The sequence below is a fragment of the Curvibacter soli genome (assembly GCF_029211125.1).
GTDB lineage: Bacteria > Pseudomonadota > Gammaproteobacteria > Burkholderiales > Burkholderiaceae_C > Curvibacter_A > Curvibacter_A soli.
Map to the genome: position 1 here is coordinate 55,934 of NZ_JARGEN010000017.1, position 48,247 is coordinate 104,180.

A 48,247-nucleotide genomic window follows, 5' to 3' on the forward strand; every position below is an offset into this window, starting at 1 on the left:
CCTCGCCGGGGGCGATACCGGCGGCCCGGCAAAGCCGGTTGCGCGGTATCCCTGGCATTGGGCTGCGCCAGTTTCATGCGCTGCGCCGAGCGCGTATGCTGGCCGGGCATTCCAATGCCAAGAACGGGAACCCATCATGCCTTCATCCGCTCCCGGTGCCGCGCCCGCGGCGCCCGCGCCACTCAAACTGCCCCTCGGCCTGATCGTCGGCGTGCTGGCCATGGCCGGGGTGCTGATGCTGCCGCTGGCCGATGGCCTGCCCGTGGCGGGCCACCGCATGCTCGCCATCCTGGTGTTCGCCGTGGTGGTGTGGATCACCGAGGCGGTGTCGTACGAGGCCAGCGCGATCATGATCACCTCGCTGATCGCGTTCCTGATCGGCTCCGCGCCCACCATAGCCGACCCGGGCAAGCTCTACGGCAGCTCCAACGCCATCAATCTCGCGCTCACGGGCTTCGCCAACTCGGCGCTGGCGCTGGTGGCGGGCGCGCTGTTCATCGCCGCGGCCATGACCCACACGGGGCTGGACCGGCGCATCGCGCTCGTCACGCTGTCGCGGATCGGCACCAGCACGCGGCGCATCGTCATCGGCGCCATCGCGGTGACCATCGTGCTCAGCCTCATCGTGCCCAGCGCCACCGCGCGCAGCGCCTGCGTGGTGCCGATCATGATGGGCGTGATCGCCGCCTTCGGCGTGGACCGGCGCTCCAACATCGCCGCCGGCATCATGATCGTGGTGGCGCAGGCCACCAGCATCTGGAACGTGGGCATCCAGACCTCCGCGGCGCAGAACCTGCTGACGGTGGGCTTCATGGACAAGATGCTCGGCGCGCGCGTGTCGTGGATCGACTGGCTGATCGCCGGCGCGCCCTGGGCCGTCATCATGTCGGCGGTGCTGTACTTCGTGGTGCTGAAGATCCTGCCGCCCGAGGCCGGCGGCGTGGCCGGCAGCAAGGAGGCGGTGGAGGCGCAACTGCGCGCGCTCGGCCCCATGACCGGCCCGCAGAAGCGGCTGCTGGCCGTCTCATTGCTGCTGCTGGCCGCCTGGGCCACCGAGACCAAGCTGCACAGCTTCGACACCACCACCACCACCTACGCCGGACTGGTGCTGCTGATGCTGCCGCGCATCGGCGTGATGACCTGGAAGGACGTGCAGTCGCGCATCCCCTGGGGCACGGTGATCGTGTTCGGCGTGGGCATCAGCCTGGGCAGCGCGCTCCTGGCCACGCAGGCCGGCCAGTGGCTGGGCAAGCAGGTGGTGGCGCACACCGGCCTGGCCGGCATCGGCACGCTGGGCGTCTTCGCGGTGCTGGCGGCGTTCCTGATCGTCATCCACCTGGGCTTCGCCAGCGCCACGGCATTGACGTCGGCCCTGCTGCCCATCCTGATCTCGGTGCTGCAGACGCTGCCGGGCGACTTCAACCGCCTGGGCATGACCATGCTGCTGGGCTTCGTGGTGAGCTACGGCTTCATCCTGCCGGTCAACGCGCCGCAGAACATGGTGTGCCTGGGCACCGACACCTTCAACGCGCGGCAGTTCGCCAAGGTGGGCATCGCGGTCACCGTCGTGGGCTACCTGCTCATGCTGGCGATGGGCCTGACCTGGTGGCGCTGGCTGGGTTGGATGTAGCGGGGCGCTCCTGTTTATATAGCTGCTTCCGCCCGTATCTCTTTGGTTTCAGGTGCATTTCATATTGAAACTGGCGTATCACCGGCGGTAGCAGCTACTTTTTCAATAGCGCCTCACCCCGCCAGCGGCGTTGCCGTGCGCCGCGCCCGCCGCACGTTGAAGGCGCTGGCGATCAGCAGCCCCTGCACCAGCGCCAGCCCCAGCAGCACGCCCATGTACTGGCCGTGGTCCATCATGCGGCCGAACACCAGCGGTGCCACGGCCTGGCCAATGTCCAGACCCGAATACACCACGCCGTAGACCCGGCCCGTGGCATTCTCGGGCGTGGAGCGCTTCACCAGCAGGTCGCGCGACGGCCCCGCGATGCCCGCGGCGAAGCCCATCACGCCGAACAGCACCGGCACCGCCCGCCCCCCGACCGGCGCCAGCGCCAGCGCCAGCGCAAACACCGCCGCCACGCCCATGCCCATGCCCACGATGCGCTCGCAGCGCGCCGGCTCCGACGCGAGGAAGCCGCCCAGCACCATGCCCGCCGCGCTGGCCACCATGTAGATGGTCACGCAGGCGGCCACCAACTGCAGGTCCACGCCATGCAATTGCGCCGCGGCCTGCGGCGCGAAGGTCTGCACCACGCTGATGATGACGGCGTAGAAAAAGAAGAACACCAGGCACATCCACACCGCCGGGATGCGCAGGAAGGCGAAGCTGCCCTCCGCCGCCGCGTGGCCAGCGTGCGCGCGGGCCGTGGCGGCCGGTGCCGCTGGCAGCGCCAGCAGGCCGTAGTTGGCCACCAGCAGCGCCAGCACCGCAAACGCCACCAGCGCGCCCGCCACCAGCGCCATGCGCCACGAATACGCCAGCGCCAGCGGCACCATCATGGCCGGCGCCAGCGCCCAGCCCAGGCTGCCGGCGATGCCGTGCGTGCTGTACGCGTGGCCCAGGCGCGGCGCACTCACCTTGCGGTTGAGCAGCGTGTAGTCCACCGGGTGGAACACGCCGTTGCCCACGCCCGCCACCACCGCGCAGGCCAGCAGCATCCAGTAGTGCGTGCTGGCCGCCCAGCCCAGCGCCGCCAGCCCGAGCAGCGCGATGCCCCCGAACAGCACGGGGCGCGGGCCCAGCCGGTCCACCACGAAGCCCGAGAACGCCTGCACCGCGCACGAGACCATGAAGAACACCGTAAGTACCAGCCCCAGCTCGGCGTAGCCGACGCCGAACTCCGTCTTGAGGAACGGGAACAGCGGCGCGAGCAGCAGTTGGCTGTAGTGGCTCACGAGGTGCGCGATGCCGACGAGGCCGATCACGCCCGCATCCTGGCGCAGCGGCACGGCGCGCTGGGCGATGGTGGAACTTGCAGTGGTAGTCATGGGTGCCATCGTAGTGGCGCGCGGCGATTGCGGGAATGCGACGGAACGCCATTGATCCTGGAAACGGCAGTTGAACCAACCGAAAAACTGAAGAAACGCAATATCCATGCGGGTTTCCAAAGAATTCAACCTGGAAACAGCAGTTGACCGCTTCGTATCCCTTGCCAGGCCGCATGCAATCGAGCGTTGCCGGCTCCGATGGGGTTCGCCTCGTGGGTGAGGGCGCCATGCACCTGCCAGCACCGCGCTCGGGGGGCCATGCGGCGTTGCTCCTCTTTGCGGGCGGTAGCCCGCCGCGGCTACGAGCGCCGCAGCCGTGCGGCGATGAAACGCGCGATCAGCGGGCCGGTGAGCATCACGAAGACCAGGCGCAGGGTCTGCATGGCGATCACGAAGGGCAGGTCCACCTGGCTCGACGCCGCGATGATCGCCACCGAATCGGCGCCGCCCGGGCTGGTGGCCAGGTAGGCGGTCAGCGGATCGATCCCGGTCCAGGCCACGAGCAGGGCCGCAAACCCGCCGCACAGCGCGATGAGGGCGAAGATCGACGCCAGCACGCGCGGCAATGCGCGGATCGCCACCGCCAGGATGGGGCGCGTGAAGCGCAGGCCGATGCTCCAGCCGACCGCCGCGTAGGCACCCGCCAGCAGCCAGGGCGGCAGCACCAGCGGCTGGCCGGCGGCGCCCTGGAACGCCACGCCCAGCAGCAGCGGCCCCAGCAGGGTGCCGGCGGGCAGGCGCAGTCGCCACCCGGCCCAGGCGCCGCCCCAGGCGATCGCGAGGGTCGCCGCGAGCGCGGCAGGATCGACGGCGGGAAACCAGTCGATGGCCACCATGGGCGCGGCCGCCGTGCCGTGCGCCGACAGGCGCGCCACCACCGAGGCCACGACCGACACGCAGACCACGCGCAGGTACTGCATGCAGGCCACCAGCCGCACGTCGGCGCCGTAGTCCTCGGACATCAGCACCATCGCAGTGGCGGCGCCGGGCGCCGAGCCCCAGATGGCGATGGTGCCCGGCAGCACCTGCCAGCGCGCCAGCAGCCAGCCCAGCCCGTTGGCCACCGTTACCACCGCCAGCACGCCGACCACGAACACCGGCCAGTCGCGCCCGATGGTGGTGAACACGGTCGCGGGGATGCTGCGCGCGAGCAGGCAGCCGACGAGGCCCTGCGCTGCCACGAAGCAGGCATTGGGCAGCCGCAGCGACACGCCCGCCATCATCGCCAGCACGGCGGCCAGCATGGGGCCGAGCATCAGCCCGGCGGGCAGGCCCAGGTGTTCGAGCACAGCGGCCAGCGCGGCGGACAAAGCCACCAGCAGCGCCCAGTGCGTGAGGTTCTTCTTGCGGGAAAGGTCGGGATTCATGCGCGTGGCGGCAGGCGCCGCCGCCGGGCCGGGGAACAAGAAAGCCAGCGCGCTCGATGCGCGCTGGCTTGGTGGCCCATTGTAGGAGCAAGCCGCCGTCAGGGCTGGCCGGGCGGCAGTTCGCGCACCTCCACGTCCGTCGCGTTGGGCGCGGGCCGCAGCGGGCCGCCGCCGCGCCGGACCGTCCAGCGTTCGGCAACGCGCCAGCCCGCGCGCGGATCGACCCGCACCACCCACGGCGCCATGGGCCGGCCCGTGAGCCGGGCCCACAGCACGCGCAGGCCCCACACGAGCGCGACCACGCCGAGCGCCGCCAGCAGGCTCAACACGAACACGGTGGCCAGCGCCACGAACAACAGTCGCAGCGCAAAACGCGCCAAGATGCCGGGCAGGCCCGCCATCAGTGCGCCGCCGCGAAGTGGAACACGCCGGGCGCCTGCACCGGGTCCACCGTGACGACGATCACGTCCTTGGGTGCGAACCGGCCTTCGAGCAGCAGCTTGGAGAGCGGGTTCTCGATGCGCTGCTGGATCGCGCGCTTCAAGGGCCGGGCGCCGAACACCGGGTCGAAGCCGACCTTGGCGAGTTCGGCCAGGGCCTGCGGCGACACGTCGAGCGACAGGTCGATCTTCTGCAGCCGGGCGGCGAGTACCTGCAACTGGATTCTGGCGATCGCCTCGATGTTCTTCGCGTCCAGCGCGTGGAACACCACGGTCTCGTCGATGCGGTTCAGGAACTCGGGGCGGAAGTGGCTCTTCAGCTCCTCCCACACCGCCTCCTTGATCTCGTCGCCGGGGCGGCCCACCATGGCCTGGATGATGGGCGAGCCGAGGTTGCTGGTCATCACGATCACCGTGTTCTTGAAGTCCACGGTGCGGCCCTGGCCGTCGGTGAGGCGGCCATCGTCGAGCACCTGCAGCAGGATGTTGAACACGTCGGGATGGGCCTTCTCCACCTCGTCGAGCAGTACCACGCTGTAGGGCTTGCGGCGCACGGCCTCGGTCAGGTAGCCGCCTTCTTCATAGCCCACGTAGCCCGGCGGCGCGCCGATGAGCCGCGCCACCGAATGCTTTTCCATGAACTCGCTCATGTCGATGCGGATCAGGTGCTCCTCGCTGTCGAACAGGAAGCCCGCCAGCGCCTTGCACAGCTCGGTCTTGCCCACGCCCGTGGGGCCGAGGAACAGGAACGAGCCCGTGGGCCGGTTCGGGTCGCTCAACCCCGAGCGCGAACGCCGGATGGCGTTGGATACGGCGGCGATGGCCTCGTCCTGCCCCACCACGCGCTCGTGCAGCTTGTCCTCCATGGCGAGCAGCTTGTCCTTTTCGCCCTGCATCATCTTGGACACCGGGATGCCGGTGGCGCGGCTCACCACCTCGGCGATTTCCTCCGCGCCCACCTGCGTGCGCAGCAGGCGGTGGACAGCGGGCTTGCCGCCCGCGCCTTCCTGCTCGGTGGCGGCCTTCAGCTCTTTTTCGAGCTGTGGCAGCTTGCCGTACTGCAGCTCGGCCACCTTGTTGTAGTCGCCCTTGTCGGTCAGCTCCTTGATCTGGAAGCGCAGCTTGTCGATCTCTTCCTTGATTTGTGCGCTGCCTTGGGCCTGGGCCTTCTCGGCCTGCCAGATCTCGTCGAGGTCGGCGTATTCCTTCTGCAACTGCGTGATCTCTTCGTCCAGCAGGCCCAGGCGCTTGATCGAGGACTCGTCGGTCTCCTTCTTCACGGCCTCGCGCTCGATCTGCAGTTGGATGATGCGGCGCTCCAGCCGGTCCATCGCCTCGGGCTTGGAGTCGATCTCGATCTTGATCTTGGCGGCCGCCTCGTCGATCAGGTCGATGGCCTTGTCGGGCAGGAAGCGGTCGGTGATGTAGCGGTTGCTGAGTTCCGCCGCGGCCACGATGGCCGGGTCGGTGATCTCCACGCCGTGGTGCACCTCGTACTTCTCCTGCAGGCCGCGCAGGATGGCGATGGTCTGCTCCACGCTCGGCTCGCCCACCAGCACCTTCTGGAAGCGGCGCTCCAGCGCGGCGTCCTTCTCGATGTGCTTGCGGTATTCGTCGAGCGTGGTGGCGCCGATGCAGTGCAGTTCGCCGCGCGCCAGCGCGGGCTTGAGCATGTTGCCGGCGTCGATGGCGCCCTCGGCCTTGCCCGCGCCCACCATGGTGTGGATTTCGTCGATGAAGAGGATGATGCGGCCCTCTTCCTGGGCCACTTCCTTGAGCACGGCCTTGAGCCGTTCCTCGAACTCGCCGCGGTATTTGGCGCCCGCGAGCAGGCCGGCCATGTCGAGCACCAGCACGCGCTTGTCGCGCAGCGAGTCGGGCACCTCGCCGGCCACGATGCGCTGGGCCAGCCCTTCCACGATGGCGGTCTTGCCCACGCCGGGCTCGCCAATCAGCACCGGGTTGTTCTTGCTGCGCCGCTGCAGCACCTGGATGGCGCGACGGATCTCGTCGTCGCGGCCGATCACCGGGTCGAGCTTGCCGGCGCGGGCGCGCTCGGTGAGGTCGAGCGTGTATTTCTTCAGCGCCTCGCGCTGGCCTTCGGCGTCGGCGCTGTCCACGCCCTGGCCGCCGCGCACCGCGGTGATGGCGGCCTCAAGTGCCTTGCGCGTCAGGCCGTTGCTGCGGGCCATCTGGCCGGCGTCGCCCTTGCTGTCGGCCAGGGCGAGCAGAAACAGTTCGCTGGCGATGAACTGGTCACCGCGCTTGATCGCTTCCTTCTCGGTGGCCTGCAGCAGGCTGGCGAGGTCGCGGCCCACGGACACGTCCTGGCCCTGCACCTGCGGCAGCTTCCGGATGGCCTGCTCGGCGGCTGCCAGCAGCCCTGGCACGTTGGCGCCGGCGCGCTCGACGATGGCGCGCGGGCCGTCCTGCTGGCGCAGCATGGCGGCCAGCAGATGCGCGGGTTCGATGTAGGCGTTGTCGCTGCCCAGGGCCAGCGTCTGCGCGTCTCCCAGGGCTTCCTGGAACTTGGTGGTGAATTTGTCGGTTCGCATGGGGGAAATAACCTCCGTATGCCGGGGGAGTTGAGGATATTCCCATTCTTTTCAAGTTGTATTTCGGCTTGCAACCCGCGGCTTGACCCAGCGCAAGGTATGCGGAGGCTTCGGTTGCGGCTGCTACTCAACTGCACATCGGTACTGCGCAGCCGCGCCGACAGCTCCACGCCGAGGTTTTCCATGCGCCGGAAGGCCGGCGCGGGCTCCTCGCGCGCCAGCGTGGTGCCGGCGCGCACCGAGGCCACGCGCAGCCGCCCGCGGCCCACCAGGATGTTTGAGGGTGGTTTTTTCAGAGCTGCTCAACGGGATAAACTGGCCCGAATCGCCGCAAGCCGGCATTCTGTCTGCATGCCGCTGCCGCCGTCATCCTTCCTTTCCGCCTGGAGCGCGGGCTTCGCCGTGTGCCTGTCGCTGATCGTGGCCATCGGCGCGCAGAACCTCATGGTGCTGCGCCAGGGCCTGCTGCGCCGCCACGTGGGCGCCAGCGTGGCCTTTTGCACCGTGGCCGACGTGACGCTGGCCCTCTGCGGCGTGGCGGGCGTGGCGCGCGTGCTGGAGGGGCGTGCGGATTGGGCTGCGTGGCTGTCTGCGGCGGGCGGCATGTTCCTGCTGGGCTATGGGGCGCTGGCGCTGCGGCGCGCATGGCGCGGCGGCAGCGCGGCCATGGCCGATGGCGCGGGGACGGCCCGCCTGCGCACGGTGCTGGCGCAACTGGCGGCGTTCACGCTGCTCAATCCGCACGTGTACTTCGATACGCTGGTCATCATCGGCCCGCTCGGTGCCCGGCAGCCGGGGGTGTTGAAGGGCGTTTTCGTCGCCGGCGTGGGCAGCGCGAGCCTGCTGTGGTTTGCGGCGCTGGGCTATGGCGCACGGGTGCTGCGGCCCTGGTTCGCGCGCCCCGCCGCGTGGCGCGTGCTGGACGCGGCCACGGGCGGCATGATGCTGGGACTGGCCGCGTGGCTCATGGCTGGCGCGCGGCTGTGATGCAGGCCGCAAGCTGTCAGATTGCTGAATGGATGGCGCTGCCCATGCCGTCGCGCAGGGAAAACCCCAGCGGGGCGCCTGGGGGCGGTTTCTACAATCGTTTGGCGCGCGGCCCACAAGTCCGATAAGCGGTTGCGGGCCGCATTCCTATTTCAATAACGGAGTCAATCCCATGGATCGTCGTTCCATCCTCAAGCACGCGGGCATCGCGGGCGTGCTGGCCGCAGGTGCTGCCCCTGCCGTGCATGCGCAAGCGGCCATCCGCTGGCGCCTTGCATCGAGCTTCCCGAAATCGCTCGACACCATCTACGGCGCCGCCGAGGTCTTTGCCAAGAAGGTCAGCGATGCGACCGGCGGCAAGTTCCAGATCTCGGTGCACGGGGGCGGCGAGATCATGCCGGCCTTCGGCGTGGTCGACGGCGTGCAGAGCGCCGCGGTGGAGATGGCGCACACCGCGCCGTACTACTTCTATGGCAAGGACCCGACGTTCTGCATCGGCTGCGCCATTCCGTTCGGGCTCAATGCGCGCCAGATGTCCGCCTGGATCTACGAGGGCAATGGCCTGAAGCTCATGCGCGACTTCTATGCCAAGTACAACATCATCAATCTGCCGGGCGGCAACACGGGCGCGCAGATGGGCGGCTGGTTCCGCCGCGAAGTGAAGACTGTCGCGGACCTCAAGGGCCTGAAGTTCCGCTCCAACCCATTCTGCGGTCGCGTGCTGGAGCCCTTCGGCGTGATTCCGCAGTCGATTCCCGGCGCGGACATCTATCCCGCGCTCGAAAAGGGCACCATCGACGCCGCCGAATGGGTGGGCCCGTACGACGACCAGAAACTCGGCTTCAACAAGGTCGCGCCGTTCTACTACTACCCCGGCTGGTGGGAAGGCGGCCCACATCTGGACTTCTACATCAACACCAAGGCCTGGGAGTCGCTGCCCGCCGAGTACAAGGCCGTGGTCGAGGCCGCGGCCTCGCACGCGCACGTCACCATGCTCGCGCGCTACGACGCGAAGAACCCCATCGCACTCAAGCAACTGGTGGGTGCGGGCACCAAGCTGCGCCCCTTTTCGCAGGAAATCATGAGCGCGGCGCTGAAGTCGGCGCAGCAGATCTACAGCGACCTCAGCAACAGCAATCCCGAATGGAAGAAGGTCTACGAAGACTATTCCAAGTTCCTGGCCGAAGAGAACGTGTGGTTCCGTTTCACCGAAGGCACGTTCGACCGCTTCATGCAGGCGCAGAAGTTCGGCGCCTGACGCACGCTGGCTTGGCGCTTCCAGCGCACAAGCAAAAAACGCCCGCCAGGATGGCGGGCGTTTTCGTTGGCGGGCGCCGCCGTTTCAGCCCTGCGGCGCCTTGCCCATGCCATCCGCCACGCGTGCGGCGAAGGCCGTGAGCAGGCGTGCGTCGGCGGCGTGGAACCAGGTCAGGGAGCCGTTGCGCCGACGCACCAGCAGGCGCGGCGCCACGATGCGCTCCAGCGCCTGCCAGTGCACCAGCTTCAGGTGGGCCACGTCGTGCACCTCGGCGCTCTTGGGGCCCCAGAGCCACGACTGGCTGATCCGGACGCCGTCGAACCGGGTCTTGCCATGCACGATCCACCAGCCGGTCCATGCGATGCACAGGCCCGCCAGCGCGAAGAGCGCCAGGCTGCCGGCTGACCATGCGGCACCGCGCAGCGCGGGCAGGCTCCAGAGCGCGAATGCCGCAAGGCCCGCCACCACCAGAATGGCCAGTACGCGCACGGGTGCGGGGAAGGCGGCGCTTTCCATGGCGGCATGGCCTGCGCAGGCTGCTGGCACGCCAGGCGCTTCGCGGGGCGGTGCTGCCGCGGCGTTCATGGCTTGGCCCCGTCCTGGGCGGGCGGCGTGCCGAACGGGTTTTCCATGTCGATCTGGGGCGCGGCGTCCGTGTCGCTTGGCATTTCCAGGTGCACCTTGTCGATGTCGATCTCGACCTTCTTGTCAAGGAACACCGTGACGGTCTGCGGGAAGAAGATCACGATGCCCACGAGCAGCAACTGCATCAGCACCCACGGCAGCGCGCCCAGGTAGATGTCGCGCGACTCCACCTTGCGCGGCAGCGTGCCGTTCTTGAACAGCGTGTCGGCGATGCCGCGCAGGTAGAACAGCGCGAAGCCGAACGGCGGGTGCATGAAGCTGGTTTGCATGTTCACGCACAGCAGCACGCCGAACCACACCATGTCGATGCCCAGCTTGGCGGCCACGGGGCCGAGCAGCGGCAGGATGATGAAGGCGATCTCGAAGAAGTCGAGGAAGAACGCGAGGAAGAACACGAACACGTTCACCGCGATCAGGAAGCCGATCTGCCCGCCCGGCAGGCTGGAGAGCGTGTGCTCGATCCACTTGGCGCCATCCACGCCCTGGAACACCAGCGAGAACATGCGCGAGCCGATCAGGATGAACACCACCATCGCGGTCAGCCGCATGGTGCCGTCCATGGCCTCTTTGAGCAGCGCCCAGTTCAGGCGGCGGTGGATGGCCGCCAGCACCAGTGAGCCCACGGCACCCATGGCGCCGGCCTCGGTCGGCGTGGCGATGGCGTGGTCCATGAACGGCAATCCGCCCATGGAGCCCAGCACCGCGAAGATCAGGATGGCCGAGGGGATGATGCCGCGCAGGCACTTGCCCCACAGCGCCCAGCCGTGCAGCGTGCGCGCGTTGACCGGCAGGCCGGGCACATGGCCGGGCTTGATGCGGCTCAGCAGGAAGGTGTAGGCCGCGAAGACCAGCACCTGCAGGATGGACGGCCCCCAGGCGCCCTTGTACATCTGGCCCACGTCGGTGCCGAGTTGGTCGGCCATGACGATCAGCACCAGCGACGGCGGCACCAGTTGCGTGATGGTGCCCGAGGCCGCCAGCACGCCGGTGGAGTAGCGCATGTCGTAGCCGTAGCGCATCATGACCGGCAGCGAGATCATCGCCATGGCGATCACCTGGCCCGCCACCGTGCCCGTGATCGCGCCGAGGATGAAGCCGACGATGATGACCGAGTAGCCCAGGCCGCCGCGCACCGGGCCGAAGAGCTGGCCCATGGAGTCGAGCATGTCCTCGGCCAGCCCGCACTTCTCGAGCACGGCGCCCATCAGCGTGAAGAAGGGGATGGCCAGCAGTGTCTCGTTGGAGAGGATGCCGAAGACGTTGAGCGGCAGGTTGGACATGAAGCCCGCGGGGAACCAGCCCATCTCGATGGCGAAGAAGCCGCAGAACAGGCCCAGTGCCGAAAGCGAGAATGCGACCGGAAACCCGATCAGCATGATGACCACCAGCCCCGCGAACATGAGGGGGGCGAAATTTTCCATGTGCATAGTTGTCCAGTGCCTGCGAAGGATGCGGGAAGCGCGCGTGCCGGGCGGCAGGGTTTACTGCAGCGGTTTCTCGTAATGGGTGTTCATGGCGAACTCCCCGCGCAGGAAGGCGACGCGCTTGACGATCTCGGCCAGCCCCTGCAGCACCATGGCGCCGAAGCCCACGGGCATCAGCAGCGCTGCGGGCCAGCGGATCAGGCCGCCGATATTGCCCGACATCTCGCCGCTCTCCAGCATCTTCCAGAAGAAGGGCCAGGTGAGCCAGGTCATGAGGCCCATCACCGGCAGCAGGAAGAACAGCAGCCCGAAGATGTCCACGTAGACCTGCCCCCGGCTGGAGAGCTTGCCGTACAGGATGTCCACGCGCACGTGCTCGTTGAACTTCAGCACCAGCGGCGCGCCGAGCATGACGGTGGCGGCGAACAGGTACCACTGGATTTCGAGCCAGGCGTTGGAGCTGACATCCAGCCCGTAGCGCACGAACGCATTGCCCGCCGAAATGATCGAGGCCAGCAGCACCGCCCAGCCGGCGATCTTGCTGAGCCTGCCCGAAAGCCAATCCACGCCGAGGGCGAGTTTGAGGAGTCCTGACACCGTGTGTCTCCTGTCGTTATGGTCGTCGGCGCGCGGCGGCCCGCATGCAGTGCGCACCAGGCCGGCCATTGTTACGCGGAGGCAGATCGTACCCCCTGCCCACTGAAGAAAGCCTGACGCGGCGTGCGGGGGTTTTCCCTAGACGGGAGCGCCGGGGCGCTGCGGACCCGGTTGCGGCCCTCTCACCCCTGGGCCCGGTACATGGCCCGGTCGGCGGCGTTGATCGGGTGCTGGTGGGGCGGGGTGGCCGTCGTACAGCGCCAGGCCGATGCTGGCCGTGGCGTGCAGCATGCGGCCCTGGCCGATGGCGAACGCATGGGCCTCTCCAGCTTGGCGCGGCTGCGCCACCAGCGCGGCCACGTCCTGCGCCGGCGCGTGGAGCAGCGCGCGCCGCCACCATAATGCCAACCGTTTCAAGGAGCGTCTGTGGATACCGTTTTGCTGGTGAAGGCCGCCGTCATGGGCGTGGTCGAGGGCCTGACCGAATTCCTGCCCATTTCATCGACAGGGCACCTGATCCTCGCCGGCGCGCTGCTGGGCTTCGAAGACGAGCGCGCCAAGGTGTTCGACATCGCCATCCAGACCGGCGCCATCCTTGCCGTGGTGCTGGTGTATTGGCAGCGCATCCGCGCCACGCTGGCCGCGCTGCCCGGCGAGCCGTGGGCGCGGCGCTTGGCGCTCAACGTGTGCATCGGCTTCCTGCCCGCCGCAGTGCTGGGCCTGCTGTTCGGCAGGGCCATCCAGGCGCACCTGTTCACGCCCATGGTGGTGGCGTCCACCTTCATCCTCGGCGGCTTCGTCATCCTGTGGGCCGAGCGGCGCGCGCCCGCGGCGGTGCGTGTGCAGTCGGTGGAGGCGATGACGCCGCTCGACGCGCTCAAGGTCGGCCTGGCCCAGTGCCTGGCCATGGTGCCGGGCACCAGCCGCAGCGGCGCCACCATCATCGGCGGCATGCTGCTGGGCCTGTCGCGGCAGGCGGCGACCGATTTCTCGTTCTTCCTGGCCATCCCCACGCTGGTCGGCGCGGGCGCCTACAGCCTGTACAAGCAGCGCGCGCTGCTGTCGCCGCAGGACGCGCCGCTGTTCGCCGTCGGGCTGGCGTTCTCGTTCGTCAGTGCGTGGCTGTGCGTGCGCTGGCTGCTGCGCTACATCGCCAGCCACAGCTTCGTGCCGTTCGCGTGGTACCGCATCGCCTTCGGCCTCGTGGTGCTGGCCACGGCCTGGAGCGGGCTGCTGGCGTGGGCCGGCGGGTGAAGGTCGCCGTGGCCGGGATGCGCGCCCGGCGGTGAACGGGCGGCAGCGGCGGAAACAGGATACTCCCCCTGTGCCTGCCTGCCAGCGCAGGAAAATAAAGCGAAGAAAAGGTGTACTCCCCGGGAGTATCAAAAAATACAGCCCCTGCATTGGCGCAAAGGGCCGCAGAAGCCTTGAAGGCGATGGCGCTCAGGGGCTGACGCTCAGGGGCAGCAGCGCGGGCGCCTGTTCGAGCGTCCACAGCCGCCGCGGCAGCCCGCGTGCGGGCTAATGCTCAACGCTATGCAGCACAGCCGAAACCGCGCCTTGCCCTGCGCCAAAACGCATCGCTTTTATTTGTGCCGCCAGGCATCGAACACCGTGCTAGATCAACCGTTCGCTGGAGTTGGTGATCTTCTTCAGCGGCTTGTTGATGGAGCCCGGCACCAGCAGCGGCGCGCTGGTCTGGCCGCCGTTCCACATCGGGTCGTCGATGCTGTCGAACACCTCGCGCAGGCGCTGGCCCCAGATGTCGTGCACCATGCGGAAGTAGGGGTTGTCGTGGCCCAGGCAGGCGATCTTGTCGGTCTGGTACTGGTCGGCCTCGTACACCACCAGATCCAGCGGCAGGCCCACCGAGAGGTTGGACTTGAGCGTGGAGTCCATCGACACCAGCGCGCACTTGGCAGCCTCGGCCAGCGGCGTCTCGGGCGCGAGCACGCGGTCGAGCACGGGCTTGCCGTACTTGGATTCGCCGATCTGGAAGTAGGGCGTCTCGGGCGTGGCCTCGATGAAGTTGCCGGCGGAATACACCTGGAACAGTCGCATGCCCTCGCCCTTGACCTGGCCGCCGAAGATCAGCGACACGTTGAACTCCACACCCGCCTGCTTGAGCGAGGCGGCGTCGCGCTCGTACACATGGCGCACCGCCTGGCCCAGCACGCGGGCGGCGTCGAACATGCTGCGCGCGTTCCAGATCGTGATCGGGTCGCTGTCCTCGCTCTCCTTGATCTGCTCGACCTGCAGGATCTCGCGCACCGACTGCGAGATCGAGAGATTGCCCGCCGACAGCAGCACCATGAAGCGGTCGCCCGGCCTCTCGTAGACGATCATCTTGCGAAAGATGCTGATCTGGTCCAGGCCCGCGTTGGTGCGCGAGTCGGAGAGGAACACCAGGCCGGCGTTGAGCTTGATGGCGACGCAGTAGGTCATGGGGCGAATTGTGTTTTCAAAGGCATGAAGTGTAGTCCGTGCTGTATACATGCATGCGGGAGGGCCGAGGCCGTGAACCGAACGGAACGTTTCTATCTGATCGACAGAATGCTGCGTGCCCGCCGCGTGGTGCCGACGCAAGTGTTCCTCGCCGAACTCGGGGGTGTCCCGGGCCACTTTCAAGCGCGACATGGAATACCTGCGCGAACGGCTGCAGTCGCCCATCACGTGGGACCGCGATGCCGGCGGCTACAGGTTCGAGGCCGTGGCACCGCAGGCGGCCCATACGCTGCCGGGGCTGTGGTTTTCCTGCGGCGAGTTGCATGCGCTGCTGGTTGCGCACCAGGTGCTGGGCGAGATCGCGCCCGGCGTGCTCGCCGTGCACGTGGCGCCGCTGCAGGAGCGGCTGGCGGGGTTGCTGGGGGATGCTTCGGGCGGTTCCGCCGCCGAGGTCAGGCAGCGCGTGCGGCTGCTGTCCACGACCCGGCGCGCCACGCAGCCGCGCTTCTTCGCCGAGGTGGCAGCCGGCCTACTGGAGCGCCGGCGCAGCGAGCTCGACGCCTGGAACCGCAGGCGCGACGAGGTGAACACGCGCACGGTGTCGCCGCAGCGCCTGACCCACTACCGCGACAACTGGTATCTGGATGCCTGGTGCCACTGGCGGCGGGGACTGCGCAGCTTCTCGCTCGACACGCTGCGCCGCGTGCGGCTGCTGCCGGCGTCGGCCATCGACATGCGCGAATCGGCACTGGACGCCCACTATGCGTCGGCATACGGTATTTTTGGCGGGCGCCAGCGTGCCTGGGCGGTGCTGCGCTTTGCGGCGGAGCGCGCGCGCTGGGTGGCGTCCGAGCGCTGGCACCCGGAGCAGAAATCCGAGTTCATGCCCGATGGGGACTACCGCTTGCGCGTGCCCTATGGCGACGAGCGGGAATTGCGCATGGACATCCTGCGCCACGGCCGCCATGTGCGGGTTGAAGGGCCGCCCGCCCTGCGCCGGCGTGTGGCTGGGGAGGCTGCGGCGCTGGCCGATCTGTATGCCCGCGACGGATAGCGGGTGCGCCGCAGGCTCAGTATTTGAGCCTGCGGGGCGCTAACCTTGCCGGGTCGATGATGCCTGAAGGGAGGTTGCCATGGGTGCGGTTGTTCTGGCGTTGTGCGCGCTCGGTGTTCTGACGGGGCTGTCCGTTGCGGCGGGCGCATTACCGCAGGCCAGGCCCATGCGGACCGGAGCCGGCCGGTATGCGTGGGGGGCGCTGCTGTGGAATGGGCTGCGGTGTTTTTTGCTCGCGTCCTGGGTGCTGTCGATACTGCTGGCGCGGATCGGTAAATCGATCCTGTTGGCATGTCTTGTACTGGCAGGGCTTGCCGCGCTGTCGGGCTGCGATTGAGTTGCTGTATGGGCTGGGTGCTTACGCCGGCTGGCCGGCATGGAGGTGATGCCATGGATTTCGTTCTGATAGGGCTGGCGCTGCTCGCGCTGGGCGGCTTCGTGCTCTGGATGCAGGCAATGGTAGGCGCGCTGCTGGCGCTGATTTTCCTGCCCGCCGAGGACCATGTTCCGTGCATCCAGGACGATGAAACTCCGCGCGGGAGTGTGGCGCGGGGTTGCCTGGGAGGGTTGCTGCTGTTAGCAGTCGCGCTGGCATTTTGGGAAATCGGGGGCGGTGGCGACGACTCCTGAAATCACGGAGGGCAGGAATATGGCAGGAGAGGTCTTTTCACCCGCAGCGCGGGTGCCTTGACCGCGCCTTGGGCTGAGCTCGTAGGCTCCGCCGAGGCGCCGGCAGGGTTGGCGGCGCCTCGGCAGGTCGAGTTCATGGTGCTGGGCCCCAACGGCCCCTTCACCAACCTGCCGCCCACGATTGAGACCCGGGTCGAGTGGATTGCCATGCTGATCAAGGAAGTCAACGCCAAAAACCTGAAAACGGTCGAAGCCACCACCGAGGCCGAAGCCCGCTGGGCCAAGACCTGCCAGGACATTGCTGGCCTCGGACGAATCCTCGTTCGTGCATGGCGCTGAACTGGTCGTGGACGGCGGCTACACGGCCAATTGACCGTCAACCGCAGCGCGCCGGACACGAGCCGCGAGCCAGGGGCCGCATCGAGCTTGCCGTCCTGCTGCGGCCCTCTGAAACCGGCTACCCGCGCCGCGCCAGCTTCTTGAGTCCGTAGAGCGCTTGCAGCGCGTCGCGCGGGCTCAATGCGTCAGGGTCGAGCGCTGACAGCGCCGCCTCCACCGGGCCAGGTTCGGCGGTCGGGACTTCGGGCGGCGGCGCGAACAGATCCACCTGGGCCTGCGCGGCGCTCTGCTGCGCCTCCAGCGCGGCGAGCGCGCCGCGCGCGTGCTGCACCACGGCGGCCGGCATGCCGGCCAGCCGCGCCACCTGGATGCCGTAGCTGCGGCTGGCCGGGCCGGGCTGGATCTCGTGCAGGAACACGATGTCGCTGCCCGATTCGGCGGCGCTCACATGCATGTTCACCGCGCCGTGGTGCCGGGCCGGGAACTCGGTCAGCTCGAAATAGTGGGTGGCGAACAGTGTGAACGCCTGGCTCTTGTCGTGCAGGTAGCTGGCGATGCCGGATGCCAGCGCCAGCCCGTCGAAGGTGGAGGTGCCGCGCCCGATTTCGTCCATCAGCACCAGCGAATGCCGGGTGGCGGCGTGCAGGATCTGCGCGCCCTCGGTCATTTCGAGCATGAAGGTGGACTGCGCGTTGGCCAGGTCGTCGGCCGCGCCGATGCGGGTATGGATGGCGTCCAGCGGCCCCAGCCGGCAGGCGCGCGCGGGCACGTAGCTGCCCATGCTGGCCAGCAGCGCGATGCAGGCCACCTGCCGCATGTAGGTCGATTTGCCGCCCATGTTGGGGCCGGTGATGATTTGCATGCGTTGCTTGGCCGACAGCCGCGTGTCGTTGGCGATGAATGCGCCCGCGCCCGTCTCGGCCAGCCGCGCCTCCACCACCGGATGGCGGCCCTGCTCGATCTCGATGCAGGGCTCGGGCGCGAAGGTGGGCCGGCACCAGCCGAGTGTGAGCGAGCGCTCGGCCAGCGCGCACAGCGCGTCGAGCGCCGCCAGCGCCCGCGCCAGCGCGCCCAGCGCGGGCACGAAGGGCTGGAGCTGGTCGAGCACCTGCTCGTAGAGCCACTTCTCGCGCGCCAGCGCCCGCTCCTGCGCCGACAGCGCCTTGTCCTCGAAAGCCTTCAGCTCGGGCGTGATGAAGCGCTCGGCGTTCTTCAACGTCTGGCGGCGGCGGTAGTCGGCGGGCACGCTGTCGAGCTGGCCTTGCGTCACCTCGATGTAGAAGCCGTGCACCTTGTTGAACTGCACGCGCAGGTTGCCGATGCCCGTGCGTGCGCGTTCGCGGCTTTCGAGATCGAGCAGGAAGCCGTCGCAGTTGTCCTGGATGGCGCGCAGCTCGTCGAGCTCGGCGTCGAAGCCCGTGGCGATCACGCCGCCGTCGCGCACCAGCGCGGCGGGCTCGGGCTCGATGGCGCGCGCCAGCAGCGCGGCGCAGCCGGGGGGCGGCAACAGATGGCTGGAAATATCAGCCAAAAGTGGCTCCAGCGCAGGCAGAACGGGCGCAAGCAGCTCTGCTTTTTGTAGCGAAAGCAGTAGCGCCACCAGTTCGCGCGGGCGCACCTGGCGCAGCGCGACGCGGGCGGTGATGCGCTCCACGTCGCCCATGCCCTTGAGCTGCTCGCGCAGGCGCTGCCACAAGTCCGCCCCCGCGTCCTGCGGCTGCCGCAGCGCGGCGATGGCGTCCAGTCGCGCCTGCGCCTCGCCGCGCGCACGCCGGGGTTCGAGCAGCCAGTTGCGCAATTGGCGGCTGCCCATGCCGGTCATGCAGGTGTCGAGCAGCGAGAAGAGGGTGGGCGACTCTTCGCCGCGCAGCGTGCGCACCAGCTCCAGGTTGCGGCGCGTGGCTGGCGGCAGGTCGATCAACGCGTCGGCGCGCTCCACCTGCATGCCCTGCAGGTGCGACAGGGCCCGGCCCTGCGTGTGCTCGGCATAGGCCAGCAGCGCGCTGGCGGCGGCCTGGGCCTGCGGCAGGTCTTGCGCGCCCCAGGCCGCGAGGCTGGCCGTGCCCAGTTGCTCGCACAGCTTGCGCTGGCCCAGGCCGGCGTCGAACTGCCAGTCCGGGCGCGGCGTGAGCGCCGCCGCGCCGCGCAGGGCCTGCAACTGCTGCTCGAAGCGCTCGGTGGCGCCGGCGCTGTAGAGCAGCTCGCTGGGCGCCACGCGGGCGATCCAGCCCCCCAGCGCGTCGGCATCGCATTCGGCCAGGTGCAGCGTGCCCTGGGTCACGGCCAGCCAGGCCAGGCCGCAGGCCGCGCGCGGGCCCTGGTGCACGGCCAGCAGGATCGATTCGGCCTTGTCGTTGAGCAGCGCGGTGTCGGTCAGCGTGCCGGGCGTCACCACGCGCACCACCTTGCGCTCCACCGGCCCCTTGGCCGTGGCCACGTCGCCCACCTGCTCGCAGATCGCCACCGACTCGCCGAGCTTGATGAGCCGCGCGAGGTAGTTCTCCACCGCATGGAACGGCACCCCGGCCATCACCACCGGCTGCCCGGCGGACTGCCCGCGCTGCGTAAGCGTGATGTTGAGCAGCCGCGAGGCCTTCTCCGCGTCGGCATAGAACAGCTCGTAGAAGTCGCCCATGCGGTAGAACAGCAGCGTCTGCGGGTACTGCGCCTTGGCGGCGAGGTACTGGGCCATCATGGGCGTGTGATTTTTCAGGTCGTCGAATTCAGGCCCTTTGTAATCGTAAGTTGTTGATTTTTCTGAACTCATTGCGAATCGAAGACCTTTGAGAATCTGCTGGAACCATCAGGCAGCGCCGTAAACCGGAGGTTGTGCGCAGACAAAATCACGCTGCCATGACAACTGCCCGAGGGGGTATGCGCTTCACCGTCACCCGGGACAACCGGGCCAAACTCTCCTCTCCAGCCAGCGGTCCGTCCTGTCGTCAGAGACGGCAGGACGGTGGGCGTTGTGAGAAGGCGGCTGTCCCCAAGCAATGCATTGTCTATGACGCCGGCGCGAATGTTGCCCCAGGCTTTGGCATGTACGTGGGGGCGCGGCGCAAGACCTTCGTGCTGCAAACCCGTGTCGGCCCAAGAGTTACACGGTCGTGCGGGGTTTACTGGCTGGGATAGACCCAGTTCTCCACTTCCAGCGCGGGCACGCGCACGAATTCCGCTGCGTTGTTCGTCACCAGCACCAAGCCTTCGCTGCGGGCGTGGCCTGCAATGTGCAGATCGTTCACGCCAATGGGCTGGCCGATTTTTTCCAGGGCAGCGCGTATGGCTCCGTAGTGCTGGGCTGCCTTGGTGCCATAGGGCAGCACTTCCAGGCGGCTGCAAAAGTCCTCGATGGCAGACAGGTTCTCGCTGACGCGGCTGCTTTTTTCCGCGCCGTGCAGGAGTTCGGCTAGCGTGACGGAGGAGCTTGAGCCGAAAAGCAAAAAGCTATAATGGCCGACTTTGCTGGCAAACCCCCGACGGCCTGATCAACTGTATGTCGGGGAACCTGCGATCAAGGAGCCCAGGCCCGATCTTCCTTGGCCCCCGCTGATCGCCCATTTCGGAAACCATTAGCTAATGACCACCATTCGTGTGAAAGAAAACGAGCCCTTCGACGTGGCTCTGCGCCGTTTCAAGCGCACCATTGAAAAACTGGGCCTGCTGACCGACCTGCGCGCCCGCGAGTTCTACGAGAAGCCCACCGCCGAGCGCAAGCGCAAGAAGGCCGCCGCCGTCAAGCGCCACTACAAGCGCGTGCGCAGCATGCAACTGCCCAAGAAGCTGTACTGACCCGTCGGTACAGCGCCGCGGGCGCGCCGCACGGCACGGCCCGCTACGTTTCAACCCGCGCTCGGGACGCCAGGCGCGGGTTTTGTTTTTTACGACGTACGCAAAAGAGAATGCGGCCCCGGCATTGGCACGGGGCGCCGCCGCCAGTGAAGCACGTTTTGCGGAGGTCCTGTTTTGTTGTTTGCACCGGAGATCACACCATGTCCCTCAAAGACCGGATTACCGAAGACATGAAGGCCGCCATGCGCGCCAAGGACAGCGAGCGCCTGGGCACCATCCGCCTGCTGCTGGCGGCCATCAAGCAAAAGGAAGTGGATGAGCGCGTGCTGTCCGACGACGTGGTCGTCGTGGCGCTGCTCGACAAGCTCATCAAGCAGCGCAAGGATTCCATCGCCGCTTTCACGCAGGCGGGCCGCACCGACCTGGCCGACAAGGAGGCCGGCGAAATCAAGGTGCTGGAGGCCTACCTGCCCGCGCGGCTGGATGCCGCCGCGGTCGCCGCGGAAGTGCGCGCCATCGTCGCCGAGCTCGGCGCCTCGGGGCCGGGCGACATGGGCAAGGTCATGGGCGCGGCCAAGACGCGCCTGGCCGGCAAGGCCGACATGGGCGCGGTATCGGCGGCGGTCAAGGCCGCGCTGTCGGGCGGCTGAACCCGCAAGTTGGAGGCGCCGGTCACGCAAGGTGCCGGGCCCGCACGGCAATTTGTTGCAAAAATGCAGCCGGGCTTCACCATTTCGAGGGGTGGCCGTGCGAACTTCGCGGCATGCTCGCGCGTTCTAACCCAGGGAAGGGCATGCAATGCCCATGGGCAGAAGGAGCGTATGACACACCGACACTGGAATGCATGGACGCTGCGCGTCGCGGCCTGGGCTTGCGCCCTGGCGGGTGCTGTGGCGTGGGCGCAGGAACAGGAGCCGGTGCAGGATCCGCCAGACCGCGCGGCCTGGGTTTCGGCGGCGCAGGGCAGCGTCAACTTCGCGCCGCAGGGCGCCGCCGACTGGCAGGCCGTCGAGGCCAACCGCCCCCTGACCTCCGGCGACCAGCTCGCCACCAACCCCGGCGCACGCGCGGAAATCTTCAGCGGCTCCACCGCCATCCGCCTGGGCGAGCGCAGCGTGCTGCAGTTCACCCGGCTCGACGACACGGCGACGCAGTTGCGGCTGACCGAGGGCACGCTGGCGCTGCAGATACGCACCCTTTTCCCGGACGAGCGCTACGAGGTCGACACCCCCAACATGGCCTTCGTCGCCAGCCAGCCGGGCGAGTACCGCTTCGACGTCGATCCCCAGGGCGGCGTGACGCGCGTGGCCGTGCGCAATGGCAGCGGCACGGCCTATGGCGAGAACGCCGAATCGCGCACGCTCGTCGCGGGGCTGGAAACCCGGTTCACGGGCCGCAATCTGGCCCAGGCGGGCGTGCAGGCGGCCATTGCGCGCGATGCCTTCGACGACTGGGTGGCCGGGCGCGACCGCTCCGTGGCGCAAAGCCCGGCTACGCGCTACGTATCCCCCGAGGTCACGGGCTACCAGCAACTGGATTCCTATGGCGAGTGGCAGAGCGACGTGACCTACGGCACCATCTGGTACCCGCGCGTGGCCGTGGCCGACTGGGCGCCCTACCGCTACGGGCAGTGGCGCTGGGTTGCCCCCTGGGGCTGGACCTGGGTCGACGATGCACCCTGGGGATTCGCGCCCTTCCACTATGGCCGCTGGGCGCAGATCGGCCCGCGCTGGGCCTGGGTGCCCGGGCCGCGCCAGCCGCGGCCCGCGTATGCCCCGGCGCTCGTGGGTTTCGTGGGCGGCGGCAGCGGCAACACCCAGTGGAACATCTCCATCGGTTCCGGGCGCCCGGGCCCGGGCGTCGGGTGGTTTCCGCTGGCGCCCGGCGAGGCCTGGCGCCCGGGTTTTCGGGCCAGCCAGCGCTACCTGGACCGGGTGAACCGCTGGGGCCCGGCACCGGGTGCCAGGCATCCAGCGCCGTCGCCGCGCCCCGGCGCCTATGCCTACCAGCACCGCCCCGGCGCGGTGACGGTGCAGCCCGCCGACGACTTTGGCCGCCGCCGGCCCCATGAAGGTGTCCGGATCAGTACGGACGACCTGCAGCGCGGGCAGATCGGCGCGCCGCCGGCATGGCGCGGCAACGCGCCGCAGCCCGGCCGCCACGAGAGCCCGCAGTTCCGCGGTCCGCCGCCGCGCCAGGAAGGCGGCGGCACGTATTCCACGGTGCCGTCCCCGCAGCCGCCCGGCCCCGGCCCGGACGGCGTATGGTCCGGCGACGACCGCGCGCGCCGCGCCCAATGGGAGAGCGACCGGCAGGCCCAGCGCGACAGGGATTTCCGCGGGCAGGCCGCGCGCACCATCGACGCCCAGCGTCAGGAGGCGCAGCGAGTGCAGCAGCAGATGCAGATGCAGCAGCAAACCCAGCAGCAGCAACAGCGCGAGCGCGCCCAGCGCGATGACGTGATGCGCCAGCAGCAGATGCAGCAGGAGCGTGACCGCCAGATGCAGCAGGACCGCATGCAGCGCGACCGAACGGAGCGCCAGCAGCAAATGCAGCAGGAGCGGGCGCAGCGCGAACAGGCGGTACGCCAGCAGCAGATGCAGATGCACCAGCAACAGCAACAGCAACAGCAACAGCAACAGCAGGAGCGCGTGCAGCGCGAACGCCCGGCGCGGCAGGATCGCGGTGCGTCACCCGCGCGGCAGCAGCCCGGCGACAGATCGCCGGGAGGCCCGGCCCGGGGCGGCGAAGTCAACTACGGAAACCATGGCAGTTGAACCTGGAAACGGCAGGTGCATAGCGCTCTCACCCACGAGGTGAACGCCATCGAAGCCGGCAACGCTCGATTGCATGCGGCCTGGCAAGGGATACGAAGCGGTCAACTGCCGTTTCCAGGTTGAACCTATTGATCCGGCCCTTTGAAGTCGAGAGTCGTCGTGGACGGACTGCCACAGGCAAACGACTCACGAAAGTTCAAAATTCATGGGGCCGGAGCAATATTGGCAGGGCGGGGCGGAAAATCCACAATTCTGGCAAAAAGGTGTTGAGCTTGTGTGGCTCGTGGGTTGGGTGGGCTGGCTGCCCGTGGTTGCGCTGCCGCTGCCGCTGCCGCTGTTCGCGCCGCTGTGCCTGCTGGGCACGGCGCTGCCGGCGCTGTACCTGCACAGTACCGCGCCGCGCCCTGCATGCGCGCGGCCTGCTGCGCTGCGATTGGCAGCAGGCATAGGCCCCCCCGCGCGGCGGCTATTGCCGCGCGGTGCGCACGCTGGGTGGCGGCGCCTGCGGGTGGCTGGTGCGCCAGGGGTTGATGTCCAGCCCGCCGCGGCGCGTATAGCGCGCATACACCGTCAGCTTCACGGGCTTGCAGCGCGTCCACAGGTCCATGAAGATGCGCTCCACGCACTGCTCGTGGAACTCGTTGTGGTTGCGAAAGCTCACCAGGTACTGCAGCAGCCCTTCCTGGTCGATCTGCGGGCCGCTGTAGGCGATCTGCACGCTGCCCCAGTCAGGCTGGCCCGTCACCAGGCAGTTGCTCTTGAGCAGGTTGCTCGCCAGCACTTCGCTGACCGGTGGCTCGCCGAAGCTGGCGCGCAGCAGCTCTGGCGCAGGGGTGTAGCGCGTGCATTCCACGTCGAGCCGGTCCAGGCTCAGGCCGTCGAGCTCGTGCATGGGTTGGCGGTCGAACGCATCGGGCAGCAGCAGCTTCACGCCCACGCTGGTGGCTTGTGCCGCGCCGCGCGATACGGCCTCGCCCACGTCGGCCCGGATGCGCTCGCGCACGGCCTCGGCGCTGTCGAAATGCGTGTTGTTGAAGCTGTTGAGGTAGAGCTTGAACGACTTGCTCTCCACGATGTTGGGCGTGTCGCACGGCATGGTGACGTGCGCCAGCGCCACCTGCGGCTTGCCGCGCGGGTTCAGCCAGCCCAGCTCGTAGGCGGTCCACAGGTCGGCACCGAAGAAAGGCGGCTGGCCCGCGATGCCGATCTCGGCGCGCTTGCCCGCGCGCGCGATGGGGAACAGCAGCGCCGCGTTGTACTGGTCCGCATAGGCCGAGCGCTTGCCGAGCAGCGATTGTTCCGGGGTGTTCATTGCTATTGTTTTAGTAGCTGCTGCCGCAGGTGGATGAAGCGCTGGAGTTCGATTTGACCAGTAATTATTTTCAACCTGGAAACAGCAGGTGCATAGCGCTCTCACCAATGAGGTGAACCCCATCGAAGCCGTGAACGCTCGATTTCATGCGGCCTGGCAAGGGATACGAAGCGGTCAACTGCTGTTTCCAGGTTCAAGTGAACTCGCGTTCGCGCAGCCACTTGGTGGCGATCCATTTCTCGCCCGCGATCACCGGCGCGCCGCCGTGCAGCGTCCTGGTGGACGGGTGGGGCCGTTCGTAGCTGAAGAACACCGCGTTGCCGCGCTTGGGCGCGACTTCGAGGTGCACGTCGGGGAAGGTGGTGCCGCCGCCCTTCTCAGGGTCATTGAGATAGACCACCACCGTGCCCACGCGCTGGCCGCCGCGCTTGAGGATGCTGGGCGTGCCCGGCGCCACGACGTCGAAGTAGTCGTGGTGCGGCTTGTATTCGGCGCCGGGGCCGTAGCGCAGCACCTGCAGGCCTTCGCCGTTTTCCAGCGGCCAGTTGACCAGGCGGGCGATGCGCGCTTCGAGCCGGGCCACCACCTCGGTTTCGCCGCGCGCGAAGAACATGCCGTCGCTGGTGCGGTCGGCGTTCAGCTCCTCGCCGCCGTTCATCAGCGCCACGGTCAGCGAGCGTTTCATGCGTGGCCCGGCGGCGTCGATGATGGCCTGGCATTCCTCGTCGGACAGCAGGTTGCCGAACACCACGATGCGCGGCTGCGCCATGGCCAGCAGCACGTGCACCTGGCGGTCACCCACGTCCACGTGGAGCGGCGCCTCGCCAAGCGATGGTTCGGGCACCGGCACCGCGGGCGGCAGGCCGCGCTCCTCGGACAGGGTGTCCAGGTGCTGCTGCAGCACGGTTTCCATGGCCTCCACGGCCACGTCCTCGGCCCAGCCGGAGTCGAGCATGGATTGCAGCACCACCGGGGCGGGAAAGCCGGCCTGGGCCTGCTCCACGATCCACTGGCGCAGTTCGGGGGTGATGGTCTGGTGTGTGTTCTGGCGCATGGTCGGGTTTTTAGCCAACTTTGCGGCGGAACACCAGCCGGTCGGGCTCCGAGGCTGCGGGCGCGAACGCATAGCCTTCGAGGTCGAAGCCTTCGAGCTGGCGCGGCGTGCCCGCGCGCAGCGTGGCCGCGTAGCGTGCCATGAGCCCGCGCGCGCGCTTGGCGAAGAAGCTGATGACCTTGTACTGCCCGCCCTTCCAGTCCTCGAACACGCACTCCACCACGCGCGCCTTGAGCACCTTGCGGTCCACCGACTTGAAGTATTCCTGCGACGCGAGGTTGACCACCACCGGCGTCGTGTGGGCCTGCAGCCGTTCGTTGAGGTGCTGCGCGATCACGGGGCCCCAGAACTGGTAGAGGTTCTTTGCGCCCGTGCCGGTGGCCAGCGCCGTGCCCATCTCCAGCCGGTAGGGCTGCATCCAGTCGAGCGGGCGCAGCACGCCGTACAGGCCGCTGAGGATCGCCACGTGCTCCTGCGTCCAGGCCAGCGCATCCGCGGTCAGCGAGCGCGCGTCCAGGCCCTCGTACACGTCGCCGTTGAAGGCCATGACTGCCTGGCGCGAATTCTTCGCCGTGAAGGTGGGCGACCACGCCTGGTAGCGCGCCGCGTTCAGGCCCGCGAGCGCATCGCTCAGGTGCATCAGCTCCGCGATCTGCTGCGGCGACTGGCGGCGCAGCACATCGATGAGCTGGCGCGCCTGCGCCACGAACAGCGGACGGCTGTGGGCGATGCCGGCGGGCAGCGGCGTTTCATAGTCGAGCGACTTGGCGGGGGAGAGCAGGAACAGCATGGGCTACTCGCGGATCGGCAAGGGTCGGGCAACGGAAATGGCGCGAGCCCTGCGCCACGGGGGCGGCAGGGCTCGCGGGTGGGAGCGAGGCGGCCATCGTACCCGGCTCCCGGGGAGGCCGCCCGCGGGCGGGTTTTCAGGCCGCGGGCTGCTGCTGGGGCGCCTGGGCCGCCTGCTGCTGCTCGAAAGGCAGTTGCAGCGATCGCAGATCGCGCCGCGTTTCCACCAGCACCAGCGGGCCGGCGTCGATGGCGGCTGCGGGCGGACGCTCGCGCGGCACATGCACGGGCTGCGGCTCGGCGGCGATGGCGGCCTGGGCGGCGGCAATCTTCTCGGCGTTGGAGTTCACCCATTCGAGCCCGGAGCCCTGCGCCACCTGGATCAAATCAACCACGGGCAGCGTGAACGCCTGCACGCGCGGCAGCGCGGCGGGCGCTGCCGCCGGTGCCGCCGGTGCCGCCGGTGCCGCAGCGGGTGTCGGGGCGATGGCGTCCACCACCGTAGGCGCCACGGGCGCTGCGGGTTCTGCCGCAGCGGCGGGCGCGGCCACGGGGGCCGGGGCTTCTTCGGCAAGGCTTTCGACGACGGGCGTGGCGACGGGCGCGGGGTTGGCCTGGCTGAAGTAGCTACGGCGCGGCAGCTCGGCGGCGTTGTCCGCCGCAGCGTCGGTCACCGGCGCTGCGGTGGCGACGGGCGCTTCGTAAGCGGCGCCATCCGCCTCGGCGGGCGCGGCGCCGGCTTCGCGGCTGGCGTTGCGCTCGCGGCGGTCGCGTCCGTAGCGGTCGCGCGAACGGCGCTGGCGCTGCTCCTCGGGCTGCTGGGCGTTGTCCGCCGAGGGCTGCGCGTTTTCTGCGAGCGCCTCGGTGGATGGCTGGGCCGCACCTTCAGTGAAAGAGGCTTCTGCGTCCTGGCGCGGCGGGCGTTCGCGGCGTTCCCCGCGCTCGCCACGGTTGCCGCGCTCGCGCCGGCCGCCGGCGTTCTCGCCGCGTTCCTGGCGGGCCGGCTGCGCGTTGTCGGTGCCCTCGGTGGGCAGGCCGTTCTGCGCAACCGCGCCGTCGGCGGCCACTTCGGTGGCCGGGCGTCGTTCGCGCGGGCTGCCCTGGCGGGGTTCACGGGGCTCGCGAGGTTCACGCGGCTCGCGGCCTTCGCGCGCCTCGCGGGCGTCGCGCCGTGCCTCGCCTTCGGGGCGCTCGCCACGGCCATCGCGGCTGCCGCGGCCTTCGGTGCGTTCGCCACGGCGCCCGTCGCGCCCGCCTCGGCCTTCGGCGGGGCGTTCGCCGCGTTCATTGCGGCGTGCGCCGCCACGGCCATCGCGCCGGGCACCACCGTCCTTTGCCGGCACGGGCGGAGCTGCAGCGGGGGCGGGTTCGGCGGCGGGCAAGGGCTTGAAGCCGAGCAGGTTCTTCAGCCAGGCGACGAAGCCCATCTCGGCAGGTGCCGCCACGGGGGCTGCAGCGGCGGGGCGTGCCTCGGGCCGGTGGGGGCGCACCTCGGCGCGCGTCGCGGGATGCGGGCGCGGTTCGGGCCGGGGTTCGGGCCGGGGTTCGGCCGCCGGTGCCGGCGCGTCGGGCAGCACGCCCTTGATCACCGGGGTCTGCTTGTTCGTGGGCTCCTGCGAGCGCCGCGTGACAGTGGTCGGGTCTTCGACTTCCTCGGCCAGCTTGTAGCTGGGCTCGATGTTGTCCAGACGGGCGTCGTCGTGCTTCAGGCGCTCGAGCTTGTAGTGCGGGGTCTCGAGCGACTTGTTGGGCACCATCAGCACGGCCACGCGCTGCTTGAGCTCGATCTTGGCGATCTCGGTGCGCTTCTCGTTGAGCAGGAAGCTGGCCACCTCCACCGGCACCTGGCAGTGCACGGCGGCGGTGTTGTCCTTCATCGATTCTTCCTGAATGATGCGCAGGATCTGCAGTGCCGATGATTCGGTGTCGCGGATGTGGCCGGAGCCGCCGCAGCGTGGGCAGGGGATGGACGACCCCTCGCTGAGTGCGGGTTTCAGGCGCTGGCGGCTCATTTCCATGAGGCCGAACTTGCTGATGGTGCCGAACTGCACGCGCGCACGGTCCTGGCGCAGCGCGTCGCGCAGGCGGTTTTCCACTTCGCGGCGGTTCTTGCTTTCCTCCATGTCGATGAAGTCGATCACGATCAGGCCGCCCAGGTCGCGCAGGCGCATCTGGCGGGCCACTTCGTCGGCGGCTTCGAGGTTGGTGCGGGTGGCGGTTTCCTCGATGTCGCCGCCCTTGATGGCGCGCGCGGAGTTGACGTCGATGGACACCAGCGCCTCGGTGTGGTCGATCACGATGGCGCCGCCTGAGGGCAGGGTGACGGTGCGGGCGTAGGCCGACTCGATCTGGTGCTCGATCTGGAAGCGGCTGAACAACGCCGCGTCGTCGCGGTAGCGCTTGACCCGGCTGGCATGCTCGGGCATGACGTGCGCCATGAACTGGTGCGCCTGCTCATAGATGTCGTCGGTGTCGATCAGGATGTCGCCGATGTCGTTGTTGAAGTAGTCGCGGATCGCGCGGATCACCAGCGACGACTCCTGGTAGATCAGGAACGCGCCCTTGCCAGTCTTGGCCGCGCCGTCGATGGCGGTCCAGAGCTTGAGCAGGTAGTTCAGGTCCCACTGCAGCTCGGGCGCGCTGCGGCCGATGCCCGCGGTGCGCGCGATGATGCTCATGCCCTGCGGGTATTCGAGCTGGTCCATCGCCTCCTTGAGCTCGGCGCGGTCCTCGCCCTCGATGCGCCGGCTGACGCCGCCGCCGCGCGGGTTGTTGGGCATCAGCACCACGTAGCGCCCGGCCAGGCTGACGAAGGTGGTCAGGGCTGCGCCCTTGTTGCCGCGCTCTTCCTTTTCAACCTGGACCAGCAGTTCCTGGCCTTCCTTGATCACCTCGTTGATGCGCGCCTGGCCGGGCGAGACGCCGGCGGCGAAGTACTGCCTGGAGATTTCCTTGAACGGCAGGAAGCCGTGGCGGTCCTCGCCGTAGTCGACGAAGCAGGCTTCCAGGCTGGGCTCCACGCGCGTGACCACGGCCTTGTAGATGTTGCCCTTGCGCTGCTCGCGCCCTTCGATCTCGATCTCGTAGTCGAGGAGCTTCTGCCCGTCGACGATGGCCAGGCGCCGCTCTTCGGGCTGCGTGGCGTTTATCAGCATCCGTTTCATGATGCGTTTCCTTCCTGCGTCAGTGCCAGGCCTGTCCGCGAGATATGTGCGGGCATGCCGGGCGTTTCGTGGATAACGAACAACAGGCTCTCGAGGAGCCAGCGATGCCGGGACTGACGCGAGGAAACGAAGGGAATTGCCGGGTCTGCCGCCGATGCGAGGAGCGCCTGCGCGCTAGCTCGTCAACCGGTGCAAGGGCGCGTGGATGGGGGCGAGCCGGCGCCGCTGCAATGCAGCCGCCGCGGGTGCGGCGTGGGGCGCTCGGGGGATGGGGCTGCGGGTGTGGTGACGCCGACGGGCGGGGGCAACAGCCACCGCCAGAAGATATGCACCAACGCCATCAGCACGAGTTTCTCGCTTTTGTCCGTCCGCCCGGCGCCGGCTTTTCAGGGCTGGCGCTGGCGGAACTGGGATATTCCGTATCGGGGTTTCAACGTGTCGGTCCGCCGGGCGGCGTGCTGCCTCCGCAGGGCCAATCGGGCCGGGCGGCGGGCGGGCACGACACCCCTGGCATCGACCTGCCAGCGCGTAGCTTTCGGGTTGTGTGGACTAAACTCCAGAAAAATCAACCACTTACAGCATCGCGCTAGTGAAACACATTATAGAGGGCAAAGCGCCCGCCGTGCGCACCGTGGTGGCGGACGAAAACGCGGCGGGCCAGCGGCTCGACAATTTCCTGCTGCGCCAGTTGAAGGGCGTGCCCAAGACCCACGTCTACCGCATCATCCGCAGCGGCGAGGTGCGGGTGAACAAGGGCCGCGCCGCTGCCGACACGCGCCTGGCCGCGGGCGACGAGGTGCGCCTGCCGCCCGTGCGCGTGTCCGGCGCGGCGGTGCAGAAGGCTGCGCAGCCGGCGCCGGGGCGCGAATTCCCGGTTCTGTTCGAAGACGAGCACCTGCTCGCCATCGACAAACCCGCGGGCGTGGCCGTGCATGGCGGCAGCGGCGTGGACTTCGGCGTGATCGAGCAGATGCGCCGGGCCCGCCCGGGCGCGAAATTTCTCGAACTGGTGCACCGGCTCGACCGCGAGACCTCGGGCATCCTGCTCGTCGCCAAGAAGCGCTCGGCGCTCACCCATCTGCAGAACCAGTTCCGCGAGCGCGAGACCGGCAAGACCTACCTGGCGCTCGTCACCGGCGAGTGGCCCGCGCGCAAGAAGGTGATCGACCAGCCGCTGCGCAAATACCTGCTGCCCGCAGCCGCAGGCAGCGCCGATGCCGGCGAGCGCCGCGTGCGCGTGACCACGCCTGAAGACCCCGAGGGCCTGCGCTCGGTCACGCTGGTACGGGTACGTTCCACCATCGGCGCGCAGGCAAAGCGGGGCCTGCCTGCCTTCTCGTTGCTGGAGGTGACGATCAAGACCGGGCGCACGCACCAGATCCGTGTGCACCTCTCGGCCAACGGGCACCCGATCGCGGGCGACGACAAGTACGGCGACTTCGACCTCAACCGGCGGCTGCAGAAGGCCGGGCTCAAGCGCATGTTCCTGCACGCCTGGCGGCTGCGCTTCGCGCATCCGGCCACGGGCGACGCCATCGAACTGCTCGCGCCGTTGCCCGCGGAGCTGCAGGGCTTCGGCGATGCAGCGCTGGGCGTCGGATAATCGTGCCCATGCCTGCTTCATCCCCGCGCCGCTTCGACCTCATCGCCTTCGACTGGGACGGCACGTTGTTCGACTCCACGCAGATCATCGTGCGCTGCATCCAGGCCGCGGTGCGCGATGTGGGCGGCACCGTGCCCAGCGACACCGAGGCCGCCTACGTGATCGGCATGGAACTCTCCCGCGCTCTGGCCCATGCCGCGCCCGACGTGCCGCCCGCGAAATACCCCGAACTGGGCAACCGCTACCGTCACCACTACCTGCAGCACCAGGACGACATCGCGCTGTTCGGCGGCGTGCTGCCGCTGCTCGACGCACTCAAGCAGCGCCAGCATCTGCTGGCGGTCGCCACCGGAAAAAGCCGGCGCGGGCTCGACGAGGCGCTGCGCAGCGTGGCCCTGCGCGGCGTGTTCGACGGCTCGCGCACGGCGGACGAAACCGCCGGCAAGCCCAACCCGCTGATGCTGCACGAACTGATGGCCGAGTTCGGCGTCGCGCCCGGGCGCGTGCTGATGATCGGCGACACCACGCACGATCTGCAGATGGCCGTGAACGCCGGCTGCGCCAGCGTGGGCGTGAGCTACGGCGCCCATGCGCCCGACGCCTTCGGCGCGCTCGGCCCCTTGCACGTGGCCCATTCGGTGGACGACCTGCATGTCTGGCTGCTGCAGAACGCCTGATCCGCCCCGCGCCCACGGCACCATGCAAAACGACGACCGCGCCATACCCCTGTGCAACAGCGGCGACCTCGCCGAAGGCAGCCTCGCCGTGCCCTTCGACGTGCGGTACGCGGGCCAGACCTGCCGCGCCTTCGCCATCCGCTTCGAGGGCCGCGCGCACGCCTACCTGAACCGCTGCACCCACGTGGCGATGGAGATGGACTACCAGCCCGACCGCTTCTTCGACGACAGCGGCCAGTGGCTGCTGTGCGCCACCCACGGCGCTGCCTACGCGCCCGACAGCGGCGCCTGCGTGGGCGGGCCGTGCCGCGGCGGCCTGGTCAAGATCGCGTTGTCCGAAAGCGACGGCGTGGTGCGCTGGCATACTGCCTACAACCTTATTCCCGTCGAGTTCTGAGCACATGAGCGAATCCAACCAGCCCGGCCAGCCGGGCACCGAAACCACCGCCGCAGGGGGTGACCCATGGGCGCCTGACGCTCCCGCGGCCAGCGCGCGCAAGCCGGCTGCGGCGGAGGCCCCCGGCTGGGAGCGTGGCGTGCTGGAGAAGCTGGCTTTCGCGGCCCTGGCCGAGCAGCGCGCGGCGCGGCGCTGGCGCAACGCGCTGCGGCTGGCGTGGCTGGTGTTCTTCGTCATCGCAGGCTTGGTGCTGTTCTCGCGCGCTGCGCCGTCGAGCGACAAGACCACCGCGCACACGGCGGTCGTCAACATCAAGGGCGAGATCGCCACCGATTCGGACGCCAGTGCCGAATCCGTCGTCGCCGCCATGCGCAGCGCCTTCGAGGACGATGGCGCGCAGGCCGTGGTGCTGCTGATCAACTCGCCCGGTGGCAGCCCCGTGCAGGCCGGCATCATCAACGACGAGATCGTGCGCCTCAAGGGCCTGCACAAGAAGCCGACCTACGCCGTGGTCGAAGAAAGCTGCGCCTCCGCCGCCTACTACATCGCCGCGGCCACCGATCAGATCTACGTGGACAAGGCCAGCATCGTCGGCAGCATCGGCGTGCTGATGGACGGCTTCGGCTTCACCGGCCTCATGGACAAGCTTGGCGTGGAGCGCCGCCTGCTCACCGCCGGCGAGAACAAAGGCATCCTTGACCCGTTCAGCCCCATGACCGACAAGCAGCGCGAATTCGCGCAGGCCATGCTCGGGCAGATCCACCAGCAGTTCATCGGCGTGGTCAAGGCCGGGCGCGGCAAGCGCCTGAAGGAAGACACCCCCGAGCTGTTCAGCGGCCTGTTCTGGACCGGCCAGCAGGCCATCGACATCGGCCTGGCCGACCACCTGGGCAACCTCGACTACGTGGCGCGCGAGGTCGTCAAGGCCGAGGACATCGTGGATTACACGCGCCGCGACAACGTGGCCGAGCGGCTGGCCAAGAAGTTCGGCGCTGCCATGGGCGAGGGTGCCGTGCGGGCACTCAAGGCGGTGCCGGCCCTGCGCTGAGACAGAAAGGCGCGGACCCGCAGTCCGGCAACCGCAAAACCCCTCCGTGGTCCGCCACGGCGGGGTTTTGCTTTTCCGGGGGGACGTTTGGACGGATTTGGTAGCATTCAATATCATTTCAAATGAAATCAATTGGAGGTTCGCATGCCTTTCGAGGATGACCTGCGGCGCTACCTGCGCCGCCGCCCTTCGGCGCCGGCGCCGGCCATTCTGGCCACGCGGCTGCTCATGCGCGCCGCAGCGCTGCTGCGCGCGCGCATGGACGCGGCGCTCGCCGGCCAGGGCCTGCGCATGCGCGAATACCTGGCGCTGGCCTTCATCTCGCTGCACAAGGGGCAGGCGCTGCGCCCCTCGGAGCTCAGCGTCTCTCTCGACGCCACCCGCCCCCAGGTCACGCGGCTGCTCGATGCGCTGGGCGAGCAGGGCCTGGTGGAGCGCCAGGCCGCGGCTGACGACCGGCGCGCGCTGCAGCTCGTGCTCACCGAGGCCGGCTTGCGCCGGCTCGCGGCCTGCGCGCCGCTGGTGCACGAGGCTTACCGCGACGCATGGGCCGGTGTGCCCGACCTGGAACCCGTGCTGCGCGACCTGCGCGCGCTCAATCAGTGCCTGCTGGCCGGGCAGGATGCCACCGCCGGGGGCGGCGGGGCCGCGCCGTGAGCGGCCGCGCCGGGCCCGGGGGCTGGGATCGCTCCGCCCGTGCAGCGCTGTCGCGCCCCTGGGCACACGCCACGCCGGGCGCAAGAGCCTGCTCATGTCGCTGTGCGGGCCGGTGGCGGACGTGGAGTTCTTCGAGAACGTGACGTTCGTCTTCGGCGCAGCCCCCATCATGGGCGGCGCATGGATGGGCGGCGCGTGGACGCCGCGCCCGACGAATCCACGTCCAAGCCGCCTACGCCACGGGCAGCCTGCTTGGCCATGGTGCAGCAGCAGCGGCTGGCGCAGCGCTTGGGCTATCGGCGCTCCCTGACCGGTGCCGTGGCGCTGTTCGTGCTCGGGCTGCTGGCCTGCGCTGCGGCGGCGGTGGTGCTGGCACCACAGCGCAGATTGCTATGAAATAAGTAGCTGCAACCGCAGTAAATACGGGCGACGAGGGCCGATTTGACCATTGGCGCGCAGCGCCCGCCCATGGCCTGCGCCCACTTGGCTAACCGCCCACGCGCGGCGCCACCAACGCCAGCACACCCGCGAAACCCGCCACCACCAGCAGCGCCAGCGTGAGCGAGCCATGGTGGGCGATGAGGCCAATCAGCGGTGGCCCGGCCATCAGCCCCGCATAGCCCAGCGACGATACGCTGGCGATGCTCTGCGCCGGAGCCTGCCCCGGCTGGCGCGCGGCGGCCACGAACAGCAGCGGCACGACGTTGGCGAGCCCCGCGCCCACCAGCGCGAAGCCCGCGAGCGCGAGCCAGGGCGTAGGCGCCAGCATGGCCCCCACCAGCGCGCAGGCCGCCAGTGCGGCGCTGGCGCGCAGCAGGGTCGGGGCAGCGAAGCGCGCCCGCAGCCCGTCGCCGGCGAAGCGCATGGCGGCCATGGCGGCGGAGAAACAGGCATAGGCCAGCGCGGCCTGGCCCGGCGGGCTGTGGCGTTCCTGGCGCAGGTAGAGCACGCTCCAGTCGTACATCGCGCCTTCCACCATCAGGCCCAGCGCGGCCATCAGGCCCAGTGCCAGCAAGGGGCCGGGGGGTGGCCGCCAGCGCGGGCGGGGCGCGTCCGGCGCGGGCGCCGGTATGGGCGGCAGCATGCGCGCCGCCGCGCCGAGCATGGTCGCGGCGCCCACTGCGGCCAGCAGCACCAATTGCGCCTGCGGGGCGATGCCGCGCGCCAGCAGCGCACCGCCCAGCAGCGCGCCGGCCATGCCGCCGGTGCTGAACATGGCGTGCAGTCCACTCATCAGCGGGCGGCCCGCGCGCTGCTCCAGCGCCGCGGCCTCGGTATTGATGGCCACGTCGTTGACGCTGGTGGCCGCGCCGAACAGCGCCAGCAGCACCAGCAGCGCCGCGAAGCCGGGCATGTGCAGCAGCAACGCCAGGCAGGGCGCGGCCAGCAGAGCGCAGCCGCGCACCACGCGGCGCGGGCCGTGGCGCGCCACCAGCCGCCCGGCCCGCGACAGGCCCAGCAGCGCACCCGTGCCCACGGCCAGCATGGCCAGCCCCAGCGGGCCGGCGCCCATGCCGTAGTGGGTGCCGACGCTCGGGATGTGCACGCCCCAGGTGGCGAATACAAAGCCGACGCAAAAGAACTGCAGCCGCGCGGCGCGGACGGCATTTCGCTGCTGCGTGCTCACGGCCCGAACGCGAACACGGCGGGCGTGTGGCCATCGGGCGTCCCGTCCTGCGGGCTCTTGCGCCAGTCGGCCACGCGGGCACTGCGCGTGCGGCCCGCGGGCAGCGTCAGGCCCTGGCTGACGGACAGCCGTGTGCCGGGGTGCAGCGCGGCCAGCAGCGCCTGCAGCAGGGCGGCGTTGCGGTAGGGCGTCTCGATGCAGATCTGGGCCTGGCCGGTCTGCAGCGCGTGGGCTTCGAGCGCGCGGATGCGCACGGCGCGCTCGCCCGCGTCCTGCGGCAGGTAGCCCGCGAAGGCAAATCCCTGGCCGTTGAGTCCGCTGGCCGCCAGCGCCAGCAGCAGCGATACCGGGCCCACGAGCGGCACCACGGGCAGGCCCAGATCGTGCGCGGCGCGCACCACCGAACTGCCCGGGTCGGCCACCGCCGGCATGCCCGCTTCGCTGAGCAGGCCCATGGCGTGGCCGGCCAGCGCGGGTGCCAGCAGCGGGCGGGCGTCGAAGCCGCCGCCGTGGTCGCCCTTCTTGTGCACGGCGCGCGGCAGCTCAGTGATCTGCTGTGCCTGCAGCGGCGCGGCCAGCGGGTGCGCTTCGTCGATGCGTTTGAGGTAGGCGCGCGCGCTCTTGGCGTTCTCGCAGACCCAGTGGGTGATGCCGGCGGCGGCGCGCAGCGTGCCTTCGGGCAGCGCGTCGGCGAGCGGGACCTGCGCGGCGCAGCCGAAGTCCAGCGGGGCGGGGACGAGGTAGAGGGTGCCCCCCGGGGCCGGCGTCGGGCCGCTCATGGCACGGCGATGCCCGCGGCGCGCAGCAGGCGGCAGGTGCGGATCAGCGGCAGACCCACGAGGGCCGTCGGGTCGTCGCTGTCGATGGCGTCGAGCAGGGCGATGCCCAGGCCCTCGCTCTTGGCGCTGCCGGCGCAGTCGTAGGGCTGTTCGGCCCGCAGGTAGCGTTCGATCTCGGCGTCGTCTAGGTCGCGCAAGCGCACGCGCACGGGCGCTATGTCGTGCGCCTCGAAGCCGGTGGCCTGGCAGACCACGGCCAGCGCGGTCTGGAACACCACGGTCTGGCCGCGCATGCGGCGCAACTGCGCCACGGCCTGGTCGTGGCCGCCGGGCTTGCCCAGCGGCTCGCCGTGCAGATCGGCCACCTGGTCGGAGCCGATCACCACGGCTGCGGGAAAGCGCCGCGCCACGGCGCGCGCCTTGGCCAGCGCCAGCCGGGCGGCCAGGGCGGCGGGCACTTCGCCGGGCAACGGGGTTTCGTCGACTTCGGGCGCGGCCACCTCGAAAGGCAGGCGCAGGCGCGACAGCAGTTCGCGCCGGTAGCGCGAGGTGGAGCCCAGCACCAGCGGGCGGGGCAGAGGGAGCGGATCAGGCATGCGGCGATTCTCTTACGACTTGTGCAAACAAGGATGCAACCCCACCGCCAGCCTGTAGCCCGGCATGCTGGTGCAGTGTTCAACGCTGAGCAGCACATAAAACCGCGCCTTTTGACGCATGGCGGCGTTGCAAATCCTCGCGATAGCGACGGCTATCGCTGCGGTTTGCGCCTTGCCCTGCGCCAAAAAAACGCATCGCTTTTATTGGTGCCGCCAAGCATCGAACACTGCACTGGTGAAGCATGTTTTGCGCGAGTCCTGTCTTACACTGCCCGGATGTCCAGAGACTTCTCCCCCGACAGCCTCGACGTCGTGGCCTTCGCCCATGCGGCAGGCCGGCTGGCGGATACCGATCCGCTATCGAAATATGAGCGCCTTGCGCAGGAAACGCAAGCGCCGCAGCCCGATTTAGGTACGTTTTGCGTGGACTGGCGCGCCGAGGGCGAATGGCGCCCGGCGCCCGGCGGCGGCGCAACCGCGTGGCTGCATCTGCAGGCGCATGCCGAGTTGCCGCTGGTCTGCCAGCGCTGCCTCGGGCCCCTGCTGCTGCCGCTGTCGGTGGACCGGCTGTTTCGCTTCGTGGCCGATGAGGCCACGGCCGACGCCGAGGACGAGGAGGCCGAAGAGGATCTGCTGGTTGCCAGCCGCGACTTCCACCTGCGCGCCCTGGTCGAGGACGAATTGCTGATGGCGCTGCCCGTGGTGCCGCGCCACGCCGAATGCCCGGTGGATGTGAAGCTCTCGGCCGCAGATCCCGGCTTCGAGGCCGCCGAGGCCGAGCGCCCCCACCCGTTCGCGGCCCTGCAGGCGCTCAAGAAGGGCGGGCGCCAGGAGTGAGGCCGCCTGCGTTATAATCGCGGGCTTCGCGCGGACTCCCACGTGTCTTCTGACAGGAGACTTGCACGCAAAGACGCCCCTTCGAACAGCCGGCACCCGTTTCGGCGGTAGAGGTTGCATCCTTGTTGCGTCAAGTCGTGTTCGAGACGGTTTCGTTGGCCGGGTTGACGCGTTTTCTCCAACCTCACAGCGCCCGCGCGGCGCGCAATGCACAGGAGCCCGATCATGGCCGTACAGCAAAACAAGAAGTCGCCTTCCAAGCGCGGCATGCACCGTTCGCACAATGCCCTCAACGTGCCGGGCATCGCCGTGGAGCCCACCACGGGCGAAACCCATCTGCGCCACCACATCAGCCCCAACGGTTTCTACCGTGGCCGCCAGGTTCTGAAGAACAAGTCCGAAGCCTGATTTTCAAGCGCATGCAAGGCCCGGCGCTCCGTTCGCGGTAGCACGGGCCTTCGTCTTGATGGTCGCGTTTTTTTTCGGTCCCTCCCGCGCCGCCGCCCGCCGCCCATGATCACGCTCGCCGTCGATTGCATGGGGGGCGACCATGGGCCGCGCGTCACGCTGGCCGCCTGCCGCCAGTTCCTGGCGCGGCACCCCGACGCCCGGCTGCTGCTGGTCGGTCAGCCCGCCGCACTGGGGCGCTTCGCGCACGAGCGCGCCGCCATCGTCGCTGCCAGCGAGGTGGTGGCGATGGACGATCCGCTGGAGATCGCGCTGCGCAAGAAGAAGGATTCATCCATGCGCGTGGCGATCGAGCAGGTGAAGCTGGGCGCCGCCCAGGCGGCGGTTTCCGCCGGCAACACCGGCGCGCTGATGGCAATCGCGCGCTACGTGCTCAAGACGGTCGAGGGCATCGAGCGCCCGGCCATCGCCTATCCGCTGCCCAATGCCAAGGGCGGCGCGACCACGGTGCTGGATCTGGGCGCCAACGTCGACTGCACCGCGCACCACCTGTTGCAGTTCGCGGTGCTGGGCTCGGCGCTCGACTCCGTGCTCAAGGGCAACGAGGCGCCCAGCGTGGGGCTGCTCAACATCGGCTCGGAGGCCATCAAGGGCAGCGACGTCATCAAGCGCGCGGGCGAGCTGCTGCGCGCGGCGGGGCAGTCGGGCGACCTGAACTTCGCCGGCAACGTCGAGGGCGACGACATCTTCAAAGGCACGACCGACATCGTGGTCTGCGACGGCTTCGTCGGCAACGTCATGCTCAAGACCACCGAGGGGCTGGCCGCGATGATCGGCGGCTTTCTGCGCGCGGAGTTCTCGCGCAACCTGTTCACCCGGATCGCCGCCGTCGCCGCCTATCCGGTGCTGGCCGCGTTCAGGCGGCGCGTGGACCACCGCCGCTACAACGGTGCCGCGCTGCTGGGCCTGCGCGGGCTGGTGTTCAAGAGCCACGGCTCCGCCGACGATGTGGCGTTCGAGCAGGCGCTCCACCGCGCGTATGATGCGGCCCGCAACCATCTGCTGGAGCGGGTGCAGGCGCGCATCGCGCACGCCGCGCCGCTGCTGCTGCCAGCCGCCGCGGAGCAGCCGGTGGATGCCGCCGCATCCGTGGCCTGACAGGCCCGGGAGACCACACTAATATGAGACGCTATTCCCGCATCACCGGCACCGGCAGCTACCTGCCGCCACGCCGCCTCACCAACGCCGACCTCGCTGCCGAACTGGCCGCGCGCGGCGTGGAAACCTCCGATGAATGGATCGTGGAGCGCACCGGCATCCGCGCGCGCCACTTTGCTGCGCCCGATGTGACCAGCAGCGACCTGGGGCTGGAAGCCGCTCGCCACGCCATCGAGGCCGCCGACTGCCGGCCGCAGGACATCGATCTCATCATCGTCGCCACGTCCACGCCGGACATGGTGTTCCCCTCCACCGCCTGCATCCTGCAGGCCAAGCTCGGCATCCACGGCTGCCCGGCGTTCGACGTGCAGGCGGTGTGCAGCGGTTTCGTCTATGCGCTGACGCTGGCCGATTCGATGATCCAGACGGGCCTGGCGAATCGTGCGCTGGTGGTGGGCGCGGAGGTGTTCTCGCGCATCCTCGACTTCAGCGACCGCACCACCTGCGTGCTGTTCGGCGACGGCGCCGGCGCCGTGGTGCTGGAGGCGAGCGACAGGCCCGGCATCCTGGCCAGCGACCTGCATGCCGACGGCAAGCACGTGGGCATCCTCTGCGTGCCGGGCAATGTCTCGGGCGGCAAGGTGATCGGCGACCCGCTGCTGAAGATGGACGGCCAGGCCGTGTTCCGCCTGGCCGTGGGCGTGCTGGAGAGCGCGGCCCGCGCCGTGCTGGAGAAGGCGGGCCGCACCGACGCCGACATCGACCTGCTGATCCCGCACCAGGCCAACCTCCGCATCATGCAGAGCACGGCGCGCAAGCTCAAGCTGCCGGGCGACAAGCTCTTCGTCACGGTGGACCAACAAGGCAACACGTCGGCGGCGTCCATTCCGCTGGCGCTCGACGCCGCCGTGCGCGGCGGCCAGGCCAAGCCCGGCGACACCCTGCTGCTCGAAGGCGTGGGCGGTGGCTTCACGTGGGGCGCGGTGCTCCTGGATTTGTAGCTGCCAGCGCTTATATATAAAGCGCTGGAGGCCAATTTGACTCATAAATTTTCCGGAAGGTCTTGCATGCAGCCATTCGCATTTGTCTTTCCCGGCCAGGGCTCGCAGGCCGTGGGGATGCTCGACGCCTGGGGTGACCACCCTGCGGTGGCCGAAGTCCTGCGCGAAGCGTCCGATGCGCTGGGCGAAGACATGGGCCGGCTGATCCATGACGGCCCGAAGGAAGCCCTGGCGCTCACCACCAACACCCAGCCCGTGATGCTGGTGGCCGGCGTGGCCGCTTACCGCGCCTGGCGCGCCGAGGGCGGGCCGGTGCCGGCGGCGGTGGCCGGCCATTCACTGGGCGAATACACGGCCCTGGTTGCCGCGGGCGTGCTGACGCTGGCGCAGGCCGCGCCGCTGGTGCGCTTCCGCGCCGCGGCCATGCAGGAGGCCGTGCCCGTGGGGCAGGGCGCCATGGCGGCCATTCTGGGCATCGAGGCGGACAAGGTGCGCGCGGGCTGCGCCGAGGCCACGGCCAGCTTCGGCCCCGGCAGCGCCGAGGTGGTGGAGGCCGTCAACTTCAACGATCCGGCGCAGACCGTCATCGCCGGCAGCAAGGCCGCGGTGGATAAAGCCTGCGCGGTGCTCAAGGCCGCGGGCGCCAAGCGCGCGCTGCCGCTGCCGGTGTCGGCGCCGTTCCACTCCAGCCTCATGAAGCCCGCAGCCGTTCGGCTGCGCGCCCGGTTGGCCGACACGGAATTCGCCGCTCCGGCCATTGCCGTCGTCAACAACATCGACGTGGCCGTGGAAACCGATGCCGGTCGCATCCGCGATGCCCTGTACCGCCAGGCCTTCGGCCCGGTGCGCTGGGTGGAGTGCGTGCAGGCGCTCAAGGCGCGCGGGCTGGGCCACATCATCGAATGCGGCCCGGGCAAGGTGCTGGCGGGCATGGCCAAGCGCATCGACGCCGCCATCGTGGGCGGCGCGGTGTACGATCCGGCGAGCCTCGCCGAGACCAAGGAGCTGCTTGCATGAGCGCAGCGCCGGATCGTCCCAAGACAGCAGTGCGCAGCACGGAGGTTCCCCAATGAGCGACAACAAGCCGCCGCAGGTGGCGCTGGTCACCGGCGCCTCGCGCGGCATCGGCGCGGCCATCGCGCATGAACTGGCCCAGCGCGGTTTCACCGTCATCGGCACCGCCACTACCGACGACGGCGCGGCCCGCATCGGGCAGACGCTGGCCGCCGTATCGGCCGCCAGCCGGGGCGTGCGGCTGGATGTGAACGATGCCCAGGCTGCGGACGCATTGGTCGACCAGATCGTCAAGGAGCACGGCGGCATCCAGGTGCTGGTCAACAACGCCGGCATCACCCGCGACAACCTCGCCATGCGGCTCAAGGACGAGGACTGGGACGCGGTGCTCGACACCAATCTCAAGGCCGTTTTCCGGTTGGCGCGCGCCGTCATGCGGCCCATGATGAAGCAGCGCTACGGCCGCATCATCAGCATCACCAGCGTGGTGGGCGCCGCGGGCAATCCGGGGCAGGCCAACTATGCCGCGGCCAAGGCCGGCGTGGCCGGCATGACCCGGTCCCTGGCGCGCGAACTCGGCAGCCGCAACATCACGGTGAACTGCGTGGCGCCGGGCTTCATCGAAACCGACATGACCGCCAGCCTGCCCGAAGCACAGCAGAAGGCCCTGCTGGGCCAGATCGCCCTGGGCCACCTGGGCAAGCCCGCCGACATCGCGCACGCGGTGGCTTTTCTGGCCTCGCCGCAGGCGGGCTACATCACGGGCCAGCAGTTGCACGTCAATGGCGGCATGTACATGTGATGTACGTGTGAATAGGCCGCAGGATCATGCCGGTTCATCCGCCCGGCGGCTGGCTGGGGGAATGTCACCCGGGCCGGCTAAAATCGCGGATTCATTTTCAACCCCCAGAGGGAAACCATGAGCGATATCGAAGCACGTGTCAAAAAAATCATCGCCGAGCAGCTCGGCGTGGAAGAGTCCCAGGTCACCAATGAAAAGGCCTTCGTGGCCGACCTTGGCGCCGACTCGCTCGACACGGTCGAACTGGTGATGGCGCTGGAGGATGAATTCGGCATCGAGATTCCCGACGAGGATGCCGAAAAGATCACCACGGTGCAGAACGCCATCGACTACGCCAACACCCACCAAAAAGCCTGAGCGGCCTCCCGCCGTTCGCCAAGAGATACGTAAAGGTATTCGCGCATGAGCCGTCGCCGTGTCGTCGTGACCGGCCTGGGTTGTATCAGCCCCGTGGGGAACACGGTTGCCGATGCCTGGGCCAACCTGGTCGCCGGGAATTCCGGCATCGACTTCATCACCCAGTTCGATGCCAGCAGTTTCGCGTGCAAGTTCGCCGGCGAGGTCAAGGGCTTCAACGTCACCGACTACCTGCCCGAGAAGGAAGCGCGTCACATGGACCGCTTCATCCACCTGGGCTATGCGGCGGCCTGCCAGGCCGTGGCCGACAGCGGCCTGCCTACGGGTGACGCGCTGGGCGAAGAGCAGGCCACGCGCATCGGCTGCAACATCGGGTCGGGCATCGGCGGCCTGCCGATGATCGAGGCCACCCACGCCGACTACACCAGCCGCGGTCCGCGGCGTATCTCGCCTTTCTTCGTTCCGGCCTCGATCATCAACATGATCTCGGGCCACGTTTCCATACGCTTTGGCTTCAAGGGCCCCAACATCGCCGTGGCGACGGCCTGCACCACGGGCCTGCACGCCATCGGCCTGTCGGCGCGCATGATCGAGCACGGCGACTGCGACGTGATGGTCGCGGGCGGCGCCGAGTCCACGGTTTCGCCGCTGGGCGTCGGCGGCTTCGCGGCGGCGCGCGCGCTGTCCACGCGCAACGACGATCCCAAGACTGCGTCGCGCCCGTGGGACAAGGACCGCGACGGCTTCGTGCTCGGCGAGGGCGCCGGTGTGCTGGTGCTGGAGGAATACGAGCACGCCAAGGCGCGCGGTGCCCGCATCTATGCCGAGATCGCGGGTTTCGGGCTGAGCGGCGATGCCTACCACGTCACCGCGCCCGACGTGGATGGCCCGCGCCGCTCCATGGTCATGGCGCTGCGCGATGCCCGCGTGAACGCTGACGAGGTCGATTACCTCAACGCCCATGGCACGTCCACGCAACTGGGCGACCTCAACGAGACCAATGCCATCAAGGCGGTAATGGGCGACCATGCCCGCAAGGCGGTCGTCAATTCCACGAAGTCGATGACAGGCCACCTGCTTGGCGGCGCCGGCGGCATCGAAAGCGTGTTTACCACGCTGGCCGTGTACCGGCAGAAGAGCCCGCCCACCATCAATATCTTCAACCAGGATCCGGCGTGCGACCTGGACTACTGCGCCAATGAGGCGCGCGACCTGAAGATCGACGTGGCGGTCAAGAACAACTTCGGCTTCGGCGGCACCAACGGCACGCTGGTGTTCAAGCGCCTGGCCTGACGAGGCTCCCATCCGGGCCGCGTCGCTTGCCTGCTTCCCTTCTTTCGCATAACGCGCCGCCGGTCCACTACCCGGTAGGCGGTTCGCGCCTGGCGGGCGCCGCCCATGCGGTGTTCGCGGCGCTGGGCGCTTGCGTGCTGGCAGCCTGGTGCATCGTGGCTGCCGTCGTGGATTGGCGCCAGGGCGTGACGGCCCTGGCATGGGTGGCCGCCTGCTGCTGGGGCGGCCATGCCATGCGCAGTGCGGCGAGCGGTGAACTGTCGTGGGACGGCATGGCGTGGCAGTGGGCGGGCGCACCGCCGCGCCAGGACGTGGCGCTCGGCGTGCACCTGGATTTCCAGCGGGCCCTGCTCGTGTCGCTGCGCGATGGGCGGGGGCCGGTATTGTGGCTGTGGCTGGAACGCCGCGCCTGTCCCGAGCGCTGGGATATGCTGCGGCGTGCGGTATATTCGCGCGCCAGAATGGGCGCGGCCCCGAATGCCGCGCACCAGGACAGGGAGCCGATGGACCGGGTCGTCTCCACACCACCATGACGCCCGCGAAACCATCCCCCACGCCCGCCAGTGCATCCGACAGCGATCTGCTGCTGGTCGAGCGCACCGTCGCGGGCGACCAGCGGGCCTTCGAGCTGCTGGTGGTGAAGTACCAGCGCCGCATCGAGCGGTTGATCGGGCGCATGGTGCGCGACGTCGACCTGGTCGAGGACATCGCCCAGGAGACCTTCATCCGCGCCTACCGTGCGCTGCACCAATTCCGCGGCGAGGCGCAGTTCTATACCTGGCTGTACCGGATCGCCGTCAACACGGCCAAGAAAGCCCTGGTCGACCTCAAGCGCAACCCGGTCATCACCGAAAGCGCACTGCGCGGCAGCGGCGACGAGGACGATGAAACTTCCATGGGGGGAAACGAACTAACCAGCGACGAAACCCCCGAGACGATACTGGCGGCGCAGGAAATCGCCGCCACGGTCAATGCGGCCATGGAGGCGCTGCCCGAGGATTTGCGGCAGGCGGTCACGCTGCGCGAGATCGAAGGGCTGAGCTACGAGGAAATCGCGGAGGCGATGAACTGCCCCATCGGCACGGTCCGCTCGCGCATCTTCCGCGCGCGCGAGGCCATCTCCGCCCGGGTCAAGCCCCTGCTGGAAAACCAGTCGGGCAAACGTTGGTAATGAACGAACGCGGTAGCAGGTGACGCCATGACGACGGAAAAATTCGACAAGCATGAACAGGTATCGGCCCTCGCCGATGGGCAACTGCATGGCGAAGCGTTCGCGCTGGCGCTCGAACTGCTGTCTTCGGATGCCGAGGCAAGGGCCGCCTGGCATGCCTACCACCTGGTGGGCGATGTGCTGAGGTCGGACGATCTGGCGCATGGCTGCGCGCCCGATGCATTCCTGGCCCGGCTGCAGCAGCGGCTGCGGCGGGAGCCGCCGGTTGCCCGCCCGCAAGTGAGGGATGCCGTGGCGCCCGATGCCGTGCCGCCGCAACTGCCCGCGCGCGCGGCCGCGAATGCATCCGCCTGGGGCTGGAAGGCCGTGGCCGCATGCGCCTGCATTGCCGCCGTGGCGGCGGTGGGCTGGAATGCCGCCGGGTCGAGCCTGGAGATGCAGGCGGCATCGGCATCGCATATGGCCGTGGCGGCACCGCCCCATGCACCCGTGGCGGTGGCGCAAAGCGGCGGCACCGCTGCCGCCGAGCAGGTCATGATCCGCGATCCGCGCCTAGACGAACTGCTGGCCGCGCACAAGCAGTTCGGCGGTGCATCCGCCCTGCAGATGCCGGCGGGCTTCATGCGCAACGCTACTTTCGAGGGGCCTGCCCGCTGAGGCCCGTGCGGGGCCGTGCGTGAATTGATGCCGATGGTGCCAAGTCTGTTCTTCTCCCGCATCTGCTGCGCGCTGGCCGTGGCGCTGTGCGCGCCTGCCTGGGCGGGCGCGCCGCTTGCGACGCAGCCATCCGCGGCTGCGGGCGAGCGCGATGTCAGCCAGTGGCTGATGCGCATCCACGAAGCCTCGCGCCAGCGGAGCTATGTGGGCACTTTCGTGGTGCTGTCGGCCGCGGGCGGCATGTCGAGCTCGCGCATCTGGCATGCCTGCGACGGCGCGCAGCAGTTGGAGCGCGTGGAGGCGCTGACCGGCACGCCGCGCTCCACCTTCCGGCACAACGACCATGTCATCACCTTCCTGCCCGACCTCAAGCTCGCGCGGGTCGAACAGCGCGAATCGCTGGGGCTCTTTCCCAACCTGCTGCAGGCGCCCGACTCCGCGATTCCGGAGTTCTATGCCGCGCGCCATGTGGGTACGGAGCGCGTGGCGGGCTTCGATGCGGATGTGGTCGTGCTCAAGCCCCGCGACGGCCTGCGCTTCGGCTACAGGATCTGGAGCGAGAAGCGCACGGGCCTGGCCATGCAACTGCAGACGCTGGACACCGATGGCCGGGTGCTCGAACAGGTTGCGTTCTCCGAACTGGAGATCGACGCGCCCGTGCGCATGGACAAGCTCTCGCGCATGATGGGCAACAGGGCGGGTTACAAGGTGGAGAGGCCCGATCTCGCCAAGACCACGGCCGCTGCAGAGGGCTGGCAGCTCAAGGCGCCGGTGCCGGGCTTCCGCGCCATGAGCTGCTACCGCCGCCCTTTTCCGGCGGGGGGCGTCGGCGAGCGGACCATGCAGTGGATATTCTCCGACGGGCTGGCGACCGTTTCGCTGTTCGTGGCGCCCTACGATGCGCAGCGCAACGCACAGGCCATCGAGCTCGTCATGGGCGCTACGCGCACGCTGATGCAGCGGGTGGCGGACGATTGGTGGCTGACGGCCGTGGGCGAGGTGCCGATGCAGACGCTGAAGGCTTTCGCCGGCAGCCTGGAGCGCGTGGCGAAATAGGGTGCGCAGGCGTGTTTTGCCCGCGGGCAATGTTTTTGCGCCTGCCGCCCGTCCCGTTTTTTTCTTTGGAGTTGAAAGGTCGATGATGGTGAAGATCGATTGGAAGACGCTGCCCGCCGGTGCGCTGCTGGGCATGGCGGTCGTGGGCATTGGCGCATCGCTCATGCCTCTGGAGGCGGCCCACGCCCAACCGGCTGCGGCGTTGCGGGCACTGCCCGATTTCACCGACCTGGTCGAGCAGGTCGGCCCTTCGGTGGTGAACATCCGCACCACCGAGAAAGTCCCGGCGCGCGGCGGCGCCAACGGCATGGACGAGGAAATGCAGGACTTCCTGCGCCGCTTCGGCATACCTGTTCCCAATGTCCCGCCTCAGCAGCGGCCCCGGCAGGGCGGCGAGGAGGCCCAGCCGCGCGGCGTGGGTTCGGGCTTCATTCTCACCTCCGATGGTTTCGTCATGACCAATGCCCATGTGGTCGAGGACGCCACCGAGGTCATCGTCACGCTTACCGACAAGCGCGAGTTCAAGGCACGCATCATGGGCGCGGACAAGCGTTCCGATGTGGCCGTGGTGAAGATCGACGCCACCGGCCTGCCCGCCGTGAAGATTGGGGATGTGGGGCGGCTGAAGGCCGGCGAATGGGTCATGGCCATCGGCTCGCCGTTCGGCCTGGAAAACAGCGTGACGGCGGGCATCGTCAGCGCCAAGCAGCGCGACACAGGGGATTTCCTGCCGCTGATCCAGACCGACGTAGCGATCAACCCCGGCAACTCGGGCGGCCCGCTGATCAACATGCGCGGCGAAGTGGTGGGAATCAACAGCCAGATCTATTCGCGCTCGGGCGGCTACATGGGCATCTCGTTCGCCATCCCGATCGACGAGGCCATCCGCGTCAGCGAGCAGTTGCGCACCAGTGGGCGCGTATCGCGCGGGCGCATTGGCGTGCAGATCGAGCAAGTGGGCAAGGACATCGCCGAGTCCATCGGCCTCGGCAAGTCCCAGGGTGCGCTCGTGCGCAGCGTCGAAGCGGGGTCGCCCGCCGAGAAGGCGGGCATAGAAGCGGGCGACGTGATCACGAAGTTCGACGGCAAGCCCATCGAGAAGACCGCCGACCTGCCGCGCCTGGTCGGCAACACCAAGCCGGGCACGAAGAGCACCATCACCGTGTTCCGGCGCGGTGCCTCGCGCGACCTGTCCATCAGCGTGGCAGAGATGGAGCCCGACCAGCCCGTCAAGGCCGATGCCGGCAAGGGGGAGAAGCCCGCCGTATCCTCTGCCGGAGAGCAATTGGGGTTGGTCGTGACCGCGCTGACCGAAGACCAGCGCAAGGAGCTCAGGCTGCGCGGCGGCGTGGTGGTCGACAGCGCGGTCGATGCCGCTGCCCGCGCGGGCCTGCGCGAAGGCGACGTGATCGTGGCCATCGCCAACACCACGGTCTCCAACGTCAAGGAGTTCGAGGCGGTGCTTGCGCGCATCGACAAGACCAAG

General features: G+C 68.9%; 48 protein-coding genes. 31 read left to right on the top strand and 17 right to left on the bottom strand.

Annotated features, from left to right (window positions below; genetic code table 11):
• Window positions 1-136 precede the first annotated feature (136 nt).
• Window positions 137-1,630: a DASS family sodium-coupled anion symporter gene (locus tag PY257_RS03805; protein ID WP_275738904.1), complete on the top strand. Its 1,494-nt coding sequence runs from the start codon at window positions 137-139 to the stop codon at window positions 1,628-1,630.
• Window positions 1,631-1,743: 113 nt separating this feature from the next.
• On the opposite strand, the gene PY257_RS03810 is transcribed toward PY257_RS03805, so the two are convergent.
• The 4 genes from PY257_RS03810 to clpB form a co-directional block, all read right to left on the bottom strand.
• Window positions 1,744-2,997, bottom strand: a complete 1,254-nt coding sequence (locus PY257_RS03810; protein ID WP_275738906.1) for an MFS transporter — start codon at window positions 2,995-2,997, stop codon at window positions 1,744-1,746.
• Between the two features lie 299 nt (window positions 2,998-3,296).
• The gene (locus PY257_RS03815) at window positions 3,297-4,364 is read right to left on the bottom strand and encodes an AbrB family transcriptional regulator (protein WP_275738908.1); all 1,068 of its coding nucleotides are present in this window, start codon (window positions 4,362-4,364) and stop codon (window positions 3,297-3,299) included.
• 98 nt (window positions 4,365-4,462) lie between these two features.
• Window positions 4,463-4,765, bottom strand: coding sequence for a hypothetical protein (locus tag PY257_RS03820; RefSeq protein WP_275738910.1), 303 nt, complete (start codon window positions 4,763-4,765; stop codon window positions 4,463-4,465).
• Window positions 4,765-7,359: an ATP-dependent chaperone ClpB gene (gene clpB / locus PY257_RS03825; protein ID WP_275738913.1), complete on the bottom strand. Its 2,595-nt coding sequence runs from the start codon at window positions 7,357-7,359 to the stop codon at window positions 4,765-4,767. Before clpB ends, PY257_RS03820 begins: the two co-directional genes overlap by 1 nt.
• 351 nt (window positions 7,360-7,710) lie before the next feature.
• Between clpB and PY257_RS03830 the strand changes: the two genes are divergently transcribed.
• Both PY257_RS03830 and PY257_RS03835 read left to right on the top strand, forming a co-directional pair.
• The gene (locus tag PY257_RS03830; protein WP_275738915.1) at window positions 7,711-8,346 is read left to right on the top strand and encodes a LysE/ArgO family amino acid transporter; all 636 of its coding nucleotides are present in this window, start codon (window positions 7,711-7,713) and stop codon (window positions 8,344-8,346) included.
• A 172-nt stretch (window positions 8,347-8,518) separates the two neighbouring features.
• Entirely contained in the window at window positions 8,519-9,604 is a 1,086-nt protein-coding gene (locus PY257_RS03835) for a TRAP transporter substrate-binding protein (RefSeq protein ID WP_275738917.1), read from the top strand.
• An 84-nt stretch (window positions 9,605-9,688) separates the two neighbouring features.
• Here PY257_RS03835 and PY257_RS03840 read toward each other — a convergent pair whose 3' ends face one another.
• The 3 genes from PY257_RS03840 to PY257_RS03850 are packed head-to-tail and all read right to left on the bottom strand — an operon-like array spanning window position 9,689 to window position 12,270.
• On the bottom strand, window positions 9,689-10,189 hold the full coding sequence (locus PY257_RS03840) for a hypothetical protein (protein WP_275738919.1): 501 nt from the start codon (window positions 10,187-10,189) through the stop codon (window positions 9,689-9,691).
• A complete protein-coding gene (locus PY257_RS03845) occupies window positions 10,186-11,676 on the bottom strand; it encodes a TRAP transporter large permease (RefSeq protein ID WP_275738921.1) in 1,491 nt (496 codons plus the stop codon). Before PY257_RS03845 ends, PY257_RS03840 begins: the two co-directional genes overlap by 4 nt.
• A gap of 54 nt (window positions 11,677-11,730) precedes the next feature.
• Window positions 11,731-12,270, bottom strand: coding sequence for a TRAP transporter small permease subunit (locus PY257_RS03850; RefSeq protein WP_275738923.1), 540 nt, complete (start codon window positions 12,268-12,270; stop codon window positions 11,731-11,733).
• Between the two features lie 201 nt (window positions 12,271-12,471).
• Between PY257_RS03850 and PY257_RS03855 the strand changes: the two genes are divergently transcribed.
• Both PY257_RS03855 and PY257_RS03860 read left to right on the top strand, forming a co-directional pair.
• A complete protein-coding gene (locus PY257_RS03855; protein ID WP_275738925.1) occupies window positions 12,472-12,672 on the top strand; it encodes a hypothetical protein in 201 nt (66 codons plus the stop codon).
• A gap of 24 nt (window positions 12,673-12,696) precedes the next feature.
• A complete protein-coding gene (locus PY257_RS03860) occupies window positions 12,697-13,524 on the top strand; it encodes an undecaprenyl-diphosphate phosphatase (protein ID WP_275738928.1) in 828 nt (275 codons plus the stop codon).
• 363 nt (window positions 13,525-13,887) lie between these two features.
• Here the strand turns inward: PY257_RS03860 and PY257_RS03865 are convergent, their stop codons facing one another.
• Complete coding sequence (locus tag PY257_RS03865) at window positions 13,888-14,715, bottom strand: proteasome-type protease (protein WP_275738930.1); 828 nt, start codon at window positions 14,713-14,715, stop codon at window positions 13,888-13,890.
• A 163-nt stretch (window positions 14,716-14,878) separates the two neighbouring features.
• On the opposite strand from PY257_RS03865, the gene PY257_RS03870 reads away from it, so the two are divergent.
• From PY257_RS03870 to PY257_RS03885, 4 genes are all read left to right on the top strand, one after another.
• On the top strand, window positions 14,879-15,769 hold the full coding sequence (locus PY257_RS03870) for a helix-turn-helix transcriptional regulator (protein ID WP_275738932.1): 891 nt from the start codon (window positions 14,879-14,881) through the stop codon (window positions 15,767-15,769).
• Window positions 15,770-15,848: 79 nt separating this feature from the next.
• Window positions 15,849-16,106: a hypothetical protein gene (locus tag PY257_RS03875; RefSeq protein ID WP_275738934.1), complete on the top strand. Its 258-nt coding sequence runs from the start codon at window positions 15,849-15,851 to the stop codon at window positions 16,104-16,106.
• Window positions 16,107-16,159: 53 nt separating this feature from the next.
• On the top strand, window positions 16,160-16,399 hold the full coding sequence (locus PY257_RS03880; protein WP_275738936.1) for a hypothetical protein: 240 nt from the start codon (window positions 16,160-16,162) through the stop codon (window positions 16,397-16,399).
• Window positions 16,400-16,534: 135 nt separating this feature from the next.
• Window positions 16,535-16,738 (top strand): hypothetical protein, encoded by a 204-nt coding sequence (locus tag PY257_RS03885; RefSeq protein WP_275738938.1) that lies wholly within the window; start codon window positions 16,535-16,537, stop codon window positions 16,736-16,738.
• Between the two features lie 118 nt (window positions 16,739-16,856).
• Here the strand turns inward: PY257_RS03885 and mutS are convergent, their stop codons facing one another.
• A complete protein-coding gene (gene mutS, locus PY257_RS03890) occupies window positions 16,857-19,505 on the bottom strand; it encodes a DNA mismatch repair protein MutS (RefSeq protein WP_419095650.1) in 2,649 nt (882 codons plus the stop codon).
• Window positions 19,506-19,854: 349 nt separating this feature from the next.
• Entirely contained in the window at window positions 19,855-20,178 is a 324-nt protein-coding gene (locus PY257_RS03895) for a type II toxin-antitoxin system VapC family toxin (protein ID WP_275738940.1), read from the bottom strand.
• A 136-nt stretch (window positions 20,179-20,314) separates the two neighbouring features.
• On the opposite strand from PY257_RS03895, the gene rpsU reads away from it, so the two are divergent.
• The 3 genes from rpsU (at window position 20,315) to PY257_RS03910 (ending at window position 23,304) form a co-directional block, all read left to right on the top strand.
• Window positions 20,315-20,527 carry a 30S ribosomal protein S21 gene (gene rpsU / locus PY257_RS03900; protein ID WP_007833691.1) on the top strand — a complete coding sequence of 71 codons (213 nt, stop codon included), beginning with the start codon at window positions 20,315-20,317 and terminating at the stop codon, window positions 20,525-20,527.
• Between the two features lie 200 nt (window positions 20,528-20,727).
• A complete protein-coding gene (locus PY257_RS03905) occupies window positions 20,728-21,177 on the top strand; it encodes a GatB/YqeY domain-containing protein (protein WP_275739042.1) in 450 nt (149 codons plus the stop codon).
• A gap of 171 nt (window positions 21,178-21,348) precedes the next feature.
• The gene (locus tag PY257_RS03910; RefSeq protein WP_275739044.1) at window positions 21,349-23,304 is read left to right on the top strand and encodes a FecR family protein; all 1,956 of its coding nucleotides are present in this window, start codon (window positions 21,349-21,351) and stop codon (window positions 23,302-23,304) included.
• Window positions 23,305-23,770: 466 nt separating this feature from the next.
• Here PY257_RS03910 and queF read toward each other — a convergent pair whose 3' ends face one another.
• From queF to PY257_RS03930, 4 genes are all read right to left on the bottom strand, one after another.
• Window positions 23,771-24,616, bottom strand: coding sequence for an NADPH-dependent 7-cyano-7-deazaguanine reductase QueF (queF, locus tag PY257_RS03915; protein ID WP_275739046.1), 846 nt, complete (start codon window positions 24,614-24,616; stop codon window positions 23,771-23,773).
• A gap of 193 nt (window positions 24,617-24,809) precedes the next feature.
• Window positions 24,810-25,670: a 2OG-Fe(II) oxygenase gene (locus PY257_RS03920; RefSeq protein WP_275739048.1), complete on the bottom strand. Its 861-nt coding sequence runs from the start codon at window positions 25,668-25,670 to the stop codon at window positions 24,810-24,812.
• Window positions 25,671-25,680: 10 nt separating this feature from the next.
• A complete protein-coding gene (gene yaaA / locus PY257_RS03925) occupies window positions 25,681-26,460 on the bottom strand; it encodes a peroxide stress protein YaaA (protein WP_275739050.1) in 780 nt (259 codons plus the stop codon).
• 136 nt (window positions 26,461-26,596) lie between these two features.
• A complete protein-coding gene (locus PY257_RS03930) occupies window positions 26,597-29,623 on the bottom strand; it encodes an Rne/Rng family ribonuclease (RefSeq protein ID WP_275739052.1) in 3,027 nt (1,008 codons plus the stop codon).
• Between the two features lie 589 nt (window positions 29,624-30,212).
• On the opposite strand from PY257_RS03930, the gene PY257_RS03935 reads away from it, so the two are divergent.
• The 6 genes from PY257_RS03935 to PY257_RS03960 all read left to right on the top strand — a co-directional run bounded on the left by PY257_RS03935 (window position 30,213) and on the right by PY257_RS03960 (window position 34,401).
• Window positions 30,213-31,226, top strand: coding sequence for an RluA family pseudouridine synthase (locus PY257_RS03935; protein WP_275739054.1), 1,014 nt, complete (start codon window positions 30,213-30,215; stop codon window positions 31,224-31,226).
• A gap of 8 nt (window positions 31,227-31,234) precedes the next feature.
• Window positions 31,235-31,903 carry an HAD-IA family hydrolase gene (locus tag PY257_RS03940; RefSeq protein ID WP_275739056.1) on the top strand — a complete coding sequence of 223 codons (669 nt, stop codon included), beginning with the start codon at window positions 31,235-31,237 and terminating at the stop codon, window positions 31,901-31,903.
• Between the two features lie 22 nt (window positions 31,904-31,925).
• A complete protein-coding gene (locus PY257_RS03945; protein ID WP_275739058.1) occupies window positions 31,926-32,300 on the top strand; it encodes a Rieske (2Fe-2S) protein in 375 nt (124 codons plus the stop codon).
• Between the two features lie 4 nt (window positions 32,301-32,304).
• Window positions 32,305-33,348 (top strand): S49 family peptidase, encoded by a 1,044-nt coding sequence (locus PY257_RS03950; RefSeq protein WP_275739060.1) that lies wholly within the window; start codon window positions 32,305-32,307, stop codon window positions 33,346-33,348.
• Between the two features lie 144 nt (window positions 33,349-33,492).
• A complete protein-coding gene (locus PY257_RS03955; RefSeq protein WP_275739062.1) occupies window positions 33,493-34,005 on the top strand; it encodes a MarR family winged helix-turn-helix transcriptional regulator in 513 nt (170 codons plus the stop codon).
• A gap of 180 nt (window positions 34,006-34,185) precedes the next feature.
• Window positions 34,186-34,401, top strand: coding sequence for a hypothetical protein (locus tag PY257_RS03960; RefSeq protein ID WP_275739063.1), 216 nt, complete (start codon window positions 34,186-34,188; stop codon window positions 34,399-34,401).
• A gap of 91 nt (window positions 34,402-34,492) precedes the next feature.
• On the opposite strand, the gene PY257_RS03965 is transcribed toward PY257_RS03960, so the two are convergent.
• The 3 genes from PY257_RS03965 to PY257_RS03975 are packed head-to-tail and all read right to left on the bottom strand — an operon-like array spanning window position 34,493 to window position 37,007.
• Window positions 34,493-35,632, bottom strand: a complete 1,140-nt coding sequence (locus PY257_RS03965; RefSeq protein WP_275739065.1) for an MFS transporter — start codon at window positions 35,630-35,632, stop codon at window positions 34,493-34,495.
• The gene (locus tag PY257_RS03970) at window positions 35,629-36,411 is read right to left on the bottom strand and encodes an SAM-dependent methyltransferase (protein WP_275739066.1); all 783 of its coding nucleotides are present in this window, start codon (window positions 36,409-36,411) and stop codon (window positions 35,629-35,631) included. Before PY257_RS03970 ends, PY257_RS03965 begins: the two co-directional genes overlap by 4 nt.
• Window positions 36,408-37,007, bottom strand: coding sequence for a Maf family nucleotide pyrophosphatase (locus tag PY257_RS03975; RefSeq protein ID WP_275739068.1), 600 nt, complete (start codon window positions 37,005-37,007; stop codon window positions 36,408-36,410). Before PY257_RS03975 ends, PY257_RS03970 begins: the two co-directional genes overlap by 4 nt.
• A 276-nt stretch (window positions 37,008-37,283) precedes the next feature.
• Here PY257_RS03975 and PY257_RS03980 point away from each other — a divergent pair, with 276 nt between their 5' ends.
• The 13 genes from PY257_RS03980 to PY257_RS04040 form a co-directional block, all read left to right on the top strand.
• Window positions 37,284-37,844, top strand: a complete 561-nt coding sequence (locus PY257_RS03980) for a YceD family protein (RefSeq protein WP_275739070.1) — start codon at window positions 37,284-37,286, stop codon at window positions 37,842-37,844.
• 225 nt (window positions 37,845-38,069) lie between these two features.
• Window positions 38,070-38,252 carry a 50S ribosomal protein L32 gene (gene rpmF, locus PY257_RS03985; protein WP_005794249.1) on the top strand — a complete coding sequence of 61 codons (183 nt, stop codon included), beginning with the start codon at window positions 38,070-38,072 and terminating at the stop codon, window positions 38,250-38,252.
• Window positions 38,253-38,357: 105 nt separating this feature from the next.
• Window positions 38,358-39,410, top strand: coding sequence for a phosphate acyltransferase PlsX (plsX, locus tag PY257_RS03990; protein WP_275739090.1), 1,053 nt, complete (start codon window positions 38,358-38,360; stop codon window positions 39,408-39,410).
• A 23-nt stretch (window positions 39,411-39,433) separates the two neighbouring features.
• Window positions 39,434-40,411, top strand: a complete 978-nt coding sequence (locus tag PY257_RS03995; protein WP_275739092.1) for a beta-ketoacyl-ACP synthase III — start codon at window positions 39,434-39,436, stop codon at window positions 40,409-40,411.
• A gap of 66 nt (window positions 40,412-40,477) precedes the next feature.
• The gene (fabD, locus tag PY257_RS04000; RefSeq protein ID WP_275739094.1) at window positions 40,478-41,428 is read left to right on the top strand and encodes an ACP S-malonyltransferase; all 951 of its coding nucleotides are present in this window, start codon (window positions 40,478-40,480) and stop codon (window positions 41,426-41,428) included.
• A 52-nt stretch (window positions 41,429-41,480) separates the two neighbouring features.
• Window positions 41,481-42,227, top strand: coding sequence for a 3-oxoacyl-ACP reductase FabG (fabG, locus tag PY257_RS04005; RefSeq protein ID WP_275739096.1), 747 nt, complete (start codon window positions 41,481-41,483; stop codon window positions 42,225-42,227).
• Between the two features lie 117 nt (window positions 42,228-42,344).
• Window positions 42,345-42,584 carry an acyl carrier protein gene (gene acpP / locus PY257_RS04010; RefSeq protein ID WP_003058049.1) on the top strand — a complete coding sequence of 80 codons (240 nt, stop codon included), beginning with the start codon at window positions 42,345-42,347 and terminating at the stop codon, window positions 42,582-42,584.
• A 45-nt stretch (window positions 42,585-42,629) separates the two neighbouring features.
• Window positions 42,630-43,877, top strand: coding sequence for a beta-ketoacyl-ACP synthase II (gene fabF / locus PY257_RS04015; protein WP_275739098.1), 1,248 nt, complete (start codon window positions 42,630-42,632; stop codon window positions 43,875-43,877).
• Window positions 43,878-43,903: 26 nt separating this feature from the next.
• A complete protein-coding gene (locus PY257_RS04020) occupies window positions 43,904-44,410 on the top strand; it encodes a hypothetical protein (protein ID WP_275739100.1) in 507 nt (168 codons plus the stop codon).
• Window positions 44,407-45,048: an RNA polymerase sigma factor RpoE gene (rpoE, locus tag PY257_RS04025; RefSeq protein WP_275739102.1), complete on the top strand. Its 642-nt coding sequence runs from the start codon at window positions 44,407-44,409 to the stop codon at window positions 45,046-45,048. The genes PY257_RS04020 and rpoE overlap by 4 nt, the downstream gene beginning before the upstream one ends.
• A gap of 27 nt (window positions 45,049-45,075) precedes the next feature.
• Window positions 45,076-45,705 (top strand): sigma-E factor negative regulatory protein, encoded by a 630-nt coding sequence (locus tag PY257_RS04030; RefSeq protein WP_275739104.1) that lies wholly within the window; start codon window positions 45,076-45,078, stop codon window positions 45,703-45,705.
• A 33-nt stretch (window positions 45,706-45,738) separates the two neighbouring features.
• Window positions 45,739-46,761: a MucB/RseB C-terminal domain-containing protein gene (locus tag PY257_RS04035; protein WP_275739106.1), complete on the top strand. Its 1,023-nt coding sequence runs from the start codon at window positions 45,739-45,741 to the stop codon at window positions 46,759-46,761.
• Between the two features lie 82 nt (window positions 46,762-46,843).
• Window positions 46,844-48,247 (top strand): DegQ family serine endoprotease (locus PY257_RS04040; protein ID WP_275739108.1); only part of this gene is annotated, 1,404 nt, incomplete at its 3' end.

What these genes read in the sequence shown, in the direction of transcription:
- acpP (WP_003058049.1), top strand. Translation starts at nt 42,345, where the DNA reads ATGAGCGATATCGAAGCACGTGTCAAAAAAATCATCGCCGAGCAGCTC.
- fabF (WP_275739098.1), top strand. Translation starts at nt 42,630, where the DNA reads ATGAGCCGTCGCCGTGTCGTCGTGACCGGCCTGGGTTGTATCAGCCCC.
- PY257_RS03815 (WP_275738908.1), bottom strand. Translation starts at nt 4,364, where the DNA reads ATGAATCCCGACCTTTCCCGCAAGAAGAACCTCACGCACTGGGCGCTG.
- fabD (WP_275739094.1), top strand. Translation starts at nt 40,478, where the DNA reads ATGCAGCCATTCGCATTTGTCTTTCCCGGCCAGGGCTCGCAGGCCGTG.
- PY257_RS03930 (WP_275739052.1), bottom strand. Translation starts at nt 29,623, where the DNA reads ATGAAACGGATGCTGATAAACGCCACGCAGCCCGAAGAGCGGCGCCTG.
- PY257_RS03810 (WP_275738906.1), bottom strand. Translation starts at nt 2,997, where the DNA reads ATGACTACCACTGCAAGTTCCACCATCGCCCAGCGCGCCGTGCCGCTG.
- PY257_RS03980 (WP_275739070.1), top strand. Translation starts at nt 37,284, where the DNA reads ATGTCCAGAGACTTCTCCCCCGACAGCCTCGACGTCGTGGCCTTCGCC.
- PY257_RS03910 (WP_275739044.1), top strand. Translation starts at nt 21,349, where the DNA reads ATGACACACCGACACTGGAATGCATGGACGCTGCGCGTCGCGGCCTGG.
- queF (WP_275739046.1), bottom strand. Translation starts at nt 24,616, where the DNA reads ATGAACACCCCGGAACAATCGCTGCTCGGCAAGCGCTCGGCCTATGCG.
- PY257_RS04035 (WP_275739106.1), top strand. Translation starts at nt 45,739, where the DNA reads ATGGTGCCAAGTCTGTTCTTCTCCCGCATCTGCTGCGCGCTGGCCGTG.
- PY257_RS03865 (WP_275738930.1), bottom strand. Translation starts at nt 14,715, where the DNA reads ATGACCTACTGCGTCGCCATCAAGCTCAACGCCGGCCTGGTGTTCCTC.
- PY257_RS03835 (WP_275738917.1), top strand. Translation starts at nt 8,519, where the DNA reads ATGGATCGTCGTTCCATCCTCAAGCACGCGGGCATCGCGGGCGTGCTG.
- PY257_RS03940 (WP_275739056.1), top strand. Translation starts at nt 31,235, where the DNA reads ATGCCTGCTTCATCCCCGCGCCGCTTCGACCTCATCGCCTTCGACTGG.
- clpB (WP_275738913.1), bottom strand. Translation starts at nt 7,359, where the DNA reads ATGCGAACCGACAAATTCACCACCAAGTTCCAGGAAGCCCTGGGAGAC.
- PY257_RS03845 (WP_275738921.1), bottom strand. Translation starts at nt 11,676, where the DNA reads ATGCACATGGAAAATTTCGCCCCCCTCATGTTCGCGGGGCTGGTGGTC.
- plsX (WP_275739090.1), top strand. Translation starts at nt 38,358, where the DNA reads ATGATCACGCTCGCCGTCGATTGCATGGGGGGCGACCATGGGCCGCGC.
- PY257_RS03820 (WP_275738910.1), bottom strand. Translation starts at nt 4,765, where the DNA reads ATGGCGGGCCTGCCCGGCATCTTGGCGCGTTTTGCGCTGCGACTGTTG.
- PY257_RS03995 (WP_275739092.1), top strand. Translation starts at nt 39,434, where the DNA reads ATGAGACGCTATTCCCGCATCACCGGCACCGGCAGCTACCTGCCGCCA.
- PY257_RS03950 (WP_275739060.1), top strand. Translation starts at nt 32,305, where the DNA reads ATGAGCGAATCCAACCAGCCCGGCCAGCCGGGCACCGAAACCACCGCC.
- fabG (WP_275739096.1), top strand. Translation starts at nt 41,481, where the DNA reads ATGAGCGACAACAAGCCGCCGCAGGTGGCGCTGGTCACCGGCGCCTCG.
- PY257_RS03805 (WP_275738904.1), top strand. Translation starts at nt 137, where the DNA reads ATGCCTTCATCCGCTCCCGGTGCCGCGCCCGCGGCGCCCGCGCCACTC.
- rpsU (WP_007833691.1), top strand. Translation starts at nt 20,315, where the DNA reads ATGACCACCATTCGTGTGAAAGAAAACGAGCCCTTCGACGTGGCTCTG.
- PY257_RS03840 (WP_275738919.1), bottom strand. Translation starts at nt 10,189, where the DNA reads ATGAACGCCGCGGCAGCACCGCCCCGCGAAGCGCCTGGCGTGCCAGCA.
- PY257_RS03945 (WP_275739058.1), top strand. Translation starts at nt 31,926, where the DNA reads ATGCAAAACGACGACCGCGCCATACCCCTGTGCAACAGCGGCGACCTC.
- PY257_RS03885 (WP_275738938.1), top strand. Translation starts at nt 16,535, where the DNA reads ATGGTGCTGGGCCCCAACGGCCCCTTCACCAACCTGCCGCCCACGATT.
- PY257_RS03830 (WP_275738915.1), top strand. Translation starts at nt 7,711, where the DNA reads ATGCCGCTGCCGCCGTCATCCTTCCTTTCCGCCTGGAGCGCGGGCTTC.
- PY257_RS04030 (WP_275739104.1), top strand. Translation starts at nt 45,076, where the DNA reads ATGACGACGGAAAAATTCGACAAGCATGAACAGGTATCGGCCCTCGCC.
- PY257_RS03875 (WP_275738934.1), top strand. Translation starts at nt 15,849, where the DNA reads ATGGGTGCGGTTGTTCTGGCGTTGTGCGCGCTCGGTGTTCTGACGGGG.
- PY257_RS03960 (WP_275739063.1), top strand. Translation starts at nt 34,186, where the DNA reads ATGGATGGGCGGCGCGTGGACGCCGCGCCCGACGAATCCACGTCCAAG.
- mutS (WP_419095650.1), bottom strand. Translation starts at nt 19,505, where the DNA reads ATGAGTTCAGAAAAATCAACAACTTACGATTACAAAGGGCCTGAATTC.
- yaaA (WP_275739050.1), bottom strand. Translation starts at nt 26,460, where the DNA reads ATGCTGTTCCTGCTCTCCCCCGCCAAGTCGCTCGACTATGAAACGCCG.
- rpmF (WP_005794249.1), top strand. Translation starts at nt 38,070, where the DNA reads ATGGCCGTACAGCAAAACAAGAAGTCGCCTTCCAAGCGCGGCATGCAC.
- PY257_RS03920 (WP_275739048.1), bottom strand. Translation starts at nt 25,670, where the DNA reads ATGCGCCAGAACACACACCAGACCATCACCCCCGAACTGCGCCAGTGG.
- PY257_RS03905 (WP_275739042.1), top strand. Translation starts at nt 20,728, where the DNA reads ATGTCCCTCAAAGACCGGATTACCGAAGACATGAAGGCCGCCATGCGC.
- rpoE (WP_275739102.1), top strand. Translation starts at nt 44,407, where the DNA reads ATGACGCCCGCGAAACCATCCCCCACGCCCGCCAGTGCATCCGACAGC.
- PY257_RS03855 (WP_275738925.1), top strand. Translation starts at nt 12,472, where the DNA reads ATGGCCCGGTCGGCGGCGTTGATCGGGTGCTGGTGGGGCGGGGTGGCC.
- PY257_RS03970 (WP_275739066.1), bottom strand. Translation starts at nt 36,411, where the DNA reads ATGAGCGGCCCGACGCCGGCCCCGGGGGGCACCCTCTACCTCGTCCCC.
- PY257_RS03975 (WP_275739068.1), bottom strand. Translation starts at nt 37,007, where the DNA reads ATGCCTGATCCGCTCCCTCTGCCCCGCCCGCTGGTGCTGGGCTCCACC.
- PY257_RS03955 (WP_275739062.1), top strand. Translation starts at nt 33,493, where the DNA reads ATGCCTTTCGAGGATGACCTGCGGCGCTACCTGCGCCGCCGCCCTTCG.
- PY257_RS03880 (WP_275738936.1), top strand. Translation starts at nt 16,160, where the DNA reads ATGGATTTCGTTCTGATAGGGCTGGCGCTGCTCGCGCTGGGCGGCTTC.